The sequence below is a fragment of the Achromobacter sp. 1011811831 genome, assembly GCF_059760905.1.
In genome coordinates, this window is record NZ_JCBANG010000035.1 from 1 (window position 1) to 56750 (window position 56750).

Sequence of the window (56750 nt, forward strand, 5' to 3'; positions counted from 1 at the left end):
CGATCCCAAGGTCCAGGCCCTGGGCGCCGGCGAGAAGCTGACCGAGACCTTCGAAGTCGTCACCGCCGACGGCACCAAGGGCACGGTCACCATCACCGTCAACGGCACCAACGACGCCCCGACCATCGGCGGCGTGGCTGCGGGCGCGGTGAAGGAAGACGGCACGACCACGGTGTCCGGCCAACTGACCAAGAGCGACGTCGACACCAACGACACCCACACCTGGTCCATCGCCAACAACGGCAACGGCCAGTACGGCAAGTTCACGCTCGACCAGACCGGCAAGTGGACCTACGTGCTGGACAACAAGAGCGCCCAGGTCCAGTCCCTGGCCGAAGGCCAGAAGGCGACCGACACGATCGTCATCACGGTCGACGACGGCAAGGGCGGCAAGGCCACCCAGACCGTCACCGTCGAGATCACCGGCACCAATGACGCGCCGACCATCGGCGGCACCGCCACCGGCGCCGTCAAGGAAGACGCGGTCGTCAACACCGCGTCCGGCCAGCTGACCAAAAGCGACATCGACACGAACGACGTCCACACCTGGTCCATCGCCAACAACGGCAATGGCCAGTACGGCAAGTTCACCGTCGACCAGACCGGCAAGTGGACCTACACGCTGGACAACAGCAATGCCAAGGTCCAGGCCCTGGCCGAAGGCCAGACGGCGACCGACACCATCATCATCACGGTCAACGACGGCAAGGGCGGCACGGCGACTCAGGAAATCACCGTCACCATCACCGGCACCAACGACGCCCCGACCATCGGCGGCGTGGCCACCGGCGCGGTGACGGAAGATGCCGCCGTCACCACCGTGACCGGCCAGTTGACCAAGACCGACGTCGACGCCACCGACACGCATACCTGGAGCATCGCCAACAACGGCAACGGCCAGTACGGCAAGTTCACGCTCGACCAGACTGGCAAGTGGACCTATGTGCTGGACAACGGCAGCACCAAGGTGCAGTCCCTGGCCGCGGGCCAGACGGTCACCGACACCATCACCGTCACGATCAACGACGGCAAGGGCGGCACGGCGACCAAGGACATCACCATCACCATCACCGGCACCAATGACAACCCGACCATCGGCGGCGTGGCTACCGGCGCAGTGAAGGAAGACGGCACGCTGACCACCGCCGGCCAGCTGACCAAGAGCGACATCGACACGAACGACACCCACACCTGGTCCATCGCCAACAGCGGCAATGGCCAGTACGGCAAGTTCACGCTCGACCAGACCGGCAAGTGGACCTACACGCTGAACAATGGCGATGCCAAGGTCCAGGCCCTGACCGAAGGCCAGCAAGTCACCGACACCATCACCGTCACGGTCAATGACGGCAAGGGCGGCACGGCGACCCAGGAAGTCACCGTCACCATCACCGGCACCAACGACATCGCCAAGATCACCGGCCAGTCCACCGGCGCGGTGATCGAGGACAAGACGCTGATCTCGTCCGGCAAGCTGACGGTTTCGGACGCCGACGCCGGCCAGAGCAGCGTGGTCGCCCAGACCAATGCTGCTGGCAAGTACGGTACGTTCTCGATCGACGCCAACGGCAACTGGACCTACTCGCTGAACAACAGCTCGCAGGTGGTGCAGGATCTGAAACCTGGTCAGGTGGTCAAGGAAACGTTCGAAGTCGTCTCCGCCGACGGTTCGGCCAAGCAGACCATCACGATCGACGTGGTCGGCACCAACGACGCGCCGGTGGCCGCCGACAACGCCACCAGCGTGGACGTGGGCGCCAGCCACACGTTCAACATCGCCGAGTTCAACTTCAACGACGGCGCCGAAGGCAACAACCTGCAGAGCGTGATCATCACGCGCCTGCCGACCGACGGCACGCTGACGCTGAACGGCCAGCCGGTCACGGCGAACACCGCGATCTCGGCCGCTGATATCGCCGCGGGCAAGCTGGTCTACACGCCGTCCGCCTCGGGCCAGGACACCTCGTTCGGCTTCCAGGTTCGCGACGACGGCGGCACGGCCAACGGCGGCAAGGACACGTCTGGCGACTACAACTTCGCCATCAAGACCAACAACCTCATCTCGGGCGGCAACGAAGGCAGCGGCACCGGCACCAACCCGCCGATCAACGGCGGCAGCGGCGACGACGTCATCCTTGGCGACAAGGGCGGCACGGTCACGACGGTCGAACCGGGCAAGAACTACAACATCGCGCTCGTCGTCGATACGTCGGGCAGCATGGACAACGCGTCCGGCACGAAGGGCATGTCGCGCATGGATCTCACCATCGCCGCGCTGAAGAACCTGGCCAACGGCCTGGCGAAGCACGACGGCGTAGTGAACGTGACACTGATCGGCTTCGAGTCGACGGCTAGCAGCTTGAAGACCATCAACGGTCTGAATGCGAGCAATGTCGGCACCCTGATCTCGGCCATCGAAGCCATGTACGCCAACGGCGGCACCAACTACGAAGGCGCGTTCAAGGAAGCGCTCAAGTGGTTCAACAGCCAGCCCACCACGTCCAACGGCAAGACGTTCGAGAACGTCACCTACTTCCTGACGGACGGTGATCCGACCTTCAGCAACAGCGGCAGCAACGGTGGTTGGAACGGCGGCAGCACGACGGACTACAAGGACATGAAGGATGCCGTCGACGCCTTCAAGGGCCTGAGCGGCAAGAGCACCGTGCATGCCATCGGCATAGGCTCGGGCGTCAATGAGGGCTACCTGAAGTACTTCGACAACTCGAAGGTCACCGGAACGGGCACGCTTACCGATTGGGGATATTGGCAGCCCATCACTGGCCCCGTCGGCCAGCCCCAGATCGTCAACACCGCCAGCGAACTGGCCGCCGCGCTGCAAGGCGGTTCGTCCAGCACGGATCCCGCCGCTGTCGGCAACGACATCATCAACGGCGGCGCCGGCAACGACATCATCTTCGGCGATACCATCAACACCGATGGCAACGTCCTGGATTGGAGCAAGGTGGCTGGCGGCCGTCCCGCCGACCTGCCGCAAGGCGCCGGCCTGGCCGCGCTGGACAAGTTCCTTGAGCTGACCCTGGGACACAAGCCCACCGCGGGCGACCTGTACCAGTACATCAAGGACCACCACGCCGACTTCAACGTGACCGATGATCCGCGCGGCGGGGATGACACCATCCACGGCGGCACGGGCAACGACATCATCTACGGCCAGGGCGGCAATGACACCCTGTACGGCGACGATGGCAATGACATCATCTACGGCGGCGCGGGCGACGACAAGCTGTACGGCGGCGACGGCGACGACAAGCTCTATGGTGGCACCGGCAACGACTACCTGGAAGGCGGCAACGGCAACGACCTGCTGGTCGGCGGCAAGGGCGACGACACGCTGGTCGGCGGCGCCGGCAGCGACACCTTCAAGTGGGAGCTGAACGACCAGGGCACGACGGCCAAGCCGGCGGTGGACACGATCAAGGACTTCTCGATCGCCAAGCCGACCGATGGCGGCGACATCCTGGATCTGAAGGAACTGCTGGTCGGCGAGAAGGACAGCACGCTGACCCAGTACCTGAACTTCCACAAGGAAGGCAACAACACGGTCATCGACGTCAACACCAAGGGCCAGCTCGCTGCCCAGGGCGCCGACCAGAAGATCGTGCTGGAGAACGTCGACCTGACGCAAGGCGGCCAGCTCAACAACCAGGCCATCATCAATGACCTGCTGCAGAAGGGCAAGCTGAACGTCGACCACAGCTAAACCGTAGTACGCAGTACCCGGGGGAGGGGCTGGCCGGATTCGGCCTCCCCTCCCCCTGCATTTTTTCAACGGATGTCGCCAGTAGTAACGCGAAAAATGTGAAAATCCGTTTCATGCCATCGACCCGCCGATTCCGCGTCGCGCTGAACCTGTGCCGATTGGCTTTGCTCTGTCTGGTCTGCATCTGGGGCGGCTCGTTCGCCCTGGAGATCAACGCCGACAAGCTGCAAAGCCTCTCGGCCAGCCGCTATGGCGCCAAGGGCGCGAAGGCGGTGGCCAGCTGGCTGCAATTGCTGCGCGGCCCGCTGCCGCCGGCCGAGCGCGACAAGCTGACGCTGGTCAACGACTTCTGGAACCGTTCGGTGATGTCCGGAGAAGACTCGGTGATCTGGGGCCAGCCCGACTACTGGGCCACGCCGCTGGAATCGCTGGGCAAGGGCGCAGGCGACTGCGAGGACTACGTCATCGGCAAGTATTTCACCTTGTTGTCCATGGGCGTGCCGGCCAACAAGCTGCGCTTCATCTACGTCCGCGCCCGCATCGGCGGCCCGGCCAGCAGCTCGCAGGTCGCCCATATGGTGCTGGGTTACTACGAAACGCCCAATGCAGTACCGCTGGTGCTGGACAGCCTGATCTCGACGATCCTGCCCGCCACGCAGCGCCGCGACCTGACGCCGGTGTTCAGCTTCAACGCCGACGGGGTCTATGTGGATGGCAAGCCCGCCGCGCCGGTTGACCGCCTCAGCCGCTGGCGCGACCTTCTTCAACGAATGGAACGGGAAGGCATCCGCCCCTGACGCCTGGAAATAAGACCATGTCCATACTTCGACAGCTTCTGCTCAGCGTAACCATCGCCATCGGCGTGATCCTGCTCGGCACCCTGGCGCTGAGCGTCAACGCCGCGCGCGAATACCTGTCCGGCCAGCTGCAGGTGCAGAGCACGGATGCCTCGGTGTCGCTGGCGCTGTCCCTGTCCCAGCCGGCCAACAACGATCCGGTGTTGCAAGAATTGCTGGTGTCGGCGCTGTTCGACGGCGGCCATTTCTCGCTGGTGCGCCTGAGCGACCCGGAAGGCAAGGTGCTGATCGAGCGCCGCTCCACCGCCACGGCCGCCTCGGTGCCGGGCTGGTTCCGCACGCTGGCGCCGCTGGCCTCGGGCACGGCCAGCCACGCGGTCAGCGACGGCTGGCGGCAGATCGGCGAGGTGACGCTGGTCGCCAACGATGCCTATGCCTGGGAAGCCCTGTGGCGCAGCAGCCTGAAGATGGTCGCGCTGGTCGTCGGCGCCGGCGTGCTGTGGGCCCTGTTCGCCTTCGCGCTGGTGCGCTGGATCAAGAACCGCCTGCTGCGCGAGATCAGCGAGCACGTGCGCAGCATCGGCCAGAGCACCCCGCCGCAACAGGTCGAGGCGCGCGTGCCGGAACTGTCCGGCGTGGTGCAGGCGTTGAACCAGACGCGCGAGCGCGTCTACGCCAGCGTCGAGGAACAGAATGCCCAGATCGAATCGCTGAAGCTGGAACTGAACCAGGATCCGGTCACCGGCCTGCCCAACCGCAAATACTTCGTCAACGAATTCCGCCGCGCGCTGGAAGCGCCCGCCCCGGCCGATTCCGGACGCGGCGGCGAAACCGGCGGCCATGTCCTGGTGCTGCGCCAGCGCGACCTGGCCGACCTGAACCGCCACATGCCGCGCGAGTTCATCGACCAATGGCTGCGCGCGGTCTGCGAACGCGTGCAGGCCTCGCTGGCCAGCCTGAACGCGGGGTCGGCGCTGCTGGCCCGCCTGAACGGTTCGGACTTCGCGCTGCTGCTGCCGCGCTGCGCCGCGCCGCAAGCCATGATGATCGCCGAGCGCGTGCGCACCGACCTGCATGCCTCGCGCATCCCCGTGGGCGAAGGCCATCTGTGCCGCTGGGCCCAGGCCATGACCGACTACGGCGCCGGCAGCCAGGCGGGTCCGGTGCTGTCGCGCCTGGATTTCGGCCTGATGCGGGCCGAGAGCGCCGGCAACGATCAGGTGGTGATCCTGGGCGCCACTGATACCCAATCGCCGTCGGAAGCCGGCGAGCAGGCCTGGAAGCAGGCCATCCAGTCGGCGCTGGAGGAAAACCGCTACGAATTGGCCACCGAGGCCCTGACCAGCGCCAACGGCGGCCTGGTGCGGACCGAGGCCATGCTGATGCTGCGCACCGCCGCCGACCAGATGCCCATCCCCGCCACGCTCTTCATCCCGCCGGCGGTGCGGCTGGACCTGGTGGCCGACTGCGACCTGCAGGCGGTGGCGCTGGGCCTGCAATGGCTGGCGGCGAACGAAGGCGAGCTGGCCGTGCGCGTCGCTCTGCCCTCGCTGCGCGGCCAGAAGTTCTTCCGCCAGCTGGCCCTGCTGCTGACCGAGAAGCGCCCGCTGGCGCCCAGGCTGTTCCTGGAAATCGACGCCCACGGCCTGGTCGAATGCCACGAGCAGATCGCCACGCTGGCGCGGGTGGTGTCGGAATTCGGCGCGCATATCGGCGTGCGCCGGCTGGCGCAGCAATTCGGCGCGGTGGCGCAGCTGCATACGCTGCCGCTGTCCTACGTGAAGCTGGGCGGCGGCTTCGTGGGCGGCATGTCGCAAAGCCCGGGCAGCCAGCAGCTGACGGCCTCGGTGCTGCAGACGGCGCGCGCCCTGAACATCGCGGTGTATGCGGAAGACGTGCCCGACGCGGAAACCCAGCGCATCCTGGCCGGCCTGGGCATCAACGTGATGCGCGGTCCCGGTGTCAGGCCGCAGGGCCGGCAGGGCTGAGCGGCATGGCCGCCTGGCGGCGGTCCACGCCGGACCGCCCGGCGCCGCGCTAGTCGATGCCCACGGTTACGCCCGCGCTCGAACCCGGCTTGCGCAAGGCCATGCGCAGCCAGGCGATGAAATCGCGCGCGGCGGGCGTCATCAGGTTCTCGTCCGGGTAGGCCAGGCACACCACGCCTTGCGGCATGCCGCCGGCCACGTTCAGCCTGCGCAGCGCCCCGCCGCGCAGACGCTCGTCCAACACTTTCGCGCCGGCATCGCTCCAGATCGATACCACATCCATCCGCGTGACCAGATTGGCGTAGACATAGGCGGACGAGCAGCGCAGCACGCGCGCCGGCGGCGCCAGGCCGTGCTTGGAAAACAGCACGCGCATCAGGCTTGATTCATCGCTGGCCGCGTCCAGCACCATCCAGCGCTGCGCCTGCAGGTCTTCGGCGCTGACATCCAGCGGACCCGCATACCCGCCGCTGACGGCGAGCGCCGAGCCGATCTCATACAACGATTCCAGCCGGTAGTGCGGCGCGGCGTCTTCCAGCAGGCCGTATTCGGTATACAGCGCGATATCCAGGCTGCCGTCCTTGAGGCCGGCCACGATCTGCGCGCGGCGCAGTTCCAGGATGCTGAGCCGTACGTCGGGCCGCTCGGCGGCGAACGCGGTCACGGCGTCGAGGAACGCCTCGGTGGCGGACACGGGCGTGATCGCGATGCACAGGCTGCCGCCGGCGGCGCCGCGCGCGGCATCGGCGGCGTCGTAGATGCGCCCGACCTCGCGGTCGATGAGCAGCGCCCGCTTCAGGATGGACGCGCCGAACTCGGTCAACGATGCCCCGCGCGTCGTCCGCGTCAGCAGCGGAACGCCAAGTTCCGACTCCAGATCGATGATCGCGCGGCTGACGGCGGGCTGGGTCACGCAGAGACGCCCGGCCGCGCCTTGCAGGCTGCCGGTTTCGGCGACCGCCCGCAGGGCCTGCAATTGCTTGAGTTTCATGGCGGCCTCAAGAGGAATGCCAGCGTGGAATGGAATGCCCGCGTCCCGGGGGCTTTCGTCCGGAATGCCCGCGTTCGCGCGAACGATAGCAATAAGCCACAGGCGCGGCAATCCGCGGACCGCCCCCGCGCCTGGCGCGCATCCCGGAAGCGATAAGCAAAACGCATGCCTCAAACAATTTGTGTTTTGCGCGGCGCGGCGCCGTGCCGAACAATGCGCTAACGCTCAATACACAAGAACAACCCTCAAGGAGACATTGCCATGCCCACGATCGCTCGCAAGGACGCCACGCTCTACTATGAAACGCATGGCTCGGGCCATCCCCTGGTCTTCATCCACGGTGGCGGCGGCAACACGCTGGCCTTCTGCCAGCAGGTCATGCACTTTCGCGACCGCTACCGCGTCATCACGATGGACCTGCGAGGCTTTCACCGCTCGGTGCTGGCGCCCGGCGTGGTCTCGCATCCGGCGGACTTTCCCGACGACCTGCTGGCCGTGCTGGATGCCGAGGGCATCTCGTCCGCGGCGCTGGTGTGCCAGTCGCTGGGCGCCTGGGCAGGCCTGCCGCTGGCCGTGCGCCACCCGGAACGCGTGAGCTGCCTGTTCATCAACGGCTCGCCCACGCCGGCCTATTCGGAGGAAAACTGGCGCACGCTGCGCCGCGCCACCGGCATCTTCAACGAGGCCGGCGCCGAACGCGACGCGGCCGTGGGCTGGAACCGCAAGACCGCCCGGGAACGCCCGGAGCTGATGTTCCTGTACGCCCAGATCAAGCAGCTGAACCCCGGCTTCGACTCCACGCCGATGATGGACGAGCGCGTCCGGCTGCATCCCCGGGACTTCGCCGGCTATGCCGTGCCGACGCTCGTCGCCGGCGGTTCGCACGACGACTTCCTGAACGGGGAAAGCCATCTGCACGTCGCCACGCTGATCCCCGGCGCCACCGCCCATACCTTCCCCGACACCGGACACTCCACCTACTTCGAGGACGCGCCCGCCTTCAACCGGACGCTGGACGCCTTCCTGGCGCGCCACGCACCGAGCGGCGCCGCGCCCCAGGCCTGACGCCTCGTCACCCAAGGAGAAGCCGCATGCATACCCGCCGCAGATTCCTCGCCCGCGCCCTGGCCGGTACGCTGGCCGGCGCCCTGGCCCTTCCGGCGTCCGTGCCCGCCGCGGCGGCGCGCGAGACCTTTCCGTCGCGCACGGTGCGGCTGGTCTGCACCTCGCCGCCCGGCGCGCCGCTGGACGTGATTTCGCGCCGGCTGGCGGAATCGCTGTCCCGGCAGCTCGGCGTGGCCGTCGTAGTCGAGAACAAGCCCGGCGCGGCCGGCGTGCTGGCCGCCGCCGAGGTCGCCCGCGCCTCGGACGGGCACACCTTCCTGGTCACCACCAACTCGCCCTTCATCACCGCGCTGGCGGTGATGAAGTCGCTGCCCTACGATCCCCAGGCGGATTTCGCGTTGATCAGCAAGATCGGCGCCAGTCCGACCGTGCTGGTGGCGAATCCGAAGTTCGGGCCGGACTCGATCGCCGAGCTGGTCGCCCTGCTCAAGCCGGGCAAGGCCAACGTCACCTACGGATCATGGGGGCCCGGCACGATGCCCGCGCAGGTCATGGAGAGCCTTGCGCGCAAGGCCGGAGTGGCCTTGACAGAGGTGCCCTATCGCGGATCGCCGCCAGCGTTGCAGGACGTACTGGCGAACCAAGTGGACATGACCTTCCTGTCGCCGCAGGTGGCCCTGCCGCTGATCGAACAAGGCAGAATCAAGCCGCTGGCCGTGGTCGGCGGCGGCCGGGCCGCGCTGTTGCCCGGCGTGCCCACCTTCGCGCAAGCGGGCTACGACGATTTCGTCTTCGGCAACCCGACCTGGGCCGGCATCGCCGCTCCCGCCCGCATGCCTCCCGCGGCGCTGGCGCGCATGGCGCAGGCCATCGGCGTGAGCGTGCAGGACGCGGCCATGAAGGAATTCCTGGTATCGATCGGTTTCGAGGCCATCGGCAACACGCCGCAAGCCTTCGAGGAGGAGTATCACGCCGAGCGGGCGGCGCTGCTGCCCCTGCTCAAGGAGCTGGGCATGATGGCGCGGTAGCCGCCCGGGATTGCCCTGCGCGGTCCGGCGCCGGACGGCGGCGCGCCTCAACGGGCCGCGCGGCCCTTGCCCTTGGCCTGCTCATACAGCGGCAGGACCTGCTCCGACGCCACCTGCAGATCGCTGATGCGCGAGGCGGCCGACGGGTGGGTGGACAGGAATTCGGGCGGCGCCTGGCCGCCGTCCGCCGCGCCCATCTTCTGCCACAGCGTGACGGCGGCGCGCGGATCATAGCCGGCGCGCGCGGCCAGCTCCACGCCCATGCGGTCGGCCTCGGTTTCATGGGTGCGGCTGTTGGGCAGCGTGAACATCACGCTGGTCAGCTTGCCGCCCAGGTTGCCGGCCTCCTTGGAACCCGTGGCGATGGACAGCACCGACAGCCCCAGGTTGGTCACCATCTGCTGCGACACGCGCTCGCGCGCATGTTCGCGCAAGGCGTGGGAAATCTCGTGGCCCAGCACGGCGGCCAACTCGTCATCGGTGGGCTTGATCTTGTTCAGCAGTCCCGTGTAGACGGCGATCTTGCCGCCCGGCATGCACCAGGCGTTGACCTCGTCGCTGGACAGCACGTGCACTTCCCATTTCCAGCTTGCCGCATCGGGCCGGAACACGCCGGCCTGCGAGATCAGCCGTTGCGAGATCGTGCGGGCGCGTGCCACTTGCGCGGGATCGCGGTCCAGCAGGTTCTTGGCCTTGGCCTGCTTCAGGATATCGCCGTACTGCTGGCCTGCCTCTTGTTCGAGCGCCTGGGCCGGCACCATGCTGGACATGTATTGCGTGCGGTTGACGCCGATGGCGCCCGACTGCGTGGTGTTCATGCCCGTGCAACCCGCCAGCACGGCAAAGACGAAGGCGGCCCCCAGGGCGCGCATGGCAGGGAAAATCCGACTCATGAAGACCTCAGATCCGCCATCATGGCGACAGGACGGCAAGCTTATCAGACGGAAACGTCGGCGCACTGCGCGCGATGACGCAGCGCATGATCGATCAGCACCAGGGCCAGCATGGCCTCGGCGATGGGCGTGGCGCGGATGCCGACGCAGGGATCGTGGCGACCCAGCGTCTGCACCGTGACGGGCTCGTTGGCGCGATTGACCGACTGGCGCTCGACGCGGATGCTGGACGTGGGCTTGATCGCCAGCGATACCGTGATCGGCTGCCCGGTGGAAATGCCGCCCAGCACGCCGCCGGCATTGTTGCTCAGGAAACCGTCCGGCGTGATCTCGTCGCCATGCTCGGAGCCGCGCTGGGCGATGCAATCGAAGCCGGCGCCGATGGACACGCCCTTGACCGCGTTCAGGCCCATCATGACGTGGGCGATGTCGGCGTCGAGCCGGTCATAGATCGGCTCGCCCCAGCCCGCGGGCAGGTTCTCGGCCACGACCTCGATGCGCGCGCCGACCGAATCGCCATCGCGGCGCAGCTGGTCCATATAGGCTTCCAGTTCCGGGATGATGTCGGCGTTGGGCGCGTAGAACGGATTGTTGGGCACTTCGTCCCAGGAGACGAAGGGAATCGGGATCGGGCCGAGCTGGCTCATGTAGCCGCGCACGCGCACGCCGTGGCACTCGGCCAGCCATTTCTTGGCGATGGCGCCGGCCGCCACCGTGGGCGCCGTCAGCCGCGCCGACGAGCGCCCGCCGCCGCGCGGATCGCGCACGCCGAACTTGCGCCAGTAGGCGTAGTCGGCGTGGCCGGGACGGAAAGTGTCGGCGATATTGGTGTAGTCCTTGCTGCGCGCGTCGGTGTTGCGGATGAGCAGGCCGATGGGCGTTCCCGTGGTGACGCCTTCATAGACGCCCGACAGGATCTCGACCTGGTCGGCTTCCTGGCGCTGCGTCACGTGGCGCGAGGTGCCGGGACGACGGCGATCCAGTTCGCGCTGGATGTCGGCCGCGTCCAGTTCCAGGCCCGGAGGGCAGCCGTCCACGACGCAACCGATGGCCGGCCCGTGGGACTCGCCGAAATTCGTGACGGTGAAAAGGGTACCGAGGGTATTGCCGGACATAAGGAAGCCAATGAGGTCGGGGTTTGCACGCAACCCCGATTATGACACCGCCGAGGCCAAAGCCTGGATTTCCGCCGCCGGCGCGGGCCGGCCGAGCAGGAATCCCTGCATGACGCGGCAGCCCAGCGCCTTCAGAATCTCGCGCTGGCCTTCGGTCTCCACGCCCTCGGCCACCACCGGCAGGTGCATGGCCTGGCACAGGCCGAACAGCGCCGACACGACTTCCCTGCTGCCGGCGTCGGACTCCAGCGCGGAAATGAAGCTGCGGTCGATCTTGACCCAGTCGATGGGCAGATGCCGCAGATGGTTCAGGCTGGAATAGCCGCAGCCGAAGTCGTCCAGCGCCACTCCGATGCCCTTGGCGCGCAGCGTGTTCAGGATCTTGACGTGCCGTTCGTAATGCAGGATGAAGATGGATTCGGTGACTTCCAGCACCAGCTTGCGCGCCGCCAGCTTGGTATCGGCCAGCACGTCGGCCACAAGCTGCACCAGGCCGTCCTCGTTCATCTGCTTGACCGACAGATTCACGTGCACGCGCCAGGCGGCCGGCCATTGGGTGGCCTGGGAGCAGGCCCGCTCCAGGATCCATGCGCCCAGCGGCACGATCAGGCCGCTGCGCTCGGCCAGCTCGATGGTCACGGCCGGGGAAACGCTGCCCAGCACCGGATGATGCCAGCGCAGCAGCGCCTCGCATCCCTCCACCAGGCCGGAGGCGCTGTCGCAGACGGGCTGGTAGTACAGCTCGATGCTCCATGTTCCGCGTGGTGAGCGCCAGCCGCAGGTCGTTCTCCAGGCCCTGCCGGTCCCGCTGCCGCGCCAGCAGGCGGAAATCGAACATGTTCCAGCCCGGCCCTTCGCGCTCTTTCAGGGGCACCATGGAGACCTGCACGCAACGCTGCAGCTCCTCGACCGTGCGGCCATGCTCGGGATACAGCGCCGCGCCCACGCGAAACACGGCGATCAGCGGACGGCCGCCCAGCTCGTAGGACGCGCCCAGGTCCTCGAGCAGCTTGGTCGAGACCTGGGCAGCGCCCTGCTCGTCCACATCGGGCACGCAGACCGTGAACGTATCCAGGCCGCAGCGGCCCACGATGCCGCCCAGCGCCCGGGCGACCAGGCTCAGGCGCTGCGCGACCAGCGCCAGCAAGGCCTGGTCCTCGCCCGCGCGCAGCATGGCGCTGATCTCGGCGTACTGCTCGAAACGCACCAGGAAAAAGGCGCCGCGGCGGGCATGGCCCTCGGCCTGGGCCAGCCAGGCGCGCGCGCGGCGCTGCAGTTCCCGCTGGCTAAGGACCCCCGTGGCCTCGTCGCGCGTCAGGCGGTGGCGCAGCACGCGCTCCCGCCGCACGAAAAGCAAACATATCGCCGCAAGTGCGCCCGCGAGCGTCAGGCACAGTGCGAGCAGGTAACTCTCACGCACGGAGCCCCCCTATCTAGAAACCCTTGGCGTCGCGGTCCGGAGTTGAACCCAAGGTCTGTAACATTTTTTAAATTATGCATTATTTTCGCAAAAAAACGCCACACTTCTGGGGGCAACGCGCCCCGTTTCCCTCGATTGCTGCTGTCTGGTGATTGCTCGCGTTTATGCATGACAGTCCTGCGATAGCGGTTACCGGCCGCCGCGTCGCGCCATGCCTTGCTCCTACTACGACACATGAGTCCGAAAAATTAATACGCCTTATCTCAATAGTTGTCATCGGGAGCAATTATCACGAGCGAAATAATTGCACAGGTTGTCTGATGTCGCAGCAGATTTCGTAATATTCTGTATGTTCTGTGACATGCCGAATTACAGCGCAGGAAGCGCCGCTGAGGTATTAGTAACGTGTGTCACGTTTCTTATCCAGGTTTCTTCCCGATCGGGCACATCGGCGGCCCGTCGCTCCCCTTTTGACGGGCTGGCCGGCAATCCGCGACACCGGCAACGGTGCTGGCCACGAAGGGAATTCCGCACACATGTCGAAACTACGCCGGTTACTCCTGTGTTCCGCCCTGCTCGCAGGCATCGTCCTGCTTGGCGCCCAGGCACTGGGCATGCTGACCGCCCATCGCCACCTGAGCCGGCAACTGGCGCAGCAAAGCGAAAGCGGCGCGCGCACGCTCGCCTGGGTCCTGGGTCGAGCGCCCTCCACTTCTCACGAGCGTGAGGTTCTGGCTGACGAACTGTACAGCCAGGGGCTGTACGCACGTCTCAGGATTGCCGACGATGCATCCGGCGACAGCGTGGAGCGCGGCCCGGCCGCCGCCACGGACGCCGGCTCAGGCGCCTGGCACGAACGCTGGTTCTCCCTGCGGGCGCCGGCGGTCTCGCTCCCCTACGCCAGCCCCGACGGCGCCGCGCGCGGCACGGTCACCGTCCAGGGCGACGCCACGCTGGCGAACGATACGCTGTGGCAGGGCGGCGTCCGCGCCGTGGGGTTGGCGCTGAGCGCCGGCCTGTTCTGGGCGCTGTTCGCCGTCAGCCTGGCGCGCCGCATCGAAACCAGCGCGTCGCGTGACATCAGTCAACGCGTGCGCGCCCTGGCGCCGGGCGCCGATGCCTCGCCATCCGGCTCCTGTGGCCTGGAAGGCGTCGACCAGGCCCTGGTCGACGCCCGCCGCCAGGTCGACGCCACGGTCGAGGAGCAGAACGCGCGGATCGAATCGCTGCAAAGCGAGATCCACCGCGACGCCGTCACCTGGCTGCCGAACCGCAAATATTTCATGGATCGTTTCCGCGCGGCGCTGAGCGACCGGACCGCCGAGGCGGGCGGCCACCTGCTCATGTTCCGCCAGCGCGACCTGGCGCAGATCAACCGCCACCTGTCGCGTGCGTTCACCGACCAGTGGCTGCGCTCTTCCGCCGACCGCCTGCGCAGGCTGGTCGACGCGCAGGGCGGCTCCCAGGCGCTGCTGGCCCGGATCGGCGGCTCCGATTTCGCCCTGCTGATGCCTCGCAGCAGCGCGCCGCAAGCTGGCGTGCTGGCCGAGCGCGTGCGCCGCGAACTGCACTCGCTGCGCGTGCCAATGGGCAAGCACGGCTGGTGCCGCTGGGCGCTGGCCATGGCCGAATTCGCGCCCGGCGACGGCATGAGCGACACGCTGGCACGGCTGGACCATGCGCTGATGTGCTCCGAAAGCGCCGACGATGACCAGATCGCGCCCGCCAGCCAGGCCGCCGACAGCACCCGCATCGGCGAATACAGCTGGCACGACGCGCTGACCACCGCGCTGGAACAACACAAGTTCGCGCTGGCGGTACAGGCCCTGCAGGACGTGTCGGGCGGGCTGCTGCATCACGAGGCCAGCCTGACGCTGCACGACGCGTCGGGCGCCGACCCCGTGCCCGCCTCCATCTTCATGCCGCCCGCGGTGCGGCTCGGCCTGTCGGCCGAATGCGATATCCAGGCGCTGCGGCTGGGGCTGGACTGGCTGTACGCGCAACACGGGGCGCTCGCGGCGCCCGTGGCGCTGGGCTCGCTGTCGCAGCCCGGCTTCCTGGCCCGGCTGGAAAAGATGCTCGGCGACCGACCCGCCCTCACCCGGAGGCTGATCATCGAAGTGGATGCCGCCGGCCTGATCGAGCAAAACACCGAGATGCGCGAGCTGTGCCGCCTGGCCACGCAGGCCGGCGCGCGCGTCGGGCTGACCCGCCTGTCGCAGCACTTCGGCGCCCTGGAGCATCTGCACGAATTCCCGTTCTCCTACCTGAAGCTCGGCGGCGGGTTCGTCGCCGGGCTGTTGCGCAGCCCCGGCAGCCAGCATCTGGCGGCCACGGTCGCGGCGGCCGCGCAGACGCTGGGCATGGCGGTATACGCCGAAGACGTGCCGGACACAGCCACGCAATCCATTCTGGAGAAAATCGGCATCCACGCCCTGCGCGGCGCTGGCGTAAACTTCGCCCGCCCGCATGATCTTGCTCCCGACCACCAATGGGTTCCTAGTTGACGGAAGGACTGTTGCCCCGTTCCCGCACTCGCCTGCCGCCCGTCCGCGCCGCGGCGGCATCCACCCGACGCTGGGCGGGCGCGTTGTGCGCGCTATCGGCATGGCCCGGCGCCGCCCGGGCCCAGGCGGAACTTGCCGCCCAGGCGGGCGTGCACGCGGGACTGATCGCCGGCGCCGCCCTGGCGTGCGCGCTGGTCTGCGCGGCCGCCTGGACGCGGACCCGCGACAGCGTGCAAGCCGCGGGCGTCGTGTTCCTGCTGCTTGAAGGGCTGTTCCGCACCCTGCCGAACCTGCTGCCGGCCGGCGCCTTGCAGGCCGGCTCCTATGCCGCGCTGCTCGCGCTGACGGCGCCCTTCCTCGCGGGATCCGGCGGCCTGCGCGGGCTGGCGGCGGCCTGCCGCTGGGGCAGCATCGGACTGGCCGCGCTGGCCTCGCTGGCCCTGATCTTCATCTACGAAACGCATGACGGCGCGGCGTCGGCCGCCATCGCGGGCGCTTGCGCGGCGGCCAGCCTGCCCTTGACGGCGGCCCTGCTGGCTGCTGGCGCGCGCCCGGGTCCGCGCCGCGTGGCCTGCCTGGTCCTGGCCGCCGGCCATGCGCTGTCCGTCTGGCTGATCGGGCGCGATGCCTGGCCCGGCGCCGGCGCGGGCGCGCCGGCCAGCTTGCTGGAACTGGCGCGCCTGCTGCTGGTGGCGCTGGCGCTGTGGTATTGCGCCCTGGCGGATCGGCTCGCGCGCGCCAGCGCCTCGTCACCGCCCGCGCAGACGCCCTCGGCGGCGGGCCATCAGGCCCAGGACGAGCTGCGCCTGGCCGAACTGGCCGGCGCCCTGGACACACAACGCCAGATGAACGCCCTGCTCTCGCATGAGCTGCGCGCGCCGCTCGCCACCATCAGCGCGGCGGCGCAATCCCTGGACATGATCCTGGCGGGCAATGGCGAAGCCGTGGACAACCGCCTGGCGCGCATCCACCGCTCGGTGACGCGCATGACCGAATTGATGGAACAGCTGCTGACACAGGACCGCCGCGAGGAACAGGCGCTGACCCCGCGCGGCGAAGCCATCGACCTGGCGGCGATGGCCCGCGACGTGGTGACCGCGATGCGTCCCGATACCGCGCACGCCCTGGTGCTGAACGCGGACGGCGCCCTGCCCGCCTATTGCGATCGTTCGCTGACCAGCGTGGTCCTGCGCAACCTGATCCATAACGCCGTCAAGTACTCGCCCGCCAGCGAGCCCATCCGGATCGAGACCGGCGCGGGCATGGCGGATGGCGTGCACCAGGCATGGATCGCCGTCGTCGATCGTGGCCCGGGCATCGGAGAAGAAGACCAGCAGCGGATTTTCGAGCCGCGCTTTCGGCGCGCGGCGCATCGCGAGACATCGGGACTGGGCGTCGGGCTTTATCTGGCGCGGCGCATCTGCGAAAGCCAGGGCGGCTCGCTGACCATGACCAGCCGGATCGGCGCCGGCAGCCGCTTCGTCATCACCCTGCCGGTCTCGCCGCCCGCCGCCTGACGCGGCCGGCGAACGCGGCGCTCAGGCCGCGAATACGTAGCCCTGTCCGCGCACGGACAGCACGGGCAGCTTCAGGCCGGCGCTCTGTGCCTTGGCGCGCAGGCGGCTGACCAGCACGTCGATGCGGCGCAACTCGAACCCGCCCGGACTCTCGGGCAGGAACAATTCAGCCAGCGCCTGCCGGCTGACCGCGCTGCCGGCGGCATCCATCAAGGCCATCAGGAACGTGCGCTCCTGCGCGCTCAGGTGCAGCGAAGCGCCATCGGGCGCGACCAGGATCCAGCCGCCATCCTGCAGCGACCAGGAAGACTCGGCCGGCGTGCGCGTTTCGGCATCGGCGGGCCGCGGCGCCTTGGCCAGCCGCATGCGGCGCGCCAGGCTGCGGATCACCGAGCTCAGTTCGAGCAGGTCGACCGGCTTGGTCATATACACGTCGGCGCCGCCCTCCAGGCCGCGCACGCGGTCTTCCAGCGCGCTGCGACCGGTCAGCATGACGATGCCGACCGGGCTGAGCGCCCGCAAGCGGGTCGCGACCGAGAAACCGTCCTCACCGGGCAGGTGCGCGTCGAGTATGACGATGTCGCACGGCTGCTCCTGCAGCCGGCGATAGAACGCCGCCGCATTGTCACAGGCGAACGCCACCCGGAAACCATAGCCGCCCAGGCCCAACGCCAACTCCTCCCGGAAGTCCGCATCATCCTCAAGCAAGCCGATACACAGCAAACCATCCGCGCCAGGCATATTCAGAGTGCTTTATTCAAATATTGTCGACAAATGCCCCAGGGATGCGGCAAGCCATCCCGAGTGTCCCGCAGGCGACAATCTTACGACTTTTACAATGGAAACGAATGATTGCAGTGAAAAAAACCGCCATATTTCACTTCCTAACACTGGTTTTTCGCGTAAATAGCCGTCAGATCAGCACCTGCCCCCTCTTTCGCAACCTTAAACCACTGCTCAGGACGAGCAGCTGACTTCGATGCCGCCCGCCCAGTCCGGAGGCAGCCCCGCATACGCCTCGTAACCACTGCGTTCCGTGTACGGGTCACGCAACAGCTGCAGCAACGTCCCGATCTCGCCCGCATCTCCCTGCTGCGCCGCCCGGATCGCCTGCTCCGCCAGATGATTGCGCAGCACGTACAGCGGATTGACCCGATTCATGGCCTGGGCAGTTTCCTGCGCCGGCCTGCTGTCGGCGGCCTGACGCGCCAGCAGGCGATCCAGCCATGCCGACGCGGCGGGACGATCGATGAACAGGTCCTCGAACGCGCTGCGACGCCCCAGCACCGCATCGGCCAGGCGGCGCCAGCACAGCGTGAAATCGGCCTGGTTCGCATCCATGAGCTTGAGCAGGTCATCCAGCAGCGCCTCGTCCTCGGGACGCCACGACGCCAGGCCCAGCTTGGCGCCCATGCGGGCGTGAAACGCGCGCGTGAACACCGCTTCGAATTCGTCCAGCACCGCGCGCAGCGCATCCGCGTCCTGGGTCAGGCTGTGCAGGCTGCCGCCCAGGCGATACAGGTTCCACAGCGCCACCGACGGCTGCCGGTTCCAGGAATAGCGGCCCTGCGTGTCGGAGTGATTGCAGATGTGCGCCAGCTTGAATCCATCCATGAAGCCATACGGACCGTAGTCCAGCGTCAGTCCCAGGATGGACATGTTGTCGGTGTTCATCACGCCGTGGCAGAAGCCCACGGACTGCCAGTCGGCCATCAGCAGCGCCGTGCGCCGCGTCACTTCGCGCAGCAGGTTGGTGACGGCCGCGTTCGGGTCCGCCGGCTCGCCCGCCCGCGTCTCGCGGCATTCGGGATAGTAGCGGTCGATCACGTAATCGGCCAGCGTCGCCAGGCGGTCGAGGTCGCGCCGCGCCGACCAGTGCTCGAACGAGCCGAAGCGCACGAAGCTGGGCGCCATGCGCGTGACGATGGCGGCGGTTTCCACGGTCTCGCGGTACACCGGATCGTCCGACGCCACCAGGCACAGCGCGCGCGTCGTCGGGATGCCCAGGCCGTGCATGGCCTCGCCGGCCAGGTATTCGCGCACCGACGAACGCAGCACCGCGCGGCCGTCGCCCATGCGCGAATACGGCGTCATGCCGGCGCCCTTGAGCTGCAGCTCCCAGCTGCCGGCCGGCCCCTGCACCTCGCCCAGCAGATGCGCGCGTCCGTCGCCCAGCTGGCCGGCCCAGATGCCGAACTGGTGGCCGCTGTAGACGGCGGCCAGCGTGTCGCCGCCGGGCAGCGGCTGCTGGCCGGAAAACACGGCCAGGAATTCCGGCGTCGCGAAGGCCGACGGGTCCAGCCCGATCAGCGCGGCGGCATCGGGATTGGCGTGCAGCAGGCGCGGATGGCTCAGCGGCTGGGGCGCCAACCGGGTATGGAAGGCATCCGGCAGGGCCGCGAAGGAATTGACCGTGGTCAGCGCGTTCAAGGTGCGGGCAGTCATGCGCGTTGTCTCCGCGCGGCGCGCTTGGCGGGCCGCACATAAAAAATTGCGCTGACGAAAAACACGGTCGACAGCAGGATCTCGCCCCAGGCCATGGCCACGGACAAGGGCGCGGGATCGGACATGGCGCGAACCACGCCTTCCATCAGATATAGCAGCGACAGCATGGACGCCCACTGATAGGTATACAGGTTGCCGCGCAGGACGCCCCGCAGCGGAAAGGCCAGCGGCAGCGCCTTGAGCAGCATCCAGGATCCGCCGGGACGCAGCGGCGCGACCACGCTTTCCCAGGCCACGCACAGCACAATCAGGGCGAACAGCGATGCCGACGCCAGCAGGCGCAGGCGAGGATTGAGTTCAGGGTTCATGCTGCTATTATCGCCTGATGAATCGCCCCGCCGAGCCCGCCGCCGCCGCGTCGGCGGCCACTGCGCCTTCGTCCCCGCGCGCGTCCTGGGTGACGAAGGTCCGCCGCGCCTGGCGCTTCACGTCCCAGCGCGCCGACGAAGAGAAGCTGCTGCAGGTCGCGTCCAGCCTCACCTTCACCACCGTGCTGGCCATTGTGCCGATGCTGGCCGTGGTGCTGTCGCTGTTCACCGCCTTTCCCGTGTTCCAGGAATTCCGCGTGGCGCTGGAGGACTTCCTGGCCAACAGCCTGATGCCGCCGTCCGTGTCGGACAACATCATGGAGTACCTGAACCAGTTCGCGCGCCAGGCCTCGCGGCTGACGGCCATCGGCGGTGCCTTCCTGCTGGTCACCTCGCTATTGCTGATCATGACGATCGACAAGGCGTTCAACGACATCTGGCACGTCACCCGCCAGCGGCCGCTGCCGCAGCGGGCGCTGGTGTACTGGGCGGTCATCACGCTGGGGCCGGTGGTGGCCGGGGCCAGCCTCTGGGCCACGTCCTTCGTGGCGCGCGAATCGATGGGGCTGGTGCGCGACGTGCCCGAGATCGTCAGCATGGCGGTTTCCCTGATCCCGCTGGTGCTGACGGGGCTGGGCTTTGCCGGCCTGTTCGTGGTGGTGCCCAACCGCGACGTGCTGTGGCGCGACGCGCTGGTCGGCGGCTTCGTGACCGCCATCGTGCTGGAAATCATGAAGTCGGCCTTCGCCTACTACCTGACCCGCTTCCCCACCTACACCATTATCTACGGCGCCTTCGCCACCCTGCCGATCTTCCTGCTGTGGATCTATCTGTCCTGGCTCGCCGTGCTGCTGGGCGCCACCCTGGCCGCCAGCGCGCCGCTGATCCGGCTGGGACGCTGGGAGATCAACCGCTACCCGGGCGCGGCCTACGTCGACGCGCTGGACGCGTTGCGCGCGCTGCGCCGAGCCCAGGCCGCCAACCCGCCGGGCCTGGCTGCCAGCGCCCTGGCCAGGCAGCTGCGGTTGCACCAGGACGAGCTGAACGCCGTGCTTGAAACCCTGAACGACATGGGCCTGATCGCGCGCAGCACGGAAGGCAACTGGATGCTGGCCTGCGACGCCCGCCAGACCTCGATGGCGCCCGTAGTGGAGCGCTTCCTGCTGGACCAGACCCGCGCGCGCGTGCGCAATGACGCCGAAATCCTGCGGGTGGCGGCGTCAGTCCTGGGCGGCCAGCCGGCGCCCACGCTGGAAGATCTGTGCCAAGAAGCGCAAAATACCGGAAATGAAGTGGTTCCAGCCCTCGGGACGGAAGCGCGCAAGAACACTTAAATGAAATCAGGGCGCAATCCGCCCGGGAGGAACCAATGTTGAAGGTCAGCGAGATTCTGCGCGTCAAGGGCGACACGCTCTATACGGCGTCGCCGGACATGCCGGTATCGCAAGCCGTGCAAACCATGAGCGAGCAGGATATCGGCTCGCTCGTCATCATGGAACTGGGCACCCTGACGGGCATGCTCACGTTCCGCGAGATCATCCGCCACATGCACGAGCATGGCGGCATGCTGGGCGACACCACCATCCGCGCCATCATGGACGACGCCCCGGTCAGCGTGTCGCCCAACACCAGCGCCGATGAGGTCCAGCGCCTGATGCTTGAAAAGCACGCGCGCTACATCCCCGTCATGGACGGCCCGACATTGATGGGCGTGATCTCGTTCTATGACATGGCGCAGGCCATCGTCGCGGCGCAGAAGTTCGAGAACAACATGCTCAAGGCGTATATCCGCGACTGGCCGCTGGAAGGCGCTGAAAGGTAGGCCCACGCCGAGCGCTGCGCGCTTCCCCTCAAGGGGCGCCGCTACGGACCGGAGGGATAAGCCCAACCCCGAAGCGCTTCGCGCTTCCCCCTCAAGGGGGCGCCGCTACGGACCGGCGAAGCCGGCTCCGTGCGGCCCGGCTTTGGGAGAGGGTTGCCAGTTTGTGAGGTGGCGTTCTTCTTGAGAGGTTGGCGTGTGCCGTAAATTCAAACGCCCCGGGCGGCTTGTGCCCGGGGCGTTTTTGTTTGTCGCTTGTGCGTCGTTCAGATGCCGGCCTGGGCGGCTTCGAGCGTGGCGTCGTGGCGGCTCGGGGCCTGGGTCTGGGTGCGCCAGGCGTCGTAGATCAGGCCGGGATTGTTGGCGGCCAACAGCGTCGGGTCGGACAGCATGCGGCGCCAGCGGCGCGCGCCGGTCTGGCCGTTGACCAGGCCGAGCATGGGGCGCGTCATCACGCGCAGCGGCACGCCCTGGGCCACCTGCCTGGCGGCGTAGGCCATCATGGCATCCACCACCTGCGCGTCGCTGGGCAGGCGGACCGAGGGCCAGAGCTGCAAGGACACCTCGGACAGCACGCGCGGCGTATGCCAGGCCGCGCGGCCCAGCATCACGCCGTCGAACTCGGCCGCCGCACCCACCGACTGGGCCGCATCGGCCAGGCCGCCATTGAGCACGAATATAGAATCCGGAAAATCGCGCTTCAGCCGCGTGACCACGTCGTAGCGCAGCGGCGGGATTTCCCGGTTGTCCTTGGGCGACAGGCCCTTGAGCACCGCGTTGCGTGCATGGGCGATGAAGACGCGGCAGCCGGTGTCGTGGATCTTGCCGACGAAGTCGCGGACGAACGCATACGAGTCGTCGTAGTCCAGCCCCAGGCGATGCTTGACGGTCACGGGGATGTCCACGGCGTCCTGCATGGCCTTGATGCAGTCGGCGACCAGGTCGGGTTCGGCCATCAGACAGGCGCCGAATGCGCCGCGCTGCACGCGCTCCGAGGGGCAGCCGCAGTTCAGATTGATTTCGTCGTAGCCCCATTGTCGGCCCAGCCTGGCGCATTGCGCCAGCGCGTCCGGCTCGCTGCCGCCCAGCTGCAGGGCCACGGGATGCTCGGCCTCGTCGAAATCCAGGTGCCGCGCGACGTTGCCATGCAGCAGCGCGCCGGTGGTGATCATTTCCGTGTACAGCCGCGCCCGAGGCGCCAGCAGCCGGTGGAAATAACGGCAATGGCGGTCGGTCACGTCGATCATGGGGGCGACGCACAGCCGCCAGTCGGGGGAGTCCAAGAATAGCTCGTCAAAACAAGGGGATGCGGTATTTTACGGCCCCCGCGCGGATTCTGCCCGCCGCGCTGCCGGCGGTCTTGCGCGGCACACCCGCCATGTGGTCTAAAATTGCGCCGCGGCCGCCCGGACAGGCGCGCCCGCGCCCAAGCCGCCCGCCCGTCAACCCCTGGTTTCCTCAAGCTCAATGGCCGTATTCACTCCCGTATCCGACGACGACGCGCGCGCCCTGCTGGCGCATTTCGACCTGGGCGAATTCATTTCGCTGCGGGGGATCACGGCGGGCATAGAAAACACCAACTACTTCCTCTACACCTCGCGCGGCGAATACGTATTGACGCTGTTCGAGGTGCTGACGCACGCACAGCTGCCGTTCTATATCGAGCTGATGCACCAGCTGGCCGAACGCGGCATCCCGGTGCCGCAGCCACAGACCCTGCGCGACGGCACGCGCCTGACGACCCTGCACGGCAAGCCCTGCGCCATCGTCACGCGCCTGCCGGGCGGCTACGAGCCCGCGCCCGGCGCGGCGCATTGCGCGCTGGCCGGTGCCACGCTGGCCCGCACCCACCTGGCCGCCCAGGACTTCCCGATACGCCAGCCCAATCTGCGCGGCCTGTCCTGGTGGCTGGAAACCGCCCCCAAGGTCATGCCCTTCCTGGACGAAGGCCAGGCCCGCCTGTTATCGACGGAATTGGCCGAGCAGCAGGCCGCCAGCGCCACCGCGTCCTGGCAAAGCCTGCCTGCCGGTCCGGCGCACTGCGATCTGTTCCGCGACAACGTGCTGTTCGCCGGCACCTTCGATGATCCCTTGATGGGCGGCTTCATCGATTTCTATTTCGCGGGCTGCGACACCTGGCTGTTCGACGTGGCGGTCAGCGTCAACGACTGGTGCATCGAGCGGGACACCGGCGCGTTCATTCCCGAGCTGGTGCAGTCCTGGCTGCGGGCCTATGCCGAGGTGCGGCCCTTCACCGACGCCGAACGGCTGGCCTGGCCGCTGATGCTGCGCGGCGCCGCGCTGCGCTTCTGGCTGTCGCGCCTGTACGACTATTTCCTGCCCAGGCCGGCCCAGACGCTCAAGCCGCACGACCCCCGCCATTTCGAAAGAGTGTTGCAAGCGCGCCACCTCCCGGGCTTGCCGGAGTTGCCGTAACAATCGTGCCCCCCATAATGGGGGGCACGGCGCGTTCACTTTCGAGAGATCATCCAACAGACCACACCATGCAAGCAGCATACCTCCCCGCGTCTTCCGGCTGGCAATGGGTCCGGGACGGTTTCCGCCTGTTCCGCAAGCAGCCCCTGGCCATGTTCCTCTGGGCCATGGCCATCAGCCTCCTGGTCATTTTCGCGACGGCGATCCCGCCGGTAGGGCCAATCCTGTTCGTGGCGCTCATGCCCATCGTCACGCTGATGACGCTGTCCGCGTGCAAGCACGTGGAGGCCGACCGCGTCATGCTCCCGTCCATGTGGCCCAAGCCGCTGCAAAAGCCCGGCGTCTTTCGCAAGCTGTTCCTCATGGGCCTGCTGTATGCAGCGCTTTGCATGGTGATCGGCCTACTGGCCTTCCTGCCATTCTCTGGCTCGCTGTCCGAGGCCGTGCGCGTGGCCTCGATGGAAAAGGACATCACGCCGCTGCTGTCGGCCCTGATGGTCCCCCTGACCGTCTTCGGCGTGCTGTACGTGATCGTCGCGGCGCTGTTCTGGCATGCGCCCGTCCTGGTGGCCTGGCACGGCCTGCGCCTGACGCAGGCGCTGTTCTTCTCCGGCGTCGCCTGCTGGCGCAACAAATGGGCCTTCCTGGTTTACGGCGCCGCCTGGGTGATGGTGTTCCTGTTCATCGACCTGTGCGCCGGCATGCTCGTGACCATCGGCCTGTCGCCGCAGTTCGCGGGCACGCTGCAGGTGCCGTTCAATATCGCGGCGGGCGGCGTGCTGTACTGCAGCTTCTATCCGGCCTATACCTCCGTGTTCGGCATCAACGACGCCGCCGCGCAGCTCGACCACGGCGACGGCGCCCAGGCATAGCGCCACGCGCCGCGGCGCCAGCGCCCGGCGCAGTTCAAGCACGCGCCCCAGGCGCGATATGAAGGCCACGTCTATGGGATGGCGCATGCCGAAGGTATGCACCGCGAAACACGGCGTGAGCAGGATGCCCGTCCTCGCCCCCGGGGGCTTGCGCCACGCCAGCCCCCGCATCCGCCCCCACCAGCCATCCACCCGCAGCAGCCGGAGCCGCGCCATCGGCGGCGCCCGGCGAGTCAAGGCAGGCTCCACGACAGCTGCACCACGACCGGAAAGGCCAGCACGATGAAGGTGCAGGGAAAAATGCAGCCAATCAGCGGCAACAACATTTTCACCGGCGCCTGCAGGGCCATCTGCTCCGCCCGGATCCGCCTGTCGTCGCGACCGTGCGCGGCCAGCGCGCGCAGCACCGGCCCCAGGCTCCCGCCCAGGGTCTCTGCCTGCGCCATCGCCACGGCCCAGTGGGCCGCCAGGGCGCTGCCGCTGCGCCGAGCCAGCAGCCGGATCGCGGCCGCTTGCGGCACGCCGGCGCGCATCTCGACCAGCGCGCGGTCCAGCGCGTCGCGCAGCAGGCCCGGCGGACCGCTGCGCGCGGCCAGTTGCAGCGCGCCCTGCACGCTCATTCCGGCTTCCACGCACAGGACCATCATGTCGAACACGAAGGGCAGGTCGCGCTCGATGTCGCGCGCAAGCCGGGCGGCCCGTCTGCGCGTCCGCCCCGCCCCCAGCCATCGCAATGCCAGCCATGTCAGCCAGCCCGCGCCCCCCGCCGCGACGACAGCTACGGCATCAAGCAGCATGTCTGCCTCCGTGCACGGGGCGCCGTCTCATGCATCGATCCTGACAATGCGCCGGATCAGCACCACGCCGGCGGCCTCCAGCGCGACTAGCAGCGCCAGCACGCCCCAGCCGGCCGGCGTGCGCCACAGCAGGCTCATGATCGCGGGCTCCAGCTGGTAAAGCACGGCCAGCATCAACACCGGCAACGCGCCGACGATCCAGGCCTGCATGCGTCCCTGGGATGTCAGCGCCCGCAGCCGGGCCTGCAACTGCGAGCGGGCGCGCAGGGTGTCCGCGATGCGGTCCAGCGCCTCGGCCAGATTGCCGCCGGATCGCGTGGCGATGCGCAGGGCCGCGGCGGTCAGGGCCGTTGCCTCGGACGGCACCCGCTGTTCCAGTCGGGCCAGCGCCTCGTCCCAGGGTATGCCCAGCCGCTGCTCGCGCAGCAGCATGCCGAGTTCCTGTGACAGCGGCGCCTCGCCGTTCTCGGCCAGATGGCGCAGCGCCGTGTTGAGCGCGGCGCCGGCGCGCAGCGAGGAACTCAGCATCAGCAAGGCCACGGACAGCTGACGTTCGAACAAGGCGGCGCGCCGACGGATCCAGGCCCGGTGCAAGGCGCGCAAGGGCCATGGAACCGCCCGTGCCGCCCCACGCCAGCGCGCTGCCAGCATCCGGCCTGCCAACAGCGCAACGCAGAACATGGCCAGTCCGGCCGCGATCCCGGTCATGGCCGCTCCGACATGTCACCGCCCGGATGACGCGCGCCGTCGAACGCCTGGGATGGCGGCGCCTGAAACCAGGCAGGGTCGCACAGCTCTCCGATCTCGTTCCCGGCCCGGGCGAAAGCCGGGAACACGCCGCAAGCCACGAATCCGTGCCGGCGATCGAAGCGAAACAGCTCCTGCAGCTGGATGCGGCCGCTTTCGATGCCGGTCAGTTCAACAACGGCCGTCACCAGGCGCCTGCCATCGGCCAGGCGCGCCGATTGCAGGATCAGGTCGATGCTGGCGGCGATATGCTCGCGCACGGCGGCCAGCGGCAGGTCCAGCCCGGCCAGCAGCACCATGGCTTCCAGGCGAGCCAGCGCATCACGTGGCGAGTTCGCATGCAGCGTGGTCAACGAGCCCTCGTGGCCGGTATTCATCGCCGTGAGCATGTCGAACGCCTCGCCGCCGCGGCATTCGCCGACGACGATCCGGTCCGGCCGCATGCGCAGCGCATTGCGCACCAGCTCGCGAATGTCGATCCTGCCCTTGCCTTCCGGGTTGGGCGGACGCGCCTCCAGCGCCACCCGGTGCGCGTGCTCCAGGCGCAGCTCCGCGGCATCCTCGATGGTGATCACGCGCTCGGCCTCGGGGATCTCGTTGGACAGCACGTTCAACAGCGTGGTCTTGCCTGACCCCGTGCCGCCCGAGACGATCAGGTTGCGCCGGGCTCGCACGCTGAACGCCAGGAAGGCCGCCATGGCCGCGCTCAACGAACCGCCGCGCATCAGTGCATCGAGCGTCAGGCTGCGGCCGGGAAACTTGCGGATCGTCAGGCTCGCGCCCCGAATCGCGGCGGGCGGAATGATGGCGTGCATGCGCGATCCATCCGGCAACCGGGCGTCGACCATCGGCGCCGCTTCGTCGATGCGACGGCCCAGCGGCGTGACGACACGATCGATCGCCCAGCGCACGGACTGCTCGCTGGAGAACGCGGCCGGATGGCGGTACAGGCGACCCTGCCGCTCGACATAGATCTCGTCGTGGCGGTTCACCATGATCTCGGTCACGTCGGCGGCGGCCAGCAAGGGCTCCAGCGGCCCCAGGCCCACGGCCTCGTCCAGTACTTCCTGGCACAGCGCGGCATGGTCGACGCCCGCCGGCATGTCCTGGTCGTCGGCGACGATCTGCGTCAGCAACCGCCCCGCCTCGGCGCGCAGGGCGCTATCGCTGGCACCGGCGAGGTCCCGCCGCCGCAGGTCCAGCGCTTCCAGCAGCGCCGCATGCAGGCGCCGGCGATGCGCCAGCCTGAATGCGAACGCCGGCTCGGGCAGGATGTCTGTTTCGCGCGGCAACGGCGCTGCGCCGGAATGCGGCCCTGCCGCCGTGGCCGCAGGCACTCGCGCGTCAGGGACCGCGCCACGCGACACCCGCAGGCGGCATGGCCCGATGAAGATATCGTCCTCCGGCAGCACCGCCGCCAGACGCTCCACCCTGGCGCCGTTGAGCAGGGTTCCCGACAGCGAATCCAGGTCTTCCAGCAGCACGCCCGTCTCGACGGCGCGCAGCCAGGCATGCCTGCGCGCCACGCGCCAATGGGCGATGCGCAGCCCGCAATGCGCCGCGCGCCCCACCAGCACCGGCGACGGCAGGCTCACCCGGCGCGGCGCGGCGTCGGGAAAGCTCAGTTCGATATCCAGCATGGCATCACTCCTGGTTCTGCTGCGTGCGCACGGCAGCGACGTCCGCCCATTGGGACCCGGGGCCGCGGTAGGGATCCCACCCCGCCGCCGGGCCCGGATCGACGGCCAGGGACGATGTACCCAGGCGGGGAGGTTCGGGAAAAGCCGCGTCGAGCAGGTCCCGGCCGCGCCGCGCCCGCTCGGCCAGGCCGGGATCCTGCGCGGACACGATGCGCGGCGTCACGAAGATCGCCAGCTCGGTTTCGCGTAGCTGATAACGGCGCGACGCGAACAAGGCCCCCAGTACGGGCACGTCCAGCAATCCCGGCAGGCCGCTCACGTCCCGGCCCTGCTCGCGCGACAGAAAACCACCGATGACCAGCGTGTTGCCGGATCGGACGTTGAACTCGGTGGACGCGCGGCGCATGCGCAGCGCGGGTCCACCCGGCAAGTTCAGGCTGGTATCCACCGAACTTGCCTCGACTTCGATCAGTGAACGGATCACGTCGTTGCGGTCGATGCGCGGCGTGATCTTGAGCGATACGCCATAGGGTTTGAACACCGTGGCGTTTCTGCCATTGGCGTCGGTGGACACATAGGGCAATTCGCCGCCGGCAAGAAAGGTCGCGCTGGCGCCGCTGCGCGCCAGCAGCTGAGGCTGGGCCAGCATGACCGCCTCGCCGCGCTGCGCCAGCAAGGCCAGGCGCGCCGACAGCAGCGCATTCACGCCGAAATAGCCGGCCGCGCTGGAAACTGGGCCGTTCGTGGCGACCGGCGCTTCGCCGGGCCGCTCCAGACGGCCCGTGGAGCCGCCGTCCCAGGCCAGCCCGACATTCACCCCGCCTTGCGTCAGGCCATCCCACCTCAGGCCGAACTCACGCAGACGCGAGGTCGGGATCTCCACGACCTGCACGTCCAGCAGCACCATGCGGTCCCAGCCGACCTGTCCCGTGAGGTCCAGCACCGACGGATAACGCTCGGCCAGCGCGGCGATGCGGGCGCGGTCCTGGTCGGACAGATCGTCGCCTTCGATGACGATGCTGCCGCCGACGTGCATGCTCCGGGCCGACGGAATGCGCGCGAGCAGCGCCTCGACCTCGGCGCGTTGGCGCGCGGCGCCTGCCGGCACGACTCTGAACGCATAGGCGCTGGGCCGTCCGGCATCCGTCCAGACGTGCACCGAAGACTCGCCCTCGGCGCGGCCAAAGATGACGATTTCCTGCCCGTCGGCTTCGGCCGCGCGCAATACCTGCCCGTTGCCGACCGCCACGCGACGCACGCCCGGGTGGGACAACACCCGGCTTTCCCCCACCTCCAGCTCCACCGGGATGGTCTGCGCCTGAACGCCCGCCAGGCAACCGCACAGGCCGAGCATGGCGGCCAGCCGATAACGGTTCAACGCCATGCCGCGCCCCCGTCTGCCCCGACACCGTATCCGTCACCCGCGCCTCGCGGCGCCGTGCCGCCCAGCCGGTCCCCGTAGAGGATGACCACGCCAGCCGCCGGAGCGGGCTCAGCAGGCGTGCCCTGCAAGGCGGCCAGATCGGCAGGCCCCTCATCGTGCACGGCCACCGCATCGTCCCGGTGACGCAGCATGGCGGTCAGGATGCCCCCCTGCCGGGCAGCGACGAAGCGCAGGGCATCCTCGGGACTGACCGCCAACATGGCGTTCGCCGTATCCGGCACGCCATCGTCGGCCGGCGCGCCGACGGTCAGGACCCGGGCCGCCTGCAGCACCGGGACGGCCTTGCGCGCGCCGTCGCTGGCAAAGGACGCGTAGACATCGACGCTGTCGCCCACGCGCAGCCGGCCAGCCAGCGGCCCCAGATCGGCAACGGTCACATGCAAAGCGCGCATCCCTGCTGGCAGCGCGAGCTGCGCCGCAGGCGCCGTCGACGCCTGCCCGGCGGGTTGGCCCAGCAGATGAGCCGGCAGGATGATCTCGCCCGCATTGATATCGGCTGACAGCACCGCACCCAGCAGTGTTTGCGCCGCCAGCGGATCCAGGCTGGCACGGGGCGCCCAGGCCGCGGGAACCTGCCGTCGCTGCAAGTGCGATTCGTCCAGCCGCGTGCCCGCCGCCATGTCCTCGGCCGCGACCAGTCGTTCGACGACGGGCGCGTTGGCCGCCACCGGCTCGGGCTCGCCTTGTCCGACATGCTCGCGCACCGCCCAGGCCGTGGCCAGGGCCGCTGCCAGCGCCAGCCCGTAGGCGCCAAAACGGCGCCACGCCCGCATCAACAGGGTTTTCATCGTGTCCAGCTCCTGATCCATATGCCGCTGCCCTGTTCCACCGGGGTCGCGGTCCATTGCAATGCCGCGCCGTCCCGCTCCCAGCGCTGCGCCGCGCCTGTCGGAACACGCGCGGCGCGCCAGCCCGCGTCGCGCAGGCGGCGCTGCGCCAAGGCCTGCGCCCGACGCGCAGACAAGGCGCTGCGCCAGATCTGTTCCCGCACCCGGCGGCCGTCTTCCTGGATTTCGAAATCCAGCTTCAGGCTCGCATCCGCGGGCAGCCACGCGGGCGGCGCAAACGCGGCCGGCGCGCCAAGCCGGACCTGGGAAATGCTGCCGACGGTACGCCGCGCCCCCACGGCTTCCATCTGCGCCACCCATTGCGCGTCGCCCACCATTCCCGACAGCAAGACCTGCCCGGACAACACATGCAGATCAACAAGGGCGGGCTGCTGCCCGGACAGCGAGCGCATGAGTTCCGGCACGTCCTGCGGCGTATCGAACACAAGCACGCCCGCCGGCTGGCCATACAGCCAGAGACGGTCGGCCAACCACTGCCGCCGGGCACCGGCGGCCAGTTGCAGGTCGGCAGGCGTTGCGGGCCGCGTGGCCGCCGATGCCATGCCATCGGCGACGAGCCCGCGCGCCGCCGCATCCGGCCACAAGGCAGGCACGGTCTGGGCGCCCGCGCGGGGCAACGCGCCAGCCGTCAAGGCCAGCGTCGCGGCCAGCGCGCAGCGGCATATCTCGGCCACGGAGCCAAAGAGTGACGCAGTGTGGGCGCCGCCCCGTGCGCACGGCGCGACGAAGAACCGGGACAAGAGGAATCTCATCGCCGCCCCCTTTCCGCGAACAGGCGGTCGGCCGGTGCAATGTCATGCCATGCCGCGAGCCAATCCAAGGAGAACGCGGGCCGGCCCCAAGGCGACTCGGCCGTCTCCAGCAGTTGAACCATGGCGCGCGCGCGTTCCTGCGAAACCTGCGATACCCGCCGCCACGACAGGCTCGCGGCGCCGACCCGACGCTGCGCGTCCGCATCATCCCGTGCATGCCCCGCCCCGCTCAGTACCTGGACCTGGCGGCTGACGCGCAAGCCGGAAAATGGCGACGGCATGGCGACTGTGGTATCGGCACGTACCTGCACCAGCCGGGCCTCGCCCAGCCAATCGTTGCGCAAGGACTGGCTCGCCGCGGACGCGGATCCGCCGCGAGCCACCTGCGCGGTGCCGCGCAGAACCACGCCATTCCGCGCGTCGTGCAAGGACATGGCCTGCCCGCGCGCAGTAGCCATGGCGGCCTGGCGGCTGGCATCGCCCAGCTGCATGGCCGCAAGCTGCGCCCGCCCCAGCCCCAGCGCGGCGTGCAGCAACAACGTCAGCAAGGACAGCAACAGCACGGATTCGATCAAGGCCTGCCCGCGTTGCGCGGCGAGCGGAAAGCACACGTCCCTCATGGCCTGCCCTCCTGGCCTTCCTCCGCAGGCCCGGCAGCGGCCAGCCGTGCCTGCCAATACGGACGGAACAAAGTGGCAAGCTCGTCCCGCCCATCCAGGCTCGGCGACGGCCGGACGAAATAGGTCTGCGCCGTGCTGGACGCCACGATGGTCCGTGTGTACGGACTGCCCGGATGCGCAATCTCTGTTCTGTCCTTTGGCGCCAGGCGCGCCTGCACCGTGAAACGCAGGGGCTTCCCCTGCCTGGACCGCGCGACATCGTGGTAGGCGGGCAGCCCCGAGCCGACCGCTAGCCGGCCCTGGGCCATGCCGTAGGAATTCGCCAGCGGATTGCCCGTCCCGGCCACGAGGTCCCAGCCCGCAAAGGCCTGTACCCAGCGCCAGAAGTCCTGTTGCGAAAAGTCCGCCGGCGGCGCATCCGCGTAGCGCAGGCTCGCGGGCGGCGGGCTGGCGCCATCGAGCGCGATGCCCCATCCCATTGCGTACTCGCGAAAATAGCAGCCGATCCATCGATTGCTGCGCAGGGCGTGGAAAGACTGCGTGTCGACTGCCGCCCAACGGCCGTCCGGCCCCAGCCACGTCGCGCCGCCGCGCCGCAGCTCATTGCGCAGCGATGGGCATGACGACAAGACCGCCGTCGCGCCGCTGCGGGTGGCATCGCGTGACGCAAGGAAACCGTAGCGCCGCGCCGCCGCCCGCGCGGCGTCGGCCAGGCCTGAGCCGGAGCCTGAGCCAGAGCCGGGCGCGATGCGTTCGATGAATCCCGCCGCGCCGTCATCAAGCACGCGCAGGCTCAGACCGGCCAGCGGCGTATCGACGGCTGCGACCGTGTAAGTCCCATCCGCTTGCGCGCCAGAAAAACTGGCATGCAGCACCCGCGACATGATGCGGTCGCGCTCGGCGATCAGGTCGCGGGCCTCGGCCGCCGCCACATCCGCCAGCACGCCGTGCACGACGGCGTCGTGCCGCGCCAGCGCATCGGCCAGGCCGGCCTCGGCGCCGGGCAGGCCTTGCATGTCGCGATAAGCCTTCCCGGCGCTGGCGCCGAACAGGTTGCCCAGCAGATTGGGAGGTGGGTTGCGGCGCCGGGCCTGCGCCTGCGCGCTATCGAGGTAGCGCGCAGACGCGGCCAACGTGACCAGGTGCGCCATCGCGACCTGATGCGCGATCTGGCTGCGATTGGCGTAGGCGATGGCATTGAGATGACGCGCCTGCAGCAGCGCGCCGCTGTACGCGGCCGCGTCCACGGCGTGGGTCAGCCGGACACGCTGCTCGATGATCCGGCCCAGCCCATGCATGGCGACCAGCGCCGCAACGGCGCCGGCAAGCAGAACAAGGCCCGCGACCAAGGCCTGCCCGCGCTGCGCCGAGGCATGGCCGTGGCGCGCCATCACTTGCCGCCCGCCACGTTGCCGCCATAGGCCTTGAGTGACACGGCCCGGGTTTCGCCCGCTGCCTTCTGCGCGGCCTGCCGCCCCGCGCGCAGCGACGCGCTGCCGTCTTCGCCGGACAGCTCATTGGCCATGGCCGCGACCTGCGCGCGCACCACCTGGCCGAAGTACTGGTAGACCGCGATGGCCGCCACCGCCACCAGGGCCACGACGATGATGTACTCGGTCATGCCCTGGCCCGCCTGCCGCTTCCGCTTCAAATCGCGCCGCATTTTCGTTCTCCGACACTGTGTAGGGATCCACAGTGTCGGCGGCAGGCGAACGCACCACCATTCGCGCATGCCGAGACGGACAAAACCGGCCCGCTCGCCTTGACAGCAACGATCCGGGCTGCCGCCGCCAGCCGGCGACGGCCCGCGCCCCGCCATATGGGGACGTGTAACACCCTGATTTTCTGGGGTTTTCCCTATTGCCCGCCACAACCCCCGGCAGTAGATTGGACTCGCCGGGCTGTCTGACACCCATCGCGTGCGAAGCCGGGCAGGAGCGCCTCAGACTCATCCAGAGCTGGGGCGCTCTTCCATTTCAGGGACGCCATTGCGCCGCATGCCGGCGCCTCTGCCCCAGCCAGCCTCAGGCCTGTCGCTCGGGATCCGCGCGCCAGACCCGCCAGCTTTCTATCGTGGCCGCCAACGCGCCACCGAAGACCACGGCCAGCAACAGCGCATAGCCATGCGCTTCATCCACGACGGGCAAGAGCGCCAGTCCGGCCAGGCTGCCCAGGAAATAGATGTGGCCGAGCATGCGATTGGCCCGCTCCCAGGCCAGGCGGCTGTGCCGCGTCCAGTAGACGCGCAGGCCCACCCACGGATTGGGTCCGGCCTTGCCAAGCAAGGCGCCCACGACCAGGACTCCCACCCATGCCAGCACCAGCCCCCAGCGGGCGATCCAGAGCGGGTCCGCGCCCGGCTGCACCCGGCCCAGCCCCAGCGCCGCCAGCAGCGTGGTCACGAACGCAAAGCCAAGCGCCGTGCAAACGCGGGCCGCCACCAGTGACTTGCGGGTACCGGCCGCCACGTCCGCGCGCCCCAGCAGGCGCTTCATCATGCGCTCCAGGCCCAGCGTCAGGACGGCGAAGCCCAGCAGAACGCCCGCGGCCTCCAGCCTGCTGCCCCAACGGTCGACATTGCCGTGCATGTCGAAGTGCATGGGCAACGGCCCCTGCGGCCCGAACAGGGCGATGTACCCGGCCAGGCCGACCTGCGCCGCGACCAGCGCATAAACGCCCTTGCCCAGCAGGCCGTCCGATGATTCCACGCTTTTCATGATGTTCCCGGTTTCCTGGTCTTGGACGCCCGCGCGCCCGGGCGCCCCGCTCCCGCCAGATCCAGCAGGAACGCCAGCGCATCCTCGAACGCGCCGGAGACCAGCCGATAACGGACCGAGGTGCCGGCGCGCTCGGCCTCGATCAGCCCCGCGTCCTTCAAGATGGCCAGATGCCCGGTGATGGTGGGCCAGCTCATGTCGAACAGCCGGGCGATATCGCCGGACGCCATCGGCCCCTCGCGCAACGCGGCGATGATCTCCCGGCGGATGGGATTGGAGAGCGCTTTGAAAGTGTCGTTCATTTCGGAAAAATCTTAATTTGGAAAAATCCTAATTTCAAGACGCAAGGCCGTCGCGATTACAAAATCCATACAGAGTCCGCCAATCCCATCACGAATGCCTGGCTAGCATGGCGGCTGCACACCCCCCGCCCGACTACCCATGCCAGCAAACCGACCGTCGGCCGCCTTGGCGCACATCAGCATGGACGCGCAGCGCACGCCGGCGATCGACGCCTTGCGGGGCTGCGCCGTGCTGTGCGTCGTGCTGCTGCACATCCAGATCCACATGCCGCAGGAGCAGAGCCTGCTTGGCAGGATATTGCCCCAGGCGCTGTTCAACATCGTGTTCCGCAGCGGCTACTACGGCGTGATCATCTTTTTCGTGATCTCCGGATTCCTCGTCACGCGCTCGGCGCTGGAACGCTGGGGATCCCTGGATGCCGTACCCTGGCGCGCCTTCCTGCTGCGGCGCGCGGCGCGCATCTATCCCTGCCTGCTGCTCCTGCTGATCGTGCTGGCGGCGCTGCACGGGCTGGACGTGCCCGGATTCGTCATCGAGACCACCAGCCTGGCGCGCGCGGCGCTGGCCGCGCTGGGCATGCACCTGAACTGGCTGGAAGCGCGCACCGGCTATCTGCCCGCCGCCTGGAACGTGCTGTGGTCGCTGTCGGTGGAAGAGGCCTTCTACCTGGCGTTTCCGCTGCTTTGCATGCTGGCGCTGGCGACGGGAGAACGGCTGCTGAAGCTGACGCTGCTGCTGTTCGTGGCGCTGGGGCCATTCGCCCGCGTCGCCTTCACCGACAACGAGATCTGGGCGGACCACTCCTATCTTTCCTGCCTGGACGGCATCGCCATCGGCTGCCTGGCCGCGCTGTACAGCGCTCGCGCGCGCCATGTGCCGACCCGCCTGTTCATGCTGTGCGGCGGCGTCCTGTTCGTGCTGGTGTTCTTCCTGCGCAAGGCGACCTACGGGCTGGGACTGACCGGCGCCGGCCTGAACGTGACAGCGCTGGAAATCGGCACGGCCTTGCTGCTGATCGCCTGGAGCCGCCGCAGGCCGAGCCTGGAGCCGCCCGGGCTGTGCCTGGCGTTCCTGCGCTGGATGGGCGTGAACAGCTACGAGATCTATCTGACGCACATGTTCCCGGTGATGCTGCTGGCCTCGGTGTCGTGCCGCAACGCCGTCGCGGCCGACGGCTGGTGCTCGGCCGCGCTCAGCGCCAGCGCGGCGCTGGCCGTGCTGCTGTCGGCGCTGCTGGGCAGCCTGGTCGCGCGCTACTACTCCGCGCCCATGCGGCGCTGGCTCACGCAGCTGGCCGGCGGCCTGCCCCGACGGCGTCAGACGCGGATGCGCGCCTGAACCCTTGCCGCCGCGCTAAGCGTTTGCCACGACCTCCCGCTGCCCGAACTGGCGGCGGTATTCGGTGGGGCTCACGCCCATCTTGCGGCGGAAATGATGCCGCATGGTCATGGCCGTGCCCAGCCCCGTCCGCGTGGCGATCTGCTCGATGGACAGCCCGGTGCGTTCCAGCAGCTCGCGCGCGATATCCAGCCTGGCCCGCACGATCCAGTCGGCCGGCGTCATGCCCGTGGCCGCCTGGAAACGGCGCAGGAACGTGCGTTCGCTCATGGCGGCGCGCGTGGCCAGATCGGCGATCCGCAAGGGCTGGTCAATCCGCGCGCGCAGCGCATCAAGCACCGGCGCCAGCGAACCGCCCTCTTCCTGGTCGACCGGCGACTCCACGAACTGCGCCTGGCCGCCCTCGCGATGCGGAGGAATCACCAGCCGGCGCGCCACCTGGTTGGCCCTGGCTGGCCCGTAATCGCGACGCAGCAGGTGCAGGCACAGATCCAGGCCCGCCGCGCTGCCCGCCGACGTCAGCAGCTGCCCCTCGTCGACGTACAGCACGTCCGCATCGACCTGGATGCGCGGATACCGGCTGCGCAGGGCATCGGCATAGCGCCAGTGCGTGGTCGCGCGCTTGCCGTCGAGCAGGCCGGTCGCCGCCAGCACGAAGGCCCCGGAACAGATCGACAGCAGGCGCGCGCCGCGCGCGTGGGCCAGGCGCAAGGCGTCGATCACGGCGGCCGGCACCGGCTCGTCCGCGCCGCGCCAGCCAGGAACGATGATGGTGCCGGCCTGCGCCAGCCTGTCCGCCCCGCCATCGCTTTCCATGATCAGGCCGTACTGGCTTCTGACCCTGCGCCTGCCCACGGCGCAGGTTTCGAAGCGGTACCAGTCCGCGCCGAACTCAGGCCGGGGCAGGCCGAACACCTCGGCCGCGCAGGAGAATTCGAAGACGCACAAGCCGTCATACACCAACGCCGCGACCAGGGGATTGGACGGCGGCCGAGGCTTTTTTGGTTTTGGCATGATTTGATCGATAAATGGCGAATCCGCCAATTGTCCGCTCATGCGCGGACGACAACAATAGGGCCTGCGCGCCCTTGCGCGTTCATCCCGAACCAGGAGCCCCAACATGCCAGCCAATGCCGTGACCCAGATCCCCGCCGCCCCCGCCGATGAGGCCGTCCGGCACTTCGAGGCCGAGCTCCGGTTCGAGACGGATTGCTGGGACACGCACGAGGCGCTGAGCCAGCAAGCCGATCCCGGCTTCGTGCTGCTGGACGTGCGCAGCGCGGAACTCTATGCGCAAGGCCATGTGCCCGGCGCGCTCAACCTGCCGCGACGCAAGATCATCGCCTCGCGCATGCGGCAGCAGTACCCAGCCGGCACGCTGTTCGTGACGTACTGCGCGGGGCCGCACTGCAACGGCGCGGCCCGCGCCGCGGCCGCGCTGGCGCGCCTGGGCTATCCGGTAAAGCTCATGGCCGGCGGCATCACCGGCTGGCTGGACGAAGGCTTCCCGCTGGAGCGGGACGCGGCGCTCCAGCGCGGCGGTCACAGCAGATACAGCCGGAACGGATAGGCGTAATACAGCCGCTCGGTCCGGCCTGCCCTGCCCAGGAATTCCTGGTGAATGCGGCGACGCGCCTGGAACAGCGCGTCCATCGGCGAGCGGCCCTGGCTCAAGCCTCCAAAGAAATAACGGATCATGAGCGTGGACGAATTGCCGGCCTCGTTGTTGATGAGAGGCGCCAGGAAATGACGGACGCCATTGCGGCGCGCCGACGCGATGAATGATTCGCTGATGCCCAGCTGGCTCGAATCCAAATAGACCAGCTTGAACCGGGACCCGTCCAGCGCGTCCGCCTCCATGTCACGCTCGCCCAGCTCGATGACGTCGTCCTCGTCCGCCGGCGCCGATCCCCAGGAAGGCGTTACCGATCCGTACGCGCTGATCAGCAGGAAATCGTAGTCCGCGTGCGCGAACATGCGCGGATCGGCCTGTTCGATGTGCAACAAGTCGGAGGCCGGGAACAGCCGCTGCGCTTCGCCCGCGCCATCCTCCGGATCCGTTTCGGGATCGCGCACGATCAGTCCGCGCAGCGGTCGGCCGACGACCGGGTCTTCGATTGCCGTGGACGATGGCCGGGACAGGGCGAAGGCGGTAGGCTTGGCCAGGAACAAGGGCTCGCCGTCCACCGGCAGCAGATCCAGCGCGAAATGCAGGAAGCGGGGATTGATCTCGAACACCACGCAAGCCGCCTCCCTCAAGGCCGGACGCAAGGGCCCCAGCAATTCCACCGACAGCAGCTCCAGCCTGGCATCGAACCTGGCATCCAGCCCCTGGTTGCCATCCAACGCTTCATAGACCTTCAGGAACTCCTTGGCGATGGCATTGACGGAACGCTCGCTGGCCACTGTCAGGTCGGCCTTGCCATCGCTGGCGCGCAAGGTAAGGCGTCCGCCTTTTTCCAGCAGGACGATTTCCAGGCAGGAGCCCCGCGCCTGCGCCGCCTGGGCGGCCAGTGGCAGGAGCAATGCCAACAACGCCAGCGCGGCGCTGGCCGCGCCACGCCGCCACGGCCAGATCGGCCGGGAACGGCGACACGTACGGAGTGTCATGACAAGCACGGCCCCTGCCCGAAAAAAGGGATCGTCATCATAGGCAGATCCCGCGCATCGAGATGCAAGCCGACCGTCAAGATTTGAGCGAGATTTGTCAACGCGACAACCAGGGTTCCGCCTGGCCGCAAGCCCGGCTCGCGTAGCGGCGTACCGCTACCCGACAGCCTGCGCAGCCAATGGGCGTAGCGGGTCCGGATTGCAAATTTATTCACAAATTCAGCACAGAGTCAGCCGGAACCTGTGCGCGCATGGCAGTACGATCGCGCCACTTCGCCAGTGCCACGCGCGCATTCGTCCATGATCAAGTTCATCCTCCGCATCCTCATCGTCGCCATCGTCAGCTTCTTCGTGGCGTACTTCATGGTGGACCGGAGCCTGAACTATTTCTTCACGCCGCAGATCGAGAACGTCGCCCTGCGCGCGGTGCGCGGCGAGCTGCACGCCCTGCACAAGGAACTGGACGCCATCGCGCCGGCGGACCGGGCGCGCATCATCGACGCGGAGATCGCGCCGCTGTATGGCGCCGACATCCACTTGTTGCCCCAGGAACAGGTCCGGCTCGGCGACAAGGAGCGAGACCAGCTCACCCGCCTGGGCGTGGTCTTTCGCGAAGACAACGGCGTCTATCTCTTTCCCCTGCCCGGCGAGCCGGCGCAATGGCTGCAGGTGCGCCAACCCGGCGACAGCCCTGCCGACAGGCTGCTGGCGTGGAGCGCATGGCTGCTCCTGAGCCTGATCGTGGCCACCGCCTTGTTCCTGCTGTGGGCCTTGCCGATCTGGCGCGACCTGAACGTGCTGCGCAACGCCACGCAGCTGATGGGCCAGGGAGACCTGGGCACCCGCGTGCGCCTGTCCCGCGTAGCCGGCATCCGGCACGTGGGCGAGAGCTTCAATCAGATGGCCGAGCGCATCGCCGCGCTGATCGAGAACCAGCGCAGCCTGACCAATGCCGTTTCGCACGAACTGCGCACGCCGCTGGCGCGACTGGCTTTCGAAGTCGACCTGCTGCGGCAGGACCGCAGCGGCGCGCGCCGCGAGCATATCCTGCAGGACATGCAGGCGGACATCGACGAGCTGGAAAGCATGGTGGCGGAACTGCTGGTCTACGCGCGGCTGGAACGGCCGACGGACGACATGGTGCCGCAGGAAACCGTCGACGCGCGCGACTGGCTCGGCGACGCGCTGGCGCAGGTCGACCATCTGGCGCAGGCGCGCGCCGTGCGTTGCGTGGTGCACGGCGATTGCCCGCCGCAGGTCCGCCTGCACCGCCGCTACATGAGCCGGGCGCTGCTCAACCTGGTGCAGAACGCGGTGCGCTATGCCAGCCGCCTGGTGCATGTATCCCTGGCCGCTCGCGCGGACGGCGCCTACGAACTGATCGTCGACGATGACGGCCCGGGCATACCGGCCAGGGACCGCGACAAGATCTTCGAACCCTTCATCCGCCTGGACGAGAGCCGCGACCGCGGCACCGGCGGCGCCGGCCTCGGGCTGGCCATCGTCCAGCGCGTGGCGGCCGCGCATCATGGCGACATCAGCGTGCATGGCAGCCCGCTGGGCGGCGCGCGCTTCATCCTGCGCTGGCCCGCGCCCGGGGCGCGGCGCGCCGAATCGCAGCGCGCTGCCTGACACCCGCGGCCCCATCCGCAGGCCAGGCCGCTTGCGTCGGCCAACGGATCCAGGCCCGCTCACGCAGCCGGCCGCTCCGCGTTGGCGGCGGGCTCCATGATGTCGCGCGCGCCGCGCGCCGAGAACGGCTGCCACAACTGGCGCAGGAATCCATCGTGGATCCGCCCGCTGATGCCGATATCCACCGGCGGACGACGGTCGCGCGGATGATAATAGGTGCCGAACAGCCTATCCCACAGCACCACGTTTTCACCGTAGTTGCGGTTGCCCTCGGGCAGTCGCTTCGAGTGATGCCAGCGGTGCAGCGGCGGCGTGCTGAAGATCCGATCCAGGAAGCCCGTGCGCACGTCGACGTTGCAATGGGTGAGCAGGCCGATGAAGGCGGTCGTTGCGCTGACCCACAGGAACACGCGCAAGGGCGCGCCCAGCAGCAGCAAGGGCGTCTGGCTGCATGCGATCTTCATCAGCGTATCAACGATATGAAAGCGCCCGGTGTTGACCACCCAAAGACGGCGCACGCTGTGATGCAGCGCGTGGAAGCGCCACAGCGGCCGCCATTCATGCGCGGCGCGATGCGCCACATACAGGCCCAGCTCCGCCACCGCCAGCCCCAGGACCACCTGCAGGGCCATGGGCCATTGCGCGGGCCACGGCCCGGCCTGCGACGCGGCGGGTTGCAATGCGATCGCGGAGGCGGCGCCGGCCAGCGTGGCCAGATAGGCGCCCAGTTGCGCCACGCCCTTGGTGAACAGGGTATGGGCCAGGTCGTCGCGCATCTCTCCGTCGTCGGCCTGCCAGGCCCGCTCATAGGGCAGAATGCGCTCGCAGGCCAGGATCAGCAGGACCACGCCCAGATAGACCAGATTGAACCAGAACATCGGCGACGCCGTCGCCAGCGCGGCGTCGGTGCCGGCCAGTCCGGCGCAGAGGATGGCGGGCCACGCAAGCACCCGCAGCGCCTCGCGCGCGAGTGAACGGCCGCGAGCAAGGCGCGCGGCCATGGCGCGAAACGTCATATCGGACTCCGGCAGAGTTCGGCCGCGGCATCGGCGTCGCCGGGCTCGGGAAAATCAAGGCGGAAGCAGGCGCCGCCATCCGGCCCGGACGACACGGAAACCTCGCCGCCGTGGCGACGGATGATGCGGGCCACCAGGTTCAGGCCCAGGCCGGCGCCTGTGCTGTGCGGCGACTCCTTGACGAAGGGTTTGAAGATGTCTTCGCGCCAGCCCGGCGGCACGCCGTCGCCCTGGTCGCAGGCCTCGACCGCGCGAACGCCATGAACGCGCAAGGTGATGACGCCGCGACGGCCACCGTGCTGGATGGCGTTCTGCACCAGGTTCGACACGGCCCGCTCCAGCGCGGGCCAGTCCCCGGCCACCATCACCGGCTCCGCCGCCGACTCGAATGCGATCTGGTAGCCAGCGCCAACCGCCAGCGGCGCCAGCTCCGCCGTGACGCCGCGCACCAGTTCGACCAGGTCCAGCGGCAACAGCGGCGCGCTGTCGCGCTCCAGCCGCTGCGCGTCGAGCAATTGCCCCGCCAGCAACGACAGGCGCGCCGCGTCCTCCAGCAGGCGGGCGCGCTCCGGCCCGGCCGGCAAGGCCTCCAGGCGCATGTTCAGGATGGCGATCGGCGTGCGCAGCTCGTGCGCGGCATCGGCCAGGAAACGCTGGTGGCGCGCATAGCCTTCGTCCAGCCTGGCCAGCGCGCCGTTGACCGCCCGCACCAGCGCGGCGGCTTCTTCCGGCACGTCGCCCAGGGGCAGCCTCGTTTCGCGGCGATCGATGTCGATGCGGCCAGCCTGCTCGGCCGCCGCGCGCAATCCGCCCAGCGTGCGCCGCACCACCAGATGGGTGGCCAGCAGCGTCGCCGCGAGCGTCATCAACGCGATCGGCAGCACCATCTTCCCCAGGACCAGGCCCGCCCCGATCAGCGCATTGCGCGCCGTGATCGAACTGGCCGGCCCCGTCAGCACGGCCACGCGGCCCGCCTCGGTCTCGACCTTGCGCATCCGCGCCGTGCCGCGCGGCGGATCGCCCAGGTTCCAGCCCAGCCGCGCCTGGCCCACGCCGTCCAGCGCACCGCCAAGGGCGGCGAACTCCGGCGGCACGGGCCCATCGCGCAACTCCCTGCCCTGGCCGTCCCGCAACACGGCCCATAGATCGGGCTGCTCGGCGCGCAGGCTGCGCAGGCGTGGCGTGTCGCGCAGCACCAGCGCGCCGGACGCATCGCGCGCCACGGCCTCCTGCAGGATCTCCACCGTGTTCTCCTGCGTCGAGAATTCGACCAGGTTGCCGGTGACGAACAACAGCGCCACGACCAGGATCTGTATGCCCACCTGCGCCAGCACCAATCGCCAGACCAGCCGCCGTCCCAGCGAGGCGCGGCGTCCGGCCCGCGAATCGGAAACGCCATCCGCCGTCATGATGCGGCAGCCTGGGGCGGCAATGCCCGCAGCAAATAACCCACGCCGCGGATGCCGCAGATCTCCACGCCCGCCGACGCCTGTTCCAGCTTGCGCCGCAGGCGCGACACATGCGTGTCCAGCGCGTTGGACTGGATGTCGTCATCCAGGCTGAACACCGCGTTTTCCAGCGCGGCGCGCACCACCGTGCGGCCGGCCCGCCGGACCAGGGTTTCCAGCACCAGCAGTTCGCGGCGCGGCAGTTCCAGCCTCCGGCCCGCGACGCTGGCCTCGCTGTGCGTCAGGTCGAAAGCCAGTCCGCCCAGCCGGACCACATCGGGCTGCATCAGCACGGGACGACGCAGCACGGCGCGCAAGCGCGCCAGCAATTCATCGAACGCGAAGGGCTTGACGAGATAGTCGTCGGCGCCCGCGTTCAGGCCGCCGACCTTGTCGGCCAGCTCGCCCACCGCCGTCATGACGATGACCGGCACGCCCTCTTGCCGGGCCCGCAGCCGAACCAGCAACTCCAGCCCGTCGCCGTCCGGCAGCCGCCGGTCCAGCAACACCGCGTCGTGCTGGCCGCTGTCGGCCAGGCTGCGCGCGGCGGCCAGCGTGCCAGCGTGATCCAGCGCGATGCCATGGCGGCGCAGCGCGACCGTCAGCGCGTCGACCATGCCGGCCTCGTCCTCGACCAGAAGAATCCGCACGTGCAGTCTCCCTATCCCTAGTACCGGATCACGGGCGGCAGCACGCGGCGGCCGCGAAACAGCGCCTCGCAATCCACCGGCCGTCCCCAACGGATGCGGCCGTCCCGGCACGGATCATATGCCGGCTCGGCGCCGTAGAGTATGACCGGCCCCTGGCCACGCCGCATCAGCTCCTCGCAGTTCACGGGACGCCCCCAGTTGATGCTGCCATCGCGGCAAGGGTTGTAGTGCGGCGCGGGCACCACCACGGCCGGCGGCGGCATCACGACTACCGGCGGACCGCCATAGACCCAATCCTGGGCCGGCGCGACGGCCGGCGCCAGGCAGGCGCAGGCAACAAGCAACAAGGCCAGGCGCGACGGCCTGGAAGCAATGGTATGGACGAATTCCTGGAGCATGGCTTTTCCCGAAACGCGGGGCGCATCCCCGCCACGGCAGCCAGTATCGAAGGGGTCGATTGCGTGAACATTGCGTACGGATGCCAGCCGCGCGCGCCCTTGCGCCAGCGTCCGCAGCCTGCAAGATTCCTCCCATACAATCGGGCCGCTCTGCCACGGTCGCATCGCGCCCTTCCATGCACGACGCGGCTCTCCTCCATCCACACACCTGTACAGATAGCCTGCATCCGATGAAAGCGCTATTGCTTTGCCTGACCCTCGCAGCCGCCAGCGGCGCCGCCCTTGCCCAATCCGCGCCTGCCTTGTCCCAGAAGGAAATGCAGGACACGATCGAGCAACTCAAGAAACTGCAAAACCCCGCGCCCGGCGCCAGCGCCGTCAAGGGCTGGGTGTGCCGCGACATGGACGATGGCGGCAAGCGCCTGTACATCGTGGATCGGACCGGCATCGCCCGCATGAACAAGATCCCCAGCACGGAAGCCGCGCTGCTGGACACGACCACGCCGTTCGAACAGCTGCAGGCCTGCAAGCGGCCGGACTGACCGCGCCAAACAGGCTGCCCGGCGCGAGCCGCGCAACGCCATCATCCAGCACGGGACGACGGCTGCGCCCGCGCGCCGACGATGGCCATCGCCGGGCATTGGCGCCGGGCAAGCCTCGGGAGTAATCTGGCGTGGCATCCACGACACGCCGGAGACCATCATGTCCCGCAGCCCCCTTATCGAAGCCGGCACATCCCAGACGGGCAATCTGCTGCAGTTCCTGGCCTGGCTGTCCGAACGCCCCCGCAGCTACGCCGACACCATGGAAGCCTGGAAAACCAGCTGCCCCCGGCTGTCCGCCTGGGAAGACGCGACGGCCAACGGCCTGGTCGACACTGCCCACGGTTCCGCCGGTGCCGGATCGATCATCGTACTGACGGGCAAGGGCCGGGCGTTGCTCAAGGCCGGCAAAGGCGCGTAGCGCGCGGCCGCCGCCGCAGTGGTTACATCCCGTGCCACGGCAAGCAAGAATCCTTACATTCGGCCCGCAAATCTCCACTATTTCCCGCGCCGCGCCGCCACACAATTTCGTTTCGATCAACCACGATTCACACTGATCAAATGAAATGGCTACTGGTCGCGGCGCTCTGCGCGCTCGCCTCGGGTTGCGGCCTGGCCGCCGCGCCCTGCCGCGTTGCATCGGCCGCCATCAAGATCGTTCCCGTCGTCGGCCACACCGTCGCCACGCCGACGGACGCCTGTGCCGACATCATCGACTGACGGCTCCACTCGTGCCATCGATGGATCGCCAGCACCCTCGTGCTGGCACCAGGATCAGTCTGAAAGTTGCGTGCGGCTCATGCCGGCGTCGACCCGCGCGACATGGATGCCGCCATCGTCATTTCTGCACCAACGCGCTCGCTCACATCACCAGAAACAGGCCTGCAGCGCGGTGAATACGCGTCCACCACGCCGAATCGAGACGCGAGCGCGCCTATCGTTTTCCCCCATCCATCGGCCTCCCCCTGCGCGGCGCGACGCCATCGTTACAGAAGCGGATAAACATGTAATTCCCCTGTCCGGTGAATGACAGAAGCACGGGACTAGAGTGCGTTGACCAGGCTGCCGCGGAGAGGGGACGGCATGCACTGGGCAACTGCCGGTGGCGTCATGCCGCCGGTGGTTTCGTCCCCTGCCGCGCGCGAATGGCGATCTACCCGATAGCGATCAAAACCAAACAAGGGGAGCCACACCATGAAGAAACACCTGTTCGCGGCCAGCGTGACCACTGCGCTTGCAATCACCTCTGCAAGCGTTGCCGCCGAATCATCCGTGACACTGTATGGCGTCATCGACACGGGCCTCGGCTATGCCAAGGTAAGCGGCGACTACCGAGATCCCAAGACAGGCGCGGTCAATCGCCTGGACAACAGCCATGTCGGCATGACCAACGGAACCACCGCAGGATCCCGCTGGGGCCTGCGCGGCAAGGAGGACCTGGGAGGCGGACTGTATGCAACGTTCAAGTTGGAATCGGGCTTCAACTCGGCCAACGGCGCGCCGGGACAGAACAACCGGCTGTTCGGCCGCGACGCCGTGGTCGGCCTGACCAGCGCTGACATGGGAAAACTCGAATTCGGCCGCCAATTCAACATCGGCACTCAGTACATGCTGAGCCTGTTCGGCGCGAACTTCGGCAACGGTTTCACGCAGTGGAACACCGGCGCGGGCCTGGGCCTGAGCGGAGCGGCCTTCGGCCGCTACGACAACATGGTGCTCTATGAAACACCGTCCATGGGCGGGCTGACCGCAGCGATCAGCTACTCGAGCAACATCGACGACAAGCGGGACGGCGAAACCGGATTCGCGACGGCGGACAATACCCGCGCCGTCACGGCGGGGCTGCGCTACCTGAATGGACCGCTCGCTGCGTTCCTCTCCTATGACCAGCTGAACGGCTCCAACAAGCTGTCACAACCGAGCGAACGCAACGCCACCCCTCGCTCGTACCTGATCGGCGCCTCATACGACTTTGAGGTCGTGAAACTTCTGCTCGCGTATGGCCGTACCACGGATGGCTGGTTTGGCGGCAGTTCACTGCCCGCCGGCGCAGCGATCGGCAAGTTCGGCGGCATACCAACCAACGCCTTCGTCGACGGTTTCAAGTCCAACTCGTACCTGGCAGGTATTTCGGCGCCGGTCGGCGCGGCCGGCAGCATGTTCGCGTCCTGGCAGCGCGCCGACGCGAACAATTCGCGCCTGACCTCCGATGACGCCACCACCAACACGTTCTCGCTCGGCTACACCTACAGCCTGTCCAAGCGAACCGCCATCTACGGACTGGCGTCCTATACCAACAACTATGCGTTCCTGAAGGACGCGAAATACACGGACGTCAGCGTGGGCTTGCGGCACGCGTTCTGACGAGCGTCGGCGCCGCACGCCAGGATGCGAGCCTGAAGGCGTGACGCGCCGCTCCTGCCTATAGCCGGCCTCCAACCGCACGCCGCCCGCAATAAGACAGATCGAGACAGACCCGCGGCGTGCCGACGGCAATCGGCCCATTTGACGGACATCCCTCCTCCGCGAAGGGACGGGAATCGTCGCAGCGCATGCCCGCGCAAGCTGGCATGCGCTTTTTTTCATCACTCGCCCGTTGTGCTCGTCCACAACGACGATGGCAAATTTGTCTTTTACACAAAAAATTCCATGCTACTTCTTGGCACAGCGCCACATCACATGGACGGACGAGTCTAAAAGAGCGCATGCTGTGGACTTGATCCCCGGCCGGTACAGCCGGGGATTTCTTTTGCCCGTCGCAGTCGTCCGAACGCATCGCCTCCACAAACCGAGCCACCGCTCGCGCTGTCCCTGCCCGCAACGTCGCATGCATCGGCAGTATCATGGCCTCCCACGACAGGCGCCAGCCTGTATGCCACGGCACAAACGCCCATCTCCAGGAGCCGACGCGATGACCATCGTGACGTTGCTCGAATTCGCCGGCATGGATCAGCAGGCCTACGACAGACTCGGCGCAAGCCTGCAGGCGCAAGGCGCGCCCGCAGGCATCCTCTTCCATTCCTGCGGCGCGGTTCCTGATGGCTGGCGCATCGTCGACGCCTGGCGGTCGCAGGAGGACTTCGATCACTTCGTCGATGGAACCCTGTTGCCCGCGGCCCGAAGCCTGCGCATCCCCGCGCCGGCCCGGCGCGAGCACTTTCATGCCTACCATGCAGGCTTGGTGGCCCCAGGGACCTGCTGAGCGCGAATGCCCGGCATCCGCATGTGGCCGTTCCCCACGGCATGACAAAAAAAAGTCAGTTTTCTTGAATAACTCGGAAAACTGACAATCAATTGTTCACGAAACTTCAAATTTCTCGTCGATGCGATTGATAGAGTGACCGGACTGTTGAACAAATTGGTTCGACAGCGGCGCTGGCATGGACAAGGCCTCCATAGCGGAGAGAGGCTGCCATATCTGCGCCCGCATCCCGGAATGCCAGCCACGGATTCTCGATTCATCCAAGGGCGGATTCCCGTTGCGTTGCACTCATCTTTCAGTCGACAACATGAAAACCAACAATCAGAAAACAAGCAGGAAGCAATCCAGCAGGAACGGGATCTTGTCAGGCATCACTTGCCTGATGCTGTTCAATGCGGCGGGCCCGGCCACCGCAAGCTCCAGTGGTACGCAAGGCGGCATCAGCGTGCACTACGGCGTCGGGGATCGATACCAGCGCTACACGTTGAACTATGAAACACCCTCGGTCTGGACCACGCGATTCGGCGGCCGCTGGGGCCGCCTGGACCTGACGCCGGAGATCGGCGTTTCGTACTGGACCGCAGACCGCCCGCGCTCGCCCGGCCAGGCCTGGCAGTTCAGCGCGATCCCGATGTTCCGATGGTGGACCAGCGAACGCTTCTACATCGAGGCCGGCGTGGGTGCCACCGTGCTCACGCGCACACGATTCTCGAATCGGAACATCGGCTCGGCGTTTCAGTTTGGCGACCACATCGGCGTGGGCTTTCTGCTGACGCCCAACAGCCGTGTTGGCGTGCGCTATTCGCATTTCTCCAACGCGGGCATCAAGCGACCGAATCCGGGACTGGATACGGTGCAACTGACATACACGCATCAATTCTGATGCATGGCCCGCATCACCGACAAGGCGTTGCGGGCGCCGCCCTCGCGGCTTGCCGGCAAGCGCCGGTTTGATCGTCAACGGGCAATGGACTACTCTATTGCGATGATAACGATTAGATCTTCCCGCCCCGGCGAGGGCGCCCGCGTCGTCGAAATCTGGCGCCGCGCGGTTGACGCCACCCATGATTTTCTTTCCCCTGAAGACCGCCAGGCCATCGACGAGATGGTGTGCGGCTTCCTGCCCCAGGCGCCGCTGCTGCTTGCCGTGGACGCGCATGACTATCCGCAGGCATTCATGCTCATCGACAACGGCCACATGCAGGCCCTGTTCGTCGACCCGGCCTGCCGCGGCACCGGCATCGGCGCCGCGCTGGTGCGCCACGGCCTTGCGCTGCATCCCCGGATGACGACCGACGTCAATGAGCAGAACGGCCAGGCCGTGGGTTTCTATGAAAGGATGGGGTTCAAGCGCATCGGCCGGTCGGCGCTTGATGATCAGGGCAGGCCTTATCCGTTGATTCATTTGGCGTATCAGCCCTAGCACTTTGCTGGGCAGAGAACCACGGGACACAGCGAATACACGCGGAGGATTGCAGCTTCTTTCCGTTCGTTCCTGATCTCCGGGAACGTCTCGAACGTCCCGATAGAAGACTTTCAAAAGACAAAATGAATGGGAGCCCAGGTAGGGGCTTCCGGTACAAGCATGTCTTGCAAGTTCGGTATCCCGTAGCGGTCTGGGTTCTTGCTGCAGGACGGGAGGCGTCGTAGCGCCTCAATCCAGCCGTGTCGCCAGATCAGAGCGTGGCGATGCCGGCACGATCCATGTCGGTCAGCACTTGGCCCCCTCAGCCTGTCGTTTTCGCATCCTTGCTTACATCGAGCTGAGCACTTGTCAACGCTGCGTCCCGGACGGGCAAGGCGTCCCGCCGAAGTGAATTTCGAAATATTGCGAAGTTCTCCTACAATCCCGGACCTTGACAGATCGCCTATCCACAACAAGAGGCTCGGGAGCAAACCTGCAATGGGGTTACCGCAACAAAAACGAGAATACCGACCTGATATTGACGGTCTCCGGGCGGTGGCGGTACTTGCCGTGGTGGTGTTCCATGCATTCCCCACCTTGCTCAGAGGCGGCTTTGTCGGCGTCGACGTTTTCTTCGTCATTTCCGGATACCTGATTTCCGGCATCATCTTTCGCGGCCTGCAGAACGACAACTTCAGTTTCACGACCTTTTATAGCCACCGGGTCAAACGGATCTTTCCCGCGTTGCTTTTGGTCCTGGCGGCATCGTTTGCCGCAGGCTGGTTCGTGCTGTTGCCCAATGAATTCACACAGCTGGGCAAGCATATTGCGACCGGCGCCGGCTTTATCCAGAACTTCGCATTGTGGTTCGAGGATGGCTACTTCAACACGGCCTCAGAGCTCAAACCGCTGATGCACCTGTGGTCGCTGGCCGTCGAGGAACAGTTCTATATCGTCTATCCCGTACTCATCTGGTTGCTCTGGCGCGCACGGCTCAACCTGATGATCAGCATCTTTGCTATTGCCTTGGTCTCATTCGCGCTCAATGTGACGACCATTTCCACAGATTCGGTCAGGGTGTTCTTTTCTCCGCAGTACCGTTTCTGGGAGCTCATGGCAGGTTGCATCTTGAGCTACATCCAGGTCTTTCCGCAGTCGCGAACCGCCGCCTTCCTCCGGGCCTGTCGAGAACATGCTCCCGTCAGGCTGCAGGGCGCCAGGCTTAACGACGTCGCGTCGCTGGCGGGGCTTTTCCTTATCCTCGCCACTGCCGGCGCGGTCAGCGAGCAAGTCCTGTTCCCCGGCTGGTGGGCGCTGCCTCCGGTCGTTGGAGCCTTCCTCCTGATTGCCGCCGGCCCTCAAGCCTGGGTCAATCGAACGATCCTGTCGCATCGATTCGTGGTATCCATAGGACTCATCAGCTACCCGTTGTACCTGTGGCACTGGCCTCTTCTTTCGTTCGCACGCATAGTCGAGTCCTCAACGCCAAACCCAGCCATCCGCGCAAGCGCGGTAGCGCTGGCCATAGTGCTTTCCTGGCTGACATATAAGCTTGTCGAACGGCCTATTCGTTACGGCGATCGCCGGTCGTTTGCCACCCCTGCGCTATGCACGCTCATGATAGGAGTGGCGGGCGTGGGTTACCTGACGAACTTCAACGCCGGATTCAGCTTCCGACACGAGCGACTGCTCGAGGCCAATTCCCAGTTTGGTTGGAATGGGCTGGTTTTCAATCAAGACTGCGTGAGTGCTTTCCCCCAATTGGCTGGCGAACATTGCAACCTTTCAAAGCGTGCGGAGCCAACGACCGCCCTGCTGGGCGACTCCCATAGCAATGCGCTGTATCCAGGCCTTGCGCAGATTGCCGACTCCAAAGGCGAAGTCGTGGTCAATTTTGCCAGAGGAGGATGTACGCCGTTCTTTGATGTGGCCTCGCATCAGAGGGGGAAGACCGACTATTGCGCAGACTACACCAACCGCGCGTTGGAACTCAGCGAAACGCTGCCCTCGGTTCGGACAATCATCCTATCGTCCCGCGGCCCCTTGTACACCACGGGCAGAGGCTACAACGAAGGATATGACTGGGTCATAACATCGCCCGAAACGCCCCACGCAGCGGATTTTTCGGAGGTATTTGAAGCTGGCATGCGCAGGACCTTCTCACGCCTATCGAAGTCAGGGAAGACGATAATATTCGTGATCGACGTCCCGGAATTAGGGTTCCCCCCTCGCGCGTGTGTACCCACCCGCCCCGGATCCATCACAGGAACAATAAAGGCCCCCTGCGCAATCCCGCGATCAGAATACGACCAACGAAATGCTGTCTATCGACAAATCGTCGAAAAGGTCGCCGCGAGCTTCCCAACCGTGAAGATAGTCGACCCGAGCCGAACGCTCTGCAACGACACGTACTGCTGGGCGATGAAGGATGGGAATGTTGTCTATCGGGATGATGACCATCTCTCTGTATATGGCTCGTCCATCGTTGCACAGCAGATCTTTTCAAAGATCACGCAAGGAGCCTCCACTAGGTGAGTCCGGTATCGACTTGGGCGGCCAACGCGTGGACCGTACTCCCCCACTGTCTTCCACGCTGCTGAGATCCAGGACGCTCGGCGCCTATATAGCTGGCAAGTGAGCACAGCTGCATCCAGGGTGTAGGCAAACGCCGCCGCGGGATATCGGAATCCTCAGCATTCAAGCATGCATCCTGCAAGAAAAGACCCACCGAGGCGGGCCAGGCCACACAAAGCCCGTCGTTTATACTCGCCGCCACACTCTGGCGACAGGACAGCCCCTGGAAGTAAAAAATAATGCTCCACACCGAAAAATCCCCGGAAAGGCCTAAAGACAAGGTGTTGAGCCTAGAGGGCTTGCGCGGGTATGCAGCCATTGCAGTCGTCTTTTCTCACTTGGCACTGGAGTTTTTCCCGGGAGCCGCTCGTGGAGATGTAACCGCGGCGCATTCCGCAGCCGAAATATGGCTTTACCACAGCCCGTTCAAGTTTCTCTATTCCGGTTTTTTTGCCGTCTGCATTTTCTTCGTCATGAGCGGGTACGTGCTCGCGAAAAAATTTCTTATCACGCAGAACAGGGAAGTCCTGGGCGAAGCTGCTCTGAAGCGGTATTTCCGACTGATGCCGCCGGTCTTGGCTGCAAGCATGCTGCTCGTCGCGGCGATCGGCCTATACCATGGCATCGGAGCTGAACAGCTAGGCCCGCGCCTTCTGGACGCTGCTACTGAAGCGACGTATCGGACCTTCCTGTTCGGTGCAAACACGTACAACTCGGTCATATGGACAATGCAGATTGAGTTTCTTGGCTCTCTTCTGCTATTTCTTTTTCTCGCGCTATTTGGCCGCATGAAGTATGCCGGAATTGCCGTGATGATCACATCTACCGCGGCGATGTCTCTATCCCCATTGCATGGCTATTTCATGGCGTTGTTCCTCATCGGCGCATATATCGACAAGATTGCGGTGCTCCTAAGACCATTCGGATTGTCGCTCTTGTGCATGATGGCGGCGTTGTATCTGGGCGGCTATGACAGTCCATCTCAAGCCTACAAGTACTTGGTCATTGCCGCCAACATACTTCAATTCAACTATGGCATTCGGCTGAATTGGCCAGTATTTTTTCCCGCAATAGGAGCTATCCTTCTGGTCGCCGCAGTGCGAGCAAATGGAACCTTGTCCAAACCACTATCTACGCCCCTCTCTGTCTGGTTGGGGAAAGTGTCCTTCTCGCTCTACCTCACCCACTCCATCACCTTTTTCTTTGTGACTGCACCAGTATTCAAGGCACTGGAACCGACGGTCGGTTACAACGCGGCCGCTTTGGCTGCCTGTGCGACCGCAGTGTGCACATCATTAGCTCTGGCCGAATTGTTTTACCGTTTGTGCGACCGGCCGTCTGTCATCCTCTCCAGCAAGGTGGGAACCCTTTCTCGGCTAGCGTTCGAGAGAGCACAACGCCGCAGGATGTCTGCCGCCAGCACACATCAAAGCACATGATTCTGGTAGTGCGCTCGTATGCAATGACATCCCACTGAAGTCACGACGGGCGTTGTCAACGCCGACGACGGCAGACTTGCTTCCAGTCACTCCGGCGCCCGTCAGTCATCTCCATCACCGCCACGCGCCGCGGTAGAACGCCGATCGCCGAAGATCGGCTGGAGCACAATGCACACGCTACCGAGTGGATCGTTCGCTACACGAATTCTTGCCCCGACGACAGGCGATTTTCACGCCCCCCATTGGCACCCTGCTCCACCGCAGTACTCCTCTGGGGCTGCATCCCAGCATCCCGCATAGACGGAGAGCGCCCGCCAAAGCGGGCGACTGCTATTCGCTCTTACAATCCGAGCCAGCTTCAAAAATGACCTGTGAAAATGTCGAACCTTAAGTACCGGCCAGAGATTGACGGCCTGCGCGCGCTGTCAGTCCTGGCCGTAGTCCTGTTCCACCTGGGCGTACCAGGCGCAAATGGCGGTTTTGTCGGCGTCGATGTTTTTTTTGTAATCTCCGGCTTCCTGATCACCAGCATTCTGCGCGCCGATCTGGACAACGGCACCTTCTCGCTCCTTTCCTTCTACGATCGGCGTATCCGGCGCATTCTACCGGCGCTTCTGGTGATGCTGTCGGCGTCGATCGCCGCAGGGTACTGGCTACTGGCGCCAGGCGACTACGCCACCATGGCGCGAAGTGCAGTGGCCGCTGCTACCTCAGTGAGCAACGTTTTCTTTTGGTTGAACACTGGATACTTCGACGCATCGTCCTCAATGATGCCGCTGCTGCATACCTGGTCGCTGGCCATCGAAGAACAGTTCTACGTCTTCCTGCCGCTGCTCTTGGCAGGCATCTACCACTATGGTCTTGGCAGACGAACGCTTGCAATCCTGCTCTGCTTCCTGGGCCTGAGCTTCATAGGCGCGCTCATCGTCTTGGCTGTCGCCCCCAAGGCAGCGTTCTACCTGCCTCAGTATCGCGCCTGGGAACTCGCCGCTGGCGCCGTTCTCGCATTTCTGCCCGAACCAAAGTCAGCACGGTTTGCAGCACCACTTGGGCTCATACTGATTGGGGCCACCGTCTTGAGCCTGAACAAATCGACTCCCTTTCCGGGAACTGCCGCGCTATTGCCTGTGGTAGGAGCCGCGCTAGTGCTGCGATATGGCTCGCAGCCCGGCGCCGTGCGCGCCTTCCTGTCAGTGCCTCCGGTAGTCTTCGTAGGCAAGATTTCCTATTCCTTCTACCTCTGGCATTGGCCGGTCATAGTCTTCTGGAAGCACTACACCGGCAATGCATCCATGGCTCCTACCGAACAGTTGGCTCTTGCTGCCCTATCCTTCGCGCTTGGCTGGCTTTCGTGGCGTTGGATTGAGCAGCCTTTGCGCCGCAGGAATCTGGACGAACACCGCACGGTCGGCACCGGTATTGGCGCTTCTGTTCTGATATCAGCAGCCGCTCTTGTCGTCGTTTTCGCTCAAGGATTTCCGGCTCGGATTTCCCCCGACCTGGGCAATCTCGGCAATCGAGATGCCATGTGGACGTGGTCCTGTCCTGCAGATGTGCCCGATGGTCCCTGGAAAGGTCTCTGCCAAGTCGGTTCATCATGGACAACCGCGAGGGCTCGCCTGGTTTTGACAGGCGACAGCCACGCGGAGCATTTCATGCCGTACATCCATGAGGCGGCAAAGGCGAACAATGTCGCAGTAGTGCTGTTTCGCGCTTGCCCTCCTGTCTTCACAACAGCAGGGACGAAAAGAGAGGCACGCGGCGCCCCGAGCTACACTGCCGATTGCACGAGAACGCGAACCCAGCTTTTATCCGGGCTCGCCGAATCTCCAGACGTGGCAGGAGTCATCATCGCATCCGCCTGGTCTGGCCACGCGCTCTGGTCCTTCAGAGGGGACTCGCCTCCCAAGAACATTGGCACAACAGACGCCAGGCAAAGTGGGCTGCGCGCCCTTCAGGACGGCACAAATGATCTGCTTGATGAGCTGAAAGAGCTTGGAAAACAGGCAATCATTGTTGCCGATATGCCATCGTTTGATGGCGATCCACTCCATTGTGCAATCGGATCATCCTCGGGACTGCTCCGGTGGCCATGCGCTCCTGGATCCACGATGATCGCAGCCGCCGTATTCAATGAGTGGCAAGCCGCATCGCAACGGATGCTCGAGACGGTTCGGGCGAGCCATCCTGAGGCCAGGTTCATTTTTCCAGGGCCTGCCATGTGCAGTAACACCGGTTGTGACGCCACGCAGGATGGCAAGTTCCTGTACCGCGATACAGACCACCTGCGGCGTGACCTCGACCCAATGGTTAATCGGCAGTTGGCTGATCGCATCGGCCTGACCACCGAATTGGCATCGCCCTGTCTCAGAAGTAAGTCTTGCGCCGCCCCCAAATGATGCTTGACCGGCGTCAATAGACCGCCAACCGCCAAATCTCGTTGTGCGCAGCGCAATATTCAATCGCGCCCACGAGAGCGGCCTGGCAGCAAAAACAAAACGGACCTCGGATTGCTCCAAGACCCGCATGTTTAATTGGTAGCCCCCCCCCCGAGAGTCGAACTCGGCGCCTGCGGATTAAGAGTCTGCCGGGGAATCCAGGCCTTATGCGGGTTTCGAGCAGACTCCTGCTCCGCAGACGGTCTGGCACATCGCCAAAAAAACACTTTTAGAAGCAAGTGTCGCTTTTCGATTGCAAAACGCGATTTCAGGGGAAATCTCATGTGCGGTCGCGTATTGACCCAGTGAAAACCTGCTCACGTCATAATCGAGGTAGTTGACGACGAGCAGGAAGATAGAAGACGACATCAAACGCTGGACGGCCAAGCGCAAGAGCGCGCTGGTGCTGGACATCATTCAAGGCAAAACCACCGTCGCCGTCCAGGCGCTGCCATCGGTGGCTAGCAAGCCCAACGAGCGTTGGTCAACGCATAAGCCCCCCCTTCCCGCGCACGCGGTCAATCACCGGCAGCCACAGCGCGCCGATGGACGCCGCCTGCACAGCCTCCCACGCGCGCGACACGATGGCCATACCGGACATGCCGGCAAGGAAGTCCACGCGCTCACGCCCATGTTTACTTTGGTGTCTCCCTGGGTCGCAACCGTCGAGAAGATCCCAACTCCACCTGTGTCAGCCCTTCGTTGAACCCGAACGTAGTGCGTGCACGCCCTGGATATTCTGCGCTTCCAGGTGCTTCAGGTCGCCCGCACTCAGCGGCTGGACCTGCGTCCGCACATCAGGGACCACCCGATACTTCAGCACCTGCTTGAGGCCTGGGCCAGGCTCGTAGCCATCGCGGTACTTGATCGTGGCCAGGACATTCGGATTGACCGCGGCGGTGATCGGGCCGGCGATTCCGCGCATGGGATCACCACGGGAACGGTGTAGCCAGTCGGTGAGGGCCGATAGCCATCGGAACCTTGATGACAGCGCCCCACGTGCCCTGAGACTTCTTCTGCTTGAAGCTCGACGTGTCGCGCACGATTGCGTGAGCGCGCATGTTCTCGGTCAACGCCGCAGTACCTGTGCGCGGCCCCTCGATCGAATCGACGATCGTCCGTGTCGGCGTCCAGCTTGCGTACTTCAGCCTGCTCTTTCTGGCTCAGCTGCCACAGCGGGACAAAGCTGAACGTGATGTCGGGAT

General features: G+C 66.6%; 50 protein-coding genes and 4 pseudogenes (1 of these 54 running past the window's edge). 25 read left to right on the forward strand and 29 right to left on the reverse strand.

The genetic code is table 11. The features are described 5' to 3' along the window. From AC6LJ9_RS15035 to AC6LJ9_RS15045, 3 genes are all read left to right on the forward strand, one after another. Positions 1–3724 (forward strand): VCBS domain-containing protein (locus AC6LJ9_RS15035; protein WP_498148173.1); only part of this gene is annotated, 3724 nt, incomplete at its 5' end. Positions 3725–3837: 113 nt separating this feature from the next. Next, complete coding sequence (locus AC6LJ9_RS15040) at positions 3838–4521, forward strand: transglutaminase-like cysteine peptidase (protein WP_498148174.1); 684 nt, start codon at positions 3838–3840, stop codon at positions 4519–4521. Between the two features lie 17 nt (positions 4522–4538). Beyond that, the gene (locus tag AC6LJ9_RS15045; RefSeq protein ID WP_212318123.1) at positions 4539–6509 is read left to right on the forward strand and encodes a bifunctional diguanylate cyclase/phosphodiesterase; all 1971 of its coding nucleotides are present in this window, start codon (positions 4539–4541) and stop codon (positions 6507–6509) included. A gap of 49 nt (positions 6510–6558) precedes the next feature. Here the strand turns inward: AC6LJ9_RS15045 and AC6LJ9_RS15050 are convergent, their stop codons facing one another. Then, on the reverse strand, positions 6559–7500 hold the full coding sequence (locus AC6LJ9_RS15050; RefSeq protein ID WP_498148175.1) for a LysR family transcriptional regulator: 942 nt from the start codon (positions 7498–7500) through the stop codon (positions 6559–6561). Positions 7501–7761: 261 nt separating this feature from the next. On the opposite strand from AC6LJ9_RS15050, the gene AC6LJ9_RS15055 reads away from it, so the two are divergent. Beyond that, positions 7762–8565, forward strand: a complete 804-nt coding sequence (locus tag AC6LJ9_RS15055; RefSeq protein WP_498148176.1) for an alpha/beta fold hydrolase — start codon at positions 7762–7764, stop codon at positions 8563–8565. Between the two features lie 26 nt (positions 8566–8591). Then, entirely contained in the window at positions 8592–9593 is a 1002-nt protein-coding gene (locus AC6LJ9_RS15060) for a Bug family tripartite tricarboxylate transporter substrate binding protein (RefSeq protein WP_498148177.1), read from the forward strand. A gap of 47 nt (positions 9594–9640) precedes the next feature. Here the strand turns inward: AC6LJ9_RS15060 and AC6LJ9_RS15065 are convergent, their stop codons facing one another. The 3 genes and pseudogenes from AC6LJ9_RS15065 to AC6LJ9_RS15075 all read right to left on the reverse strand — a co-directional run bounded on the left by AC6LJ9_RS15065 (position 9641) and on the right by AC6LJ9_RS15075 (position 13021). After that, positions 9641–10465, reverse strand: a complete 825-nt coding sequence (locus tag AC6LJ9_RS15065) for a M48 family metallopeptidase (RefSeq protein WP_498148178.1) — start codon at positions 10463–10465, stop codon at positions 9641–9643. Positions 10466–10530: 65 nt separating this feature from the next. Further along, positions 10531–11601 (reverse strand): chorismate synthase, encoded by a 1071-nt coding sequence (gene aroC / locus AC6LJ9_RS15070; protein WP_498148179.1) that lies wholly within the window; start codon positions 11599–11601, stop codon positions 10531–10533. A 39-nt stretch (positions 11602–11640) separates the two neighbouring features. After that, positions 11641–13021: pseudogene (locus AC6LJ9_RS15075) on the reverse strand (putative bifunctional diguanylate cyclase/phosphodiesterase). Positions 13022–13557: 536 nt separating this feature from the next. Here AC6LJ9_RS15075 and AC6LJ9_RS15080 point away from each other — a divergent pair. Then, positions 13558–15528, forward strand: coding sequence for an EAL domain-containing protein (locus tag AC6LJ9_RS15080; RefSeq protein ID WP_498148180.1), 1971 nt, complete (start codon positions 13558–13560; stop codon positions 15526–15528). Positions 15529–15539: 11 nt separating this feature from the next. Then, a complete protein-coding gene (locus tag AC6LJ9_RS15085; RefSeq protein WP_498148181.1) occupies positions 15540–17045 on the forward strand; it encodes a sensor histidine kinase in 1506 nt (501 codons plus the stop codon). 21 nt (positions 17046–17066) lie between these two features. Here the strand turns inward: AC6LJ9_RS15085 and AC6LJ9_RS15090 are convergent, their stop codons facing one another. The 3 genes from AC6LJ9_RS15090 to AC6LJ9_RS15100 form a co-directional block, all read right to left on the reverse strand. Further along, positions 17067–17786 carry a response regulator transcription factor gene (locus AC6LJ9_RS15090; RefSeq protein WP_103275281.1) on the reverse strand — a complete coding sequence of 240 codons (720 nt, stop codon included), beginning with the start codon at positions 17784–17786 and terminating at the stop codon, positions 17067–17069. A gap of 216 nt (positions 17787–18002) precedes the next feature. After that, positions 18003–19490, reverse strand: coding sequence for a protein adenylyltransferase SelO (locus AC6LJ9_RS15095; protein ID WP_498148182.1), 1488 nt, complete (start codon positions 19488–19490; stop codon positions 18003–18005). After that, entirely contained in the window at positions 19487–19858 is a 372-nt protein-coding gene (locus tag AC6LJ9_RS15100) for a DUF2069 domain-containing protein (RefSeq protein WP_498148183.1), read from the reverse strand. The genes AC6LJ9_RS15095 and AC6LJ9_RS15100 overlap by 4 nt, the downstream gene beginning before the upstream one ends. A gap of 17 nt (positions 19859–19875) precedes the next feature. Between AC6LJ9_RS15100 and AC6LJ9_RS15105 the strand changes: the two genes are divergently transcribed. Together AC6LJ9_RS15105 and AC6LJ9_RS15110 are read left to right on the forward strand one after the other, a co-directional pair. After that, positions 19876–21192, forward strand: coding sequence for a YihY family inner membrane protein (locus AC6LJ9_RS15105; RefSeq protein ID WP_498148184.1), 1317 nt, complete (start codon positions 19876–19878; stop codon positions 21190–21192). A 35-nt stretch (positions 21193–21227) separates the two neighbouring features. Beyond that, a complete protein-coding gene (locus tag AC6LJ9_RS15110; protein WP_103275285.1) occupies positions 21228–21680 on the forward strand; it encodes a CBS domain-containing protein in 453 nt (150 codons plus the stop codon). Between the two features lie 263 nt (positions 21681–21943). Here AC6LJ9_RS15110 and dusA read toward each other — a convergent pair whose 3' ends face one another. Further along, entirely contained in the window at positions 21944–22924 is a 981-nt protein-coding gene (dusA, locus tag AC6LJ9_RS15115) for a tRNA dihydrouridine(20/20a) synthase DusA (protein ID WP_249205176.1), read from the reverse strand. Between the two features lie 220 nt (positions 22925–23144). Between dusA and AC6LJ9_RS15120 the strand changes: the two genes are divergently transcribed. Both AC6LJ9_RS15120 and AC6LJ9_RS15125 read left to right on the forward strand, forming a co-directional pair. After that, positions 23145–24113 carry a homoserine kinase gene (locus AC6LJ9_RS15120; protein WP_498148185.1) on the forward strand — a complete coding sequence of 323 codons (969 nt, stop codon included), beginning with the start codon at positions 23145–23147 and terminating at the stop codon, positions 24111–24113. A 68-nt stretch (positions 24114–24181) separates the two neighbouring features. Continuing rightward, positions 24182–24985 (forward strand): BPSS1780 family membrane protein, encoded by an 804-nt coding sequence (locus tag AC6LJ9_RS15125; protein ID WP_249205174.1) that lies wholly within the window; start codon positions 24182–24184, stop codon positions 24983–24985. A 6-nt stretch (positions 24986–24991) separates the two neighbouring features. Here the strand turns inward: AC6LJ9_RS15125 and AC6LJ9_RS15130 are convergent. The 12 genes and pseudogenes from AC6LJ9_RS15130 to AC6LJ9_RS15185 form a co-directional block, all read right to left on the reverse strand. Continuing rightward, positions 24992–25201: pseudogene (locus tag AC6LJ9_RS15130) on the reverse strand (DUF192 domain-containing protein); the annotation flags it as partial. Positions 25202–25218: 17 nt separating this feature from the next. Further along, on the reverse strand, positions 25219–25782 hold the full coding sequence (locus tag AC6LJ9_RS15135; RefSeq protein ID WP_498148186.1) for a type II secretion system F family protein: 564 nt from the start codon (positions 25780–25782) through the stop codon (positions 25219–25221). A gap of 27 nt (positions 25783–25809) precedes the next feature. Next, on the reverse strand, positions 25810–26343 hold the full coding sequence (locus AC6LJ9_RS15140; protein ID WP_498148187.1) for a type II secretion system F family protein: 534 nt from the start codon (positions 26341–26343) through the stop codon (positions 25810–25812). A 143-nt stretch (positions 26344–26486) separates the two neighbouring features. Next, positions 26487–28169 (reverse strand): TadA family conjugal transfer-associated ATPase, encoded by a 1683-nt coding sequence (locus AC6LJ9_RS15145; protein WP_498148188.1) that lies wholly within the window; start codon positions 28167–28169, stop codon positions 26487–26489. A gap of 4 nt (positions 28170–28173) precedes the next feature. After that, positions 28174–29553: a type II and III secretion system protein family protein gene (locus tag AC6LJ9_RS15150; protein ID WP_498148189.1), complete on the reverse strand. Its 1380-nt coding sequence runs from the start codon at positions 29551–29553 to the stop codon at positions 28174–28176. After that, the gene (cpaB, locus tag AC6LJ9_RS15155; RefSeq protein ID WP_498148190.1) at positions 29544–30401 is read right to left on the reverse strand and encodes a Flp pilus assembly protein CpaB; all 858 of its coding nucleotides are present in this window, start codon (positions 30399–30401) and stop codon (positions 29544–29546) included. Before cpaB ends, AC6LJ9_RS15150 begins: the two co-directional genes overlap by 10 nt. After that, entirely contained in the window at positions 30398–31201 is an 804-nt protein-coding gene (locus tag AC6LJ9_RS15160) for a hypothetical protein (protein WP_498148191.1), read from the reverse strand. The genes cpaB and AC6LJ9_RS15160 overlap by 4 nt, the downstream gene beginning before the upstream one ends. Positions 31202–31209: 8 nt before the next feature. Further along, positions 31210–31833 carry a pilus assembly protein gene (locus tag AC6LJ9_RS15165; RefSeq protein ID WP_498148192.1) on the reverse strand — a complete coding sequence of 208 codons (624 nt, stop codon included), beginning with the start codon at positions 31831–31833 and terminating at the stop codon, positions 31210–31212. Continuing rightward, a complete protein-coding gene (locus AC6LJ9_RS15170; RefSeq protein WP_498148193.1) occupies positions 31830–33224 on the reverse strand; it encodes a hypothetical protein in 1395 nt (464 codons plus the stop codon). The genes AC6LJ9_RS15165 and AC6LJ9_RS15170 overlap by 4 nt, the downstream gene beginning before the upstream one ends. Continuing rightward, positions 33224–33496, reverse strand: coding sequence for a hypothetical protein (locus AC6LJ9_RS15175; RefSeq protein ID WP_498148194.1), 273 nt, complete (start codon positions 33494–33496; stop codon positions 33224–33226). Before AC6LJ9_RS15175 ends, AC6LJ9_RS15170 begins: the two co-directional genes overlap by 1 nt. A gap of 361 nt (positions 33497–33857) precedes the next feature. Next, the gene (locus AC6LJ9_RS15180; protein WP_498148195.1) at positions 33858–34550 is read right to left on the reverse strand and encodes an SdpI family protein; all 693 of its coding nucleotides are present in this window, start codon (positions 34548–34550) and stop codon (positions 33858–33860) included. After that, a complete protein-coding gene (locus AC6LJ9_RS15185) occupies positions 34547–34852 on the reverse strand; it encodes a metalloregulator ArsR/SmtB family transcription factor (protein ID WP_498148196.1) in 306 nt (101 codons plus the stop codon). Before AC6LJ9_RS15185 ends, AC6LJ9_RS15180 begins: the two co-directional genes overlap by 4 nt. A 139-nt stretch (positions 34853–34991) precedes the next feature. Between AC6LJ9_RS15185 and AC6LJ9_RS15190 the strand changes: the two genes are divergently transcribed. Continuing rightward, positions 34992–36191 carry an acyltransferase family protein gene (locus AC6LJ9_RS15190; RefSeq protein ID WP_498148197.1) on the forward strand — a complete coding sequence of 400 codons (1200 nt, stop codon included), beginning with the start codon at positions 34992–34994 and terminating at the stop codon, positions 36189–36191. 15 nt (positions 36192–36206) lie between these two features. Here the strand turns inward: AC6LJ9_RS15190 and ftrA are convergent, their stop codons facing one another. Continuing rightward, entirely contained in the window at positions 36207–37205 is a 999-nt protein-coding gene (gene ftrA, locus AC6LJ9_RS15195) for a transcriptional regulator FtrA (protein WP_498148198.1), read from the reverse strand. Between the two features lie 106 nt (positions 37206–37311). Between ftrA and AC6LJ9_RS15200 the strand changes: the two genes are divergently transcribed. Then, a complete protein-coding gene (locus AC6LJ9_RS15200; protein ID WP_498148199.1) occupies positions 37312–37761 on the forward strand; it encodes a rhodanese-like domain-containing protein in 450 nt (149 codons plus the stop codon). On the opposite strand, the gene AC6LJ9_RS15205 is transcribed toward AC6LJ9_RS15200, so the two are convergent. Further along, entirely contained in the window at positions 37734–38801 is a 1068-nt protein-coding gene (locus tag AC6LJ9_RS15205) for a hypothetical protein (protein ID WP_498148200.1), read from the reverse strand. The genes AC6LJ9_RS15200 and AC6LJ9_RS15205 overlap by 28 nt on opposite strands. A 300-nt stretch (positions 38802–39101) precedes the next feature. Between AC6LJ9_RS15205 and AC6LJ9_RS15210 the strand changes: the two genes are divergently transcribed. Next, entirely contained in the window at positions 39102–40433 is a 1332-nt protein-coding gene (locus tag AC6LJ9_RS15210; RefSeq protein WP_498148201.1) for an ATP-binding protein, read from the forward strand. Positions 40434–40492: 59 nt separating this feature from the next. Here the strand turns inward: AC6LJ9_RS15210 and AC6LJ9_RS15215 are convergent, their stop codons facing one another. Genes AC6LJ9_RS15215 through AC6LJ9_RS15230 form a run of 4 tightly spaced genes read right to left on the reverse strand, consistent with a single transcriptional unit; the run spans position 40493 to position 43945 of the window. After that, positions 40493–41449, reverse strand: a complete 957-nt coding sequence (locus tag AC6LJ9_RS15215; RefSeq protein ID WP_498148202.1) for a sterol desaturase family protein — start codon at positions 41447–41449, stop codon at positions 40493–40495. Continuing rightward, positions 41446–42858 carry a sensor histidine kinase gene (locus AC6LJ9_RS15220; RefSeq protein WP_498148203.1) on the reverse strand — a complete coding sequence of 471 codons (1413 nt, stop codon included), beginning with the start codon at positions 42856–42858 and terminating at the stop codon, positions 41446–41448. Before AC6LJ9_RS15220 ends, AC6LJ9_RS15215 begins: the two co-directional genes overlap by 4 nt. Beyond that, positions 42855–43547, reverse strand: a complete 693-nt coding sequence (locus AC6LJ9_RS15225) for a response regulator transcription factor (protein WP_212312518.1) — start codon at positions 43545–43547, stop codon at positions 42855–42857. The genes AC6LJ9_RS15220 and AC6LJ9_RS15225 overlap by 4 nt, the downstream gene beginning before the upstream one ends. A gap of 17 nt (positions 43548–43564) precedes the next feature. Next, on the reverse strand, positions 43565–43945 hold the full coding sequence (locus AC6LJ9_RS15230) for a hypothetical protein (protein ID WP_498148204.1): 381 nt from the start codon (positions 43943–43945) through the stop codon (positions 43565–43567). A gap of 302 nt (positions 43946–44247) precedes the next feature. Between AC6LJ9_RS15230 and AC6LJ9_RS15235 the strand changes: the two genes are divergently transcribed. The 11 genes and pseudogenes from AC6LJ9_RS15235 to AC6LJ9_RS15285 form a co-directional block, all read left to right on the forward strand. After that, the gene (locus tag AC6LJ9_RS15235; RefSeq protein ID WP_498148205.1) at positions 44248–44487 is read left to right on the forward strand and encodes a hypothetical protein; all 240 of its coding nucleotides are present in this window, start codon (positions 44248–44250) and stop codon (positions 44485–44487) included. A gap of 160 nt (positions 44488–44647) precedes the next feature. Next, positions 44648–44908, forward strand: coding sequence for a hypothetical protein (locus tag AC6LJ9_RS15240; protein ID WP_212312515.1), 261 nt, complete (start codon positions 44648–44650; stop codon positions 44906–44908). A gap of 140 nt (positions 44909–45048) precedes the next feature. Continuing rightward, entirely contained in the window at positions 45049–45207 is a 159-nt protein-coding gene (locus tag AC6LJ9_RS15245) for a DUF6726 family protein (RefSeq protein ID WP_199770890.1), read from the forward strand. Positions 45208–45681: 474 nt separating this feature from the next. Next, positions 45682–46851, forward strand: coding sequence for a porin (locus AC6LJ9_RS15250; protein ID WP_498148206.1), 1170 nt, complete (start codon positions 45682–45684; stop codon positions 46849–46851). A gap of 547 nt (positions 46852–47398) precedes the next feature. Then, positions 47399–47689 carry a hypothetical protein gene (locus AC6LJ9_RS15255; protein ID WP_498148207.1) on the forward strand — a complete coding sequence of 97 codons (291 nt, stop codon included), beginning with the start codon at positions 47399–47401 and terminating at the stop codon, positions 47687–47689. A gap of 382 nt (positions 47690–48071) precedes the next feature. Then, positions 48072–48572 carry an acyloxyacyl hydrolase gene (locus tag AC6LJ9_RS15260; protein ID WP_498148216.1) on the forward strand — a complete coding sequence of 167 codons (501 nt, stop codon included), beginning with the start codon at positions 48072–48074 and terminating at the stop codon, positions 48570–48572. Positions 48573–48674: 102 nt separating this feature from the next. Further along, entirely contained in the window at positions 48675–49112 is a 438-nt protein-coding gene (locus AC6LJ9_RS15265; protein ID WP_498148217.1) for an acetyltransferase, read from the forward strand. Between the two features lie 480 nt (positions 49113–49592). Next, positions 49593–51629, forward strand: a complete 2037-nt coding sequence (locus tag AC6LJ9_RS15270; RefSeq protein ID WP_498148208.1) for an acyltransferase family protein — start codon at positions 49593–49595, stop codon at positions 51627–51629. A 278-nt stretch (positions 51630–51907) separates the two neighbouring features. Then, a complete protein-coding gene (locus tag AC6LJ9_RS15275; RefSeq protein WP_498148209.1) occupies positions 51908–53107 on the forward strand; it encodes an acyltransferase family protein in 1200 nt (399 codons plus the stop codon). 377 nt (positions 53108–53484) lie between these two features. After that, positions 53485–55506, forward strand: a complete 2022-nt coding sequence (locus tag AC6LJ9_RS15280) for an acyltransferase family protein (RefSeq protein WP_498148210.1) — start codon at positions 53485–53487, stop codon at positions 55504–55506. A 394-nt stretch (positions 55507–55900) separates the two neighbouring features. Beyond that, positions 55901–55984: pseudogene (locus AC6LJ9_RS15285) on the forward strand (DUF1153 domain-containing protein); the annotation flags it as partial. A gap of 252 nt (positions 55985–56236) precedes the next feature. Here the strand turns inward: AC6LJ9_RS15285 and AC6LJ9_RS15290 are convergent. The 3 genes and pseudogenes from AC6LJ9_RS15290 to AC6LJ9_RS15300 form a co-directional block, all read right to left on the reverse strand. After that, a complete protein-coding gene (locus tag AC6LJ9_RS15290) occupies positions 56237–56470 on the reverse strand; it encodes a hypothetical protein (RefSeq protein WP_498148211.1) in 234 nt (77 codons plus the stop codon). Between the two features lie 4 nt (positions 56471–56474). Then, positions 56475–56606: a major capsid family protein gene (locus AC6LJ9_RS15295; RefSeq protein ID WP_498148212.1), complete on the reverse strand. Its 132-nt coding sequence runs from the start codon at positions 56604–56606 to the stop codon at positions 56475–56477. A 115-nt stretch (positions 56607–56721) separates the two neighbouring features. Beyond that, positions 56722–56750 (reverse strand): annotated as a pseudogene (locus tag AC6LJ9_RS15300) (hypothetical protein); its annotated part runs 37 nt beyond the window's last position; the annotation flags it as partial.

Coding starts and splice junctions, on each gene's coding strand:
- AC6LJ9_RS15040 (WP_498148174.1), top strand. CDS start 3,838: ATGCCATCGACCCGCCGATTCCGCGTCGCGCTGAACCTGTGCCGATTG.
- AC6LJ9_RS15045 (WP_212318123.1), top strand. CDS start 4,539: ATGTCCATACTTCGACAGCTTCTGCTCAGCGTAACCATCGCCATCGGC.
- AC6LJ9_RS15050 (WP_498148175.1), bottom strand. CDS start 7,500: ATGAAACTCAAGCAATTGCAGGCCCTGCGGGCGGTCGCCGAAACCGGC.
- AC6LJ9_RS15055 (WP_498148176.1), top strand. CDS start 7,762: ATGCCCACGATCGCTCGCAAGGACGCCACGCTCTACTATGAAACGCAT.
- AC6LJ9_RS15060 (WP_498148177.1), top strand. CDS start 8,592: ATGCATACCCGCCGCAGATTCCTCGCCCGCGCCCTGGCCGGTACGCTG.
- AC6LJ9_RS15065 (WP_498148178.1), bottom strand. CDS start 10,465: ATGCGCGCCCTGGGGGCCGCCTTCGTCTTTGCCGTGCTGGCGGGTTGC.
- aroC (WP_498148179.1), bottom strand. CDS start 11,601: ATGTCCGGCAATACCCTCGGTACCCTTTTCACCGTCACGAATTTCGGC.
- AC6LJ9_RS15080 (WP_498148180.1), top strand. CDS start 13,558: ATGTCGAAACTACGCCGGTTACTCCTGTGTTCCGCCCTGCTCGCAGGC.
- AC6LJ9_RS15090 (WP_103275281.1), bottom strand. CDS start 17,786: ATGCCTGGCGCGGATGGTTTGCTGTGTATCGGCTTGCTTGAGGATGAT.
- AC6LJ9_RS15095 (WP_498148182.1), bottom strand. CDS start 19,490: ATGACTGCCCGCACCTTGAACGCGCTGACCACGGTCAATTCCTTCGCG.
- AC6LJ9_RS15100 (WP_498148183.1), bottom strand. CDS start 19,858: ATGAACCCTGAACTCAATCCTCGCCTGCGCCTGCTGGCGTCGGCATCG.
- AC6LJ9_RS15105 (WP_498148184.1), top strand. CDS start 19,876: ATGAATCGCCCCGCCGAGCCCGCCGCCGCCGCGTCGGCGGCCACTGCG.
- AC6LJ9_RS15110 (WP_103275285.1), top strand. CDS start 21,228: ATGTTGAAGGTCAGCGAGATTCTGCGCGTCAAGGGCGACACGCTCTAT.
- dusA (WP_249205176.1), bottom strand. CDS start 22,924: ATGATCGACGTGACCGACCGCCATTGCCGTTATTTCCACCGGCTGCTG.
- AC6LJ9_RS15120 (WP_498148185.1), top strand. CDS start 23,145: ATGGCCGTATTCACTCCCGTATCCGACGACGACGCGCGCGCCCTGCTG.
- AC6LJ9_RS15125 (WP_249205174.1), top strand. CDS start 24,182: ATGCAAGCAGCATACCTCCCCGCGTCTTCCGGCTGGCAATGGGTCCGG.
- AC6LJ9_RS15135 (WP_498148186.1), bottom strand. CDS start 25,782: ATGCTGCTTGATGCCGTAGCTGTCGTCGCGGCGGGGGGCGCGGGCTGG.
- AC6LJ9_RS15145 (WP_498148188.1), bottom strand. CDS start 28,169: ATGCTGGATATCGAACTGAGCTTTCCCGACGCCGCGCCGCGCCGGGTG.
- AC6LJ9_RS15150 (WP_498148189.1), bottom strand. CDS start 29,553: ATGGCGTTGAACCGTTATCGGCTGGCCGCCATGCTCGGCCTGTGCGGT.
- cpaB (WP_498148190.1), bottom strand. CDS start 30,401: ATGAAAACCCTGTTGATGCGGGCGTGGCGCCGTTTTGGCGCCTACGGG.
- AC6LJ9_RS15165 (WP_498148192.1), bottom strand. CDS start 31,833: ATGAGGGACGTGTGCTTTCCGCTCGCCGCGCAACGCGGGCAGGCCTTG.
- AC6LJ9_RS15170 (WP_498148193.1), bottom strand. CDS start 33,224: ATGGCGCGCCACGGCCATGCCTCGGCGCAGCGCGGGCAGGCCTTGGTC.
- AC6LJ9_RS15175 (WP_498148194.1), bottom strand. CDS start 33,496: ATGCGGCGCGATTTGAAGCGGAAGCGGCAGGCGGGCCAGGGCATGACC.
- AC6LJ9_RS15180 (WP_498148195.1), bottom strand. CDS start 34,550: ATGAAAAGCGTGGAATCATCGGACGGCCTGCTGGGCAAGGGCGTTTAT.
- AC6LJ9_RS15185 (WP_498148196.1), bottom strand. CDS start 34,852: ATGAACGACACTTTCAAAGCGCTCTCCAATCCCATCCGCCGGGAGATC.
- AC6LJ9_RS15190 (WP_498148197.1), top strand. CDS start 34,992: ATGCCAGCAAACCGACCGTCGGCCGCCTTGGCGCACATCAGCATGGAC.
- ftrA (WP_498148198.1), bottom strand. CDS start 37,205: ATGCCAAAACCAAAAAAGCCTCGGCCGCCGTCCAATCCCCTGGTCGCG.
- AC6LJ9_RS15200 (WP_498148199.1), top strand. CDS start 37,312: ATGCCAGCCAATGCCGTGACCCAGATCCCCGCCGCCCCCGCCGATGAG.
- AC6LJ9_RS15205 (WP_498148200.1), bottom strand. CDS start 38,801: ATGACACTCCGTACGTGTCGCCGTTCCCGGCCGATCTGGCCGTGGCGG.
- AC6LJ9_RS15210 (WP_498148201.1), top strand. CDS start 39,102: ATGATCAAGTTCATCCTCCGCATCCTCATCGTCGCCATCGTCAGCTTC.
- AC6LJ9_RS15215 (WP_498148202.1), bottom strand. CDS start 41,449: ATGACGTTTCGCGCCATGGCCGCGCGCCTTGCTCGCGGCCGTTCACTC.
- AC6LJ9_RS15220 (WP_498148203.1), bottom strand. CDS start 42,858: ATGACGGCGGATGGCGTTTCCGATTCGCGGGCCGGACGCCGCGCCTCG.
- AC6LJ9_RS15230 (WP_498148204.1), bottom strand. CDS start 43,945: ATGCTCCAGGAATTCGTCCATACCATTGCTTCCAGGCCGTCGCGCCTG.
- AC6LJ9_RS15240 (WP_212312515.1), top strand. CDS start 44,648: ATGTCCCGCAGCCCCCTTATCGAAGCCGGCACATCCCAGACGGGCAAT.
- AC6LJ9_RS15245 (WP_199770890.1), top strand. CDS start 45,049: ATGAAATGGCTACTGGTCGCGGCGCTCTGCGCGCTCGCCTCGGGTTGC.
- AC6LJ9_RS15250 (WP_498148206.1), top strand. CDS start 45,682: ATGAAGAAACACCTGTTCGCGGCCAGCGTGACCACTGCGCTTGCAATC.
- AC6LJ9_RS15255 (WP_498148207.1), top strand. CDS start 47,399: ATGACCATCGTGACGTTGCTCGAATTCGCCGGCATGGATCAGCAGGCC.
- AC6LJ9_RS15260 (WP_498148216.1), top strand. CDS start 48,072: ATGCTGTTCAATGCGGCGGGCCCGGCCACCGCAAGCTCCAGTGGTACG.
- AC6LJ9_RS15265 (WP_498148217.1), top strand. CDS start 48,675: ATGATAACGATTAGATCTTCCCGCCCCGGCGAGGGCGCCCGCGTCGTC.
- AC6LJ9_RS15270 (WP_498148208.1), top strand. CDS start 49,593: ATGGGGTTACCGCAACAAAAACGAGAATACCGACCTGATATTGACGGT.
- AC6LJ9_RS15275 (WP_498148209.1), top strand. CDS start 51,908: ATGCTCCACACCGAAAAATCCCCGGAAAGGCCTAAAGACAAGGTGTTG.
- AC6LJ9_RS15280 (WP_498148210.1), top strand. CDS start 53,485: ATGTCGAACCTTAAGTACCGGCCAGAGATTGACGGCCTGCGCGCGCTG.
- AC6LJ9_RS15290 (WP_498148211.1), bottom strand. CDS start 56,470: ATGCGCGGAATCGCCGGCCCGATCACCGCCGCGGTCAATCCGAATGTC.
- AC6LJ9_RS15295 (WP_498148212.1), bottom strand. CDS start 56,606: ATGCGCGCTCACGCAATCGTGCGCGACACGTCGAGCTTCAAGCAGAAG.